The sequence below is a fragment of the Marinospirillum perlucidum genome (genome assembly GCF_003336805.1).
Taxonomy (GTDB): domain Bacteria; phylum Pseudomonadota; class Gammaproteobacteria; order Pseudomonadales; family Halomonadaceae; genus Marinospirillum; species Marinospirillum perlucidum.
On record NZ_QFWJ01000001.1, the window covers coordinates 342770 to 399955 of the forward strand.

Annotated in this window: 52 protein-coding genes and 1 pseudogene (2 of these 53 only partly in view); 31 read left to right on the top strand and 22 right to left on the bottom strand. The window is 53.8% G+C overall.

Annotated elements, in window-relative coordinates; all coding sequences use genetic code 11:
- Positions 1-1609: the 5' portion of an aconitate hydratase AcnA gene (gene acnA / locus DFK18_RS01600; RefSeq protein WP_425451584.1), read on the bottom strand. It extends 1127 nt beyond the left edge of the window; the window shows 1609 of its 2736 coding nt (coding positions 1-1609); the start codon lies at positions 1607-1609; its stop codon lies beyond the left edge, outside the window.
- A 270-nt stretch (positions 1610-1879) separates the two neighbouring features.
- On the opposite strand from acnA, the gene DFK18_RS01605 reads away from it, so the two are divergent.
- From DFK18_RS01605 to DFK18_RS01620, 4 genes are read left to right on the top strand one after another with little or no spacing between them, the layout of a single operon-like run.
- Complete coding sequence (locus tag DFK18_RS01605) at positions 1880-3151, top strand: efflux RND transporter periplasmic adaptor subunit (protein ID WP_114416444.1); 1272 nt, start codon at positions 1880-1882, stop codon at positions 3149-3151.
- Complete coding sequence (locus tag DFK18_RS01610; RefSeq protein ID WP_114416445.1) at positions 3148-6261, top strand: efflux RND transporter permease subunit; 3114 nt, start codon at positions 3148-3150, stop codon at positions 6259-6261. Before DFK18_RS01605 ends, DFK18_RS01610 begins: the two co-directional genes overlap by 4 nt.
- 59 nt (positions 6262-6320) lie before the next feature.
- Positions 6321-6974, top strand: coding sequence for a TetR/AcrR family transcriptional regulator (locus tag DFK18_RS01615; RefSeq protein WP_114416446.1), 654 nt, complete (start codon positions 6321-6323; stop codon positions 6972-6974).
- Positions 6975-6990: 16 nt separating this feature from the next.
- Positions 6991-7542: a L,D-transpeptidase gene (locus DFK18_RS01620; RefSeq protein WP_114416447.1), complete on the top strand. Its 552-nt coding sequence runs from the start codon at positions 6991-6993 to the stop codon at positions 7540-7542.
- Here DFK18_RS01620 and DFK18_RS01625 read toward each other — a convergent pair.
- Positions 7536-8162 (bottom strand): LysE family translocator, encoded by a 627-nt coding sequence (locus DFK18_RS01625; protein WP_114416448.1) that lies wholly within the window; start codon positions 8160-8162, stop codon positions 7536-7538. The genes DFK18_RS01620 and DFK18_RS01625 overlap by 7 nt on opposite strands.
- A gap of 118 nt (positions 8163-8280) precedes the next feature.
- Here DFK18_RS01625 and DFK18_RS01630 point away from each other — a divergent pair, with 118 nt between their 5' ends.
- The gene (locus tag DFK18_RS01630; RefSeq protein ID WP_114416449.1) at positions 8281-9711 is read left to right on the top strand and encodes an aminotransferase-like domain-containing protein; all 1431 of its coding nucleotides are present in this window, start codon (positions 8281-8283) and stop codon (positions 9709-9711) included.
- Between the two features lie 3 nt (positions 9712-9714).
- Here DFK18_RS01630 and DFK18_RS01635 read toward each other — a convergent pair whose 3' ends face one another.
- Genes DFK18_RS01635 through rsxA form a run of 8 tightly spaced genes read right to left on the bottom strand, consistent with a single transcriptional unit; the run spans position 9715 to position 16996 of the window.
- Positions 9715-10410: a DUF3334 family protein gene (locus DFK18_RS01635; RefSeq protein ID WP_114416450.1), complete on the bottom strand. Its 696-nt coding sequence runs from the start codon at positions 10408-10410 to the stop codon at positions 9715-9717.
- Positions 10411-10463: 53 nt separating this feature from the next.
- Positions 10464-11096, bottom strand: coding sequence for an endonuclease III (gene nth / locus DFK18_RS01640; protein WP_114416451.1), 633 nt, complete (start codon positions 11094-11096; stop codon positions 10464-10466).
- Positions 11093-11800, bottom strand: coding sequence for an electron transport complex subunit E (locus DFK18_RS01645; RefSeq protein ID WP_114416452.1), 708 nt, complete (start codon positions 11798-11800; stop codon positions 11093-11095). The genes nth and DFK18_RS01645 overlap by 4 nt, the downstream gene beginning before the upstream one ends.
- Before the next feature lie 2 nt (positions 11801-11802).
- Complete coding sequence (rsxG, locus tag DFK18_RS01650) at positions 11803-12480, bottom strand: electron transport complex subunit RsxG (protein ID WP_114416453.1); 678 nt, start codon at positions 12478-12480, stop codon at positions 11803-11805.
- Complete coding sequence (locus DFK18_RS01655) at positions 12477-13499, bottom strand: RnfABCDGE type electron transport complex subunit D (protein ID WP_114416454.1); 1023 nt, start codon at positions 13497-13499, stop codon at positions 12477-12479. The genes rsxG and DFK18_RS01655 overlap by 4 nt, the downstream gene beginning before the upstream one ends.
- A gap of 5 nt (positions 13500-13504) precedes the next feature.
- Positions 13505-15790 (bottom strand): electron transport complex subunit RsxC, encoded by a 2286-nt coding sequence (rsxC, locus tag DFK18_RS01660; RefSeq protein WP_162299652.1) that lies wholly within the window; start codon positions 15788-15790, stop codon positions 13505-13507.
- Positions 15783-16415, bottom strand: a complete 633-nt coding sequence (gene rsxB / locus DFK18_RS01665) for an electron transport complex subunit RsxB (RefSeq protein ID WP_114416456.1) — start codon at positions 16413-16415, stop codon at positions 15783-15785. The genes rsxC and rsxB overlap by 8 nt, the downstream gene beginning before the upstream one ends.
- The gene (gene rsxA, locus DFK18_RS01670; protein WP_114416457.1) at positions 16415-16996 is read right to left on the bottom strand and encodes an electron transport complex subunit RsxA; all 582 of its coding nucleotides are present in this window, start codon (positions 16994-16996) and stop codon (positions 16415-16417) included. Before rsxA ends, rsxB begins: the two co-directional genes overlap by 1 nt.
- A 187-nt stretch (positions 16997-17183) precedes the next feature.
- On the opposite strand from rsxA, the gene DFK18_RS14715 reads away from it, so the two are divergent.
- The 12 genes and pseudogenes from DFK18_RS14715 to cheD (DFK18_RS01730) all read left to right on the top strand — a co-directional run bounded on the left by DFK18_RS14715 (position 17184) and on the right by cheD (DFK18_RS01730) (position 30563).
- On the top strand, positions 17184-18911 hold the full coding sequence (locus DFK18_RS14715; protein WP_162299653.1) for a methyl-accepting chemotaxis protein: 1728 nt from the start codon (positions 17184-17186) through the stop codon (positions 18909-18911).
- 188 nt (positions 18912-19099) lie between these two features.
- Complete coding sequence (locus DFK18_RS01680) at positions 19100-19465, top strand: response regulator (RefSeq protein ID WP_114416459.1); 366 nt, start codon at positions 19100-19102, stop codon at positions 19463-19465.
- 37 nt (positions 19466-19502) lie between these two features.
- Positions 19503-21755, top strand: coding sequence for a chemotaxis protein CheW (locus DFK18_RS01685; protein WP_114416460.1), 2253 nt, complete (start codon positions 19503-19505; stop codon positions 21753-21755).
- Between the two features lie 20 nt (positions 21756-21775).
- Positions 21776-22294, top strand: a complete 519-nt coding sequence (locus tag DFK18_RS01690) for a chemotaxis protein CheW (protein WP_114416461.1) — start codon at positions 21776-21778, stop codon at positions 22292-22294.
- Positions 22295-22322: 28 nt separating this feature from the next.
- Positions 22323-24098, top strand: a complete 1776-nt coding sequence (locus tag DFK18_RS14720) for a methyl-accepting chemotaxis protein (RefSeq protein WP_114416462.1) — start codon at positions 22323-22325, stop codon at positions 24096-24098.
- Positions 24099-24175: 77 nt separating this feature from the next.
- The gene (locus tag DFK18_RS01700) at positions 24176-25009 is read left to right on the top strand and encodes a CheR family methyltransferase (protein WP_245944307.1); all 834 of its coding nucleotides are present in this window, start codon (positions 24176-24178) and stop codon (positions 25007-25009) included.
- A 3-nt stretch (positions 25010-25012) separates the two neighbouring features.
- Entirely contained in the window at positions 25013-25645 is a 633-nt protein-coding gene (gene cheD, locus DFK18_RS01705; RefSeq protein WP_245944308.1) for a chemoreceptor glutamine deamidase CheD, read from the top strand.
- On the top strand, positions 25645-26730 hold the full coding sequence (locus DFK18_RS01710; RefSeq protein ID WP_114416464.1) for a protein-glutamate methylesterase/protein-glutamine glutaminase: 1086 nt from the start codon (positions 25645-25647) through the stop codon (positions 26728-26730). The genes cheD (DFK18_RS01705) and DFK18_RS01710 overlap by 1 nt, the downstream gene beginning before the upstream one ends.
- A gap of 584 nt (positions 26731-27314) precedes the next feature.
- A pseudogene (locus DFK18_RS14830) lies at positions 27315-27611 on the top strand (methyl-accepting chemotaxis protein); the annotation flags it as partial.
- 333 nt (positions 27612-27944) lie between these two features.
- On the top strand, positions 27945-28229 hold the full coding sequence (locus DFK18_RS01720) for an STAS domain-containing protein (RefSeq protein ID WP_114416466.1): 285 nt from the start codon (positions 27945-27947) through the stop codon (positions 28227-28229).
- Positions 28226-29947, top strand: coding sequence for an ATP-binding SpoIIE family protein phosphatase (locus DFK18_RS01725; RefSeq protein WP_114416467.1), 1722 nt, complete (start codon positions 28226-28228; stop codon positions 29945-29947). Before DFK18_RS01720 ends, DFK18_RS01725 begins: the two co-directional genes overlap by 4 nt.
- A gap of 19 nt (positions 29948-29966) precedes the next feature.
- On the top strand, positions 29967-30563 hold the full coding sequence (cheD, locus tag DFK18_RS01730) for a chemoreceptor glutamine deamidase CheD (RefSeq protein ID WP_245944309.1): 597 nt from the start codon (positions 29967-29969) through the stop codon (positions 30561-30563).
- 46 nt (positions 30564-30609) lie between these two features.
- Here cheD (DFK18_RS01730) and DFK18_RS01735 read toward each other — a convergent pair whose 3' ends face one another.
- Together DFK18_RS01735 and DFK18_RS01740 are read right to left on the bottom strand one after the other, a co-directional pair.
- The gene (locus tag DFK18_RS01735) at positions 30610-32367 is read right to left on the bottom strand and encodes a PP2C family protein-serine/threonine phosphatase (protein ID WP_114416469.1); all 1758 of its coding nucleotides are present in this window, start codon (positions 32365-32367) and stop codon (positions 30610-30612) included.
- 162 nt (positions 32368-32529) lie between these two features.
- Positions 32530-32844 carry an SCP2 sterol-binding domain-containing protein gene (locus tag DFK18_RS01740; RefSeq protein WP_114416470.1) on the bottom strand — a complete coding sequence of 105 codons (315 nt, stop codon included), beginning with the start codon at positions 32842-32844 and terminating at the stop codon, positions 32530-32532.
- A 102-nt stretch (positions 32845-32946) separates the two neighbouring features.
- Here DFK18_RS01740 and sohB point away from each other — a divergent pair, with 102 nt between their 5' ends.
- The gene (gene sohB, locus DFK18_RS01745) at positions 32947-33966 is read left to right on the top strand and encodes a protease SohB (RefSeq protein WP_114416471.1); all 1020 of its coding nucleotides are present in this window, start codon (positions 32947-32949) and stop codon (positions 33964-33966) included.
- A 140-nt stretch (positions 33967-34106) separates the two neighbouring features.
- On the opposite strand, the gene DFK18_RS01750 is transcribed toward sohB, so the two are convergent.
- Positions 34107-34421, bottom strand: coding sequence for an ArsR/SmtB family transcription factor (locus DFK18_RS01750; protein ID WP_114416472.1), 315 nt, complete (start codon positions 34419-34421; stop codon positions 34107-34109).
- 464 nt (positions 34422-34885) lie between these two features.
- Between DFK18_RS01750 and DFK18_RS01755 the strand changes: the two genes are divergently transcribed.
- The 8 genes from DFK18_RS01755 (at position 34886) to DFK18_RS01790 (ending at position 44305) form a co-directional block, all read left to right on the top strand.
- Positions 34886-36775 (top strand): propionyl-CoA synthetase, encoded by a 1890-nt coding sequence (locus tag DFK18_RS01755; protein ID WP_114416473.1) that lies wholly within the window; start codon positions 34886-34888, stop codon positions 36773-36775.
- A 154-nt stretch (positions 36776-36929) separates the two neighbouring features.
- Entirely contained in the window at positions 36930-37592 is a 663-nt protein-coding gene (locus DFK18_RS01760) for a 7-cyano-7-deazaguanine/7-aminomethyl-7-deazaguanine transporter (protein WP_114416474.1), read from the top strand.
- Between the two features lie 133 nt (positions 37593-37725).
- Positions 37726-38508 (top strand): alpha/beta fold hydrolase, encoded by a 783-nt coding sequence (locus DFK18_RS01765; protein ID WP_114416475.1) that lies wholly within the window; start codon positions 37726-37728, stop codon positions 38506-38508.
- On the top strand, positions 38508-39167 hold the full coding sequence (locus DFK18_RS01770) for a bifunctional 4-hydroxy-2-oxoglutarate aldolase/2-dehydro-3-deoxy-phosphogluconate aldolase (protein ID WP_114416476.1): 660 nt from the start codon (positions 38508-38510) through the stop codon (positions 39165-39167). The genes DFK18_RS01765 and DFK18_RS01770 overlap by 1 nt, the downstream gene beginning before the upstream one ends.
- A 32-nt stretch (positions 39168-39199) precedes the next feature.
- Positions 39200-40132 carry an eIF2B alpha/beta/delta subunit family protein gene (locus tag DFK18_RS01775; protein ID WP_114416477.1) on the top strand — a complete coding sequence of 311 codons (933 nt, stop codon included), beginning with the start codon at positions 39200-39202 and terminating at the stop codon, positions 40130-40132.
- A 251-nt stretch (positions 40133-40383) separates the two neighbouring features.
- The gene (locus tag DFK18_RS01780) at positions 40384-41286 is read left to right on the top strand and encodes a MurR/RpiR family transcriptional regulator (protein WP_114416478.1); all 903 of its coding nucleotides are present in this window, start codon (positions 40384-40386) and stop codon (positions 41284-41286) included.
- A complete protein-coding gene (locus tag DFK18_RS01785) occupies positions 41276-42073 on the top strand; it encodes an enoyl-CoA hydratase/isomerase family protein (protein ID WP_114416479.1) in 798 nt (265 codons plus the stop codon). The genes DFK18_RS01780 and DFK18_RS01785 overlap by 11 nt, the downstream gene beginning before the upstream one ends.
- 9 nt (positions 42074-42082) lie before the next feature.
- Positions 42083-44305 (top strand): acetate--CoA ligase family protein, encoded by a 2223-nt coding sequence (locus DFK18_RS01790; RefSeq protein WP_114416480.1) that lies wholly within the window; start codon positions 42083-42085, stop codon positions 44303-44305.
- A 15-nt stretch (positions 44306-44320) separates the two neighbouring features.
- On the opposite strand, the gene DFK18_RS01795 is transcribed toward DFK18_RS01790, so the two are convergent.
- Positions 44321-45139, bottom strand: a complete 819-nt coding sequence (locus DFK18_RS01795; RefSeq protein WP_114416481.1) for a M23 family metallopeptidase — start codon at positions 45137-45139, stop codon at positions 44321-44323.
- Positions 45140-45302: 163 nt separating this feature from the next.
- On the opposite strand from DFK18_RS01795, the gene DFK18_RS01800 reads away from it, so the two are divergent.
- Positions 45303-45785 (top strand): FKBP-type peptidyl-prolyl cis-trans isomerase, encoded by a 483-nt coding sequence (locus DFK18_RS01800; protein ID WP_114416482.1) that lies wholly within the window; start codon positions 45303-45305, stop codon positions 45783-45785.
- Between the two features lie 115 nt (positions 45786-45900).
- Here DFK18_RS01800 and argF read toward each other — a convergent pair whose 3' ends face one another.
- Both argF and DFK18_RS01810 read right to left on the bottom strand, forming a co-directional pair.
- Positions 45901-46830 (bottom strand): ornithine carbamoyltransferase, encoded by a 930-nt coding sequence (gene argF / locus DFK18_RS01805; protein ID WP_114416483.1) that lies wholly within the window; start codon positions 46828-46830, stop codon positions 45901-45903.
- Positions 46831-46847: 17 nt separating this feature from the next.
- Entirely contained in the window at positions 46848-48038 is a 1191-nt protein-coding gene (locus tag DFK18_RS01810; RefSeq protein WP_114416484.1) for an aspartate aminotransferase family protein, read from the bottom strand.
- 203 nt (positions 48039-48241) lie between these two features.
- Between DFK18_RS01810 and grxD the strand changes: the two genes are divergently transcribed.
- On the top strand, positions 48242-48568 hold the full coding sequence (gene grxD, locus DFK18_RS01815; protein ID WP_114416485.1) for a Grx4 family monothiol glutaredoxin: 327 nt from the start codon (positions 48242-48244) through the stop codon (positions 48566-48568).
- Here the strand turns inward: grxD and rnt are convergent, their stop codons facing one another.
- Positions 48569-49204, bottom strand: coding sequence for a ribonuclease T (gene rnt, locus DFK18_RS01820; RefSeq protein ID WP_114416631.1), 636 nt, complete (start codon positions 49202-49204; stop codon positions 48569-48571).
- A 176-nt stretch (positions 49205-49380) separates the two neighbouring features.
- Here rnt and DFK18_RS01825 point away from each other — a divergent pair, with 176 nt between their 5' ends.
- Positions 49381-50319, top strand: coding sequence for a MotY family protein (locus DFK18_RS01825; RefSeq protein WP_114416486.1), 939 nt, complete (start codon positions 49381-49383; stop codon positions 50317-50319).
- 121 nt (positions 50320-50440) lie between these two features.
- The gene (locus DFK18_RS01830) at positions 50441-51661 is read left to right on the top strand and encodes an argininosuccinate synthase (RefSeq protein WP_114416487.1); all 1221 of its coding nucleotides are present in this window, start codon (positions 50441-50443) and stop codon (positions 51659-51661) included.
- 7 nt (positions 51662-51668) lie between these two features.
- On the opposite strand, the gene DFK18_RS01835 is transcribed toward DFK18_RS01830, so the two are convergent.
- The gene (locus DFK18_RS01835; RefSeq protein ID WP_114416488.1) at positions 51669-52070 is read right to left on the bottom strand and encodes a NifB/NifX family molybdenum-iron cluster-binding protein; all 402 of its coding nucleotides are present in this window, start codon (positions 52068-52070) and stop codon (positions 51669-51671) included.
- A gap of 123 nt (positions 52071-52193) precedes the next feature.
- Between DFK18_RS01835 and DFK18_RS01840 the strand changes: the two genes are divergently transcribed.
- A complete protein-coding gene (locus DFK18_RS01840) occupies positions 52194-53327 on the top strand; it encodes a DUF294 nucleotidyltransferase-like domain-containing protein (RefSeq protein ID WP_114416489.1) in 1134 nt (377 codons plus the stop codon).
- Between the two features lie 66 nt (positions 53328-53393).
- On the opposite strand, the gene DFK18_RS01845 is transcribed toward DFK18_RS01840, so the two are convergent.
- The 4 genes in view from DFK18_RS01845 to DFK18_RS01860 are tightly spaced (at most 53 nt apart) and all read right to left on the bottom strand, a layout consistent with a single transcriptional unit that may run on beyond the window.
- The gene (locus DFK18_RS01845; RefSeq protein ID WP_114416490.1) at positions 53394-53876 is read right to left on the bottom strand and encodes a copper chaperone PCu(A)C; all 483 of its coding nucleotides are present in this window, start codon (positions 53874-53876) and stop codon (positions 53394-53396) included.
- Positions 53877-53888: 12 nt separating this feature from the next.
- Entirely contained in the window at positions 53889-54497 is a 609-nt protein-coding gene (locus tag DFK18_RS01850; protein ID WP_114416491.1) for an SCO family protein, read from the bottom strand.
- A gap of 46 nt (positions 54498-54543) precedes the next feature.
- Positions 54544-54915 (bottom strand): hypothetical protein, encoded by a 372-nt coding sequence (locus DFK18_RS01855; protein WP_162299654.1) that lies wholly within the window; start codon positions 54913-54915, stop codon positions 54544-54546.
- A gap of 53 nt (positions 54916-54968) precedes the next feature.
- A protein-coding gene (locus DFK18_RS01860; RefSeq protein ID WP_114416493.1) for a sensor histidine kinase crosses the window boundary here: on the bottom strand, positions 54969-57186 show its 3' portion. 575 nt of this gene lie beyond the right edge of the window; the window shows 2218 of its 2793 coding nt (coding positions 576-2793); its start codon lies beyond the right edge, outside the window — the gene reads right to left on this strand; the stop codon is at positions 54969-54971.

The window sequence follows — 57186 nt, forward strand, 5'->3', positions numbered from 1 at the left end:
CTTCCTCGATCGGGCCGGGGAGAGGGCCGGAGTTACCGATGCAGGTGGTACAGCCGTAGCCGACCAGATGAAAGCCCAGCTCATCCAGATAGTTGTTCAGACCTGCGGCTGCCAGATAATCCGTGACCACCTTGGAGCCGGGAGCCAGCGAAGATTTGACCCAGGGCTGACGTTGCAGGCCCTTTTCCACGGCTTTTTTGGCCAAGAGGCCTGCTGCCATAAGGACACTGGGGTTGGAAGTGTTGGTGCAGGAGGTGATGGCCGCGATAACCACGGCCCCCTGTTTGAGCAGGTGGGTATCACCATTTTCATCCTGGTATTCCACTTCGCCGGAGGGGAGTTCGCCACCCACGGCCGCATGCCCGCCGCCTTCACTTTCCAGAGCGCTTTCTTCCTGCGCTGGCGCGACCTGCAGATCCAGCAGTCCCTGGAAGGTGGATTTGATTTTGCTCAGCGTGACCCGGTCCTGGGGACGCTTGGGGCCGGCCAGACTGGATTCCACACTGGACAGGTCCAGCTCCAGCTTGTCGGAGAAGATGGGTTCATCTCCCGGAGTGTGCCAGAGGCCCTGGGCTTTACAGTAGGCTTCCACGCGTTCGATCACGGCCTCTTCACGGCCGGTCAGGCGCATATAGTGCAGGGTTTGTTCATCCACGGGGAAGAAACCGCAGGTAGCCCCATATTCGGGTGCCATGTTGGCCAGGGTGGCGCGATCGGCCAGTGGCAGTTTGGCCAGGCCCTCGCCATAGAATTCCACGAATTTACCCACGACGCCCTTTTCACGCAGCATCTGGGTCACCGTCAATACCAGATCGGTGGCGGTAATGCCTTCCTGCAGTTGGCCGGTTAATTTAAAACCCACCACTTCGGGAATGAGCATGGAGATCGGCTGACCCAGCATGGCGGCTTCAGCCTCGATACCACCGACACCCCAGCCGAGTACACCCAGGCCGTTGATCATGGTGGTGTGGGAGTCGGTGCCCACCAGGGTATCCGGGTAGGCGAGCTGCTCGCCTTCAACCTCCTGGGACCAAACCGCCTGCCCCAGGTATTCCAGATTGACCTGGTGGCAGATGCCGGTACCGGGTGGCACCACGCTGAAGTTATCAAAGGCCTGCTGGCCCCAGCGCAAAAACTGATAGCGCTCCTTGTTACGTTGGGTTTCCAGGTCAACGTTGTCTTTGAAAGCCGAATCACTGGCATAGGCATCCACCATCACCGAGTGGTCGATGACCAGATCAACCGGCGAGAGTGGATTGATTTTCTGGGGATCATCACCGAGTTCGCTCACGGCTGCACGCATGGAGGCCAGATCCACGACCCCGGGGACCCCGGTAAAGTCCTGCATCAATACCCGGGCCGGGCTAAAGGCAATCTCCTGATTACTGCTGCCGGTCTTTTGCCAAGCGACCAAAGCCTGAAGGTCCTGCTCGGTGACGGTTTTGCCATCCAGATTGCGGAGCAGGTTCTCCATCAAAACCTTGAGAGAGAAGGGCAGGCGACTGATATCGCCGTACTTCTCTGCAGCCTGTGGCAGACTGAAATAGGAATACCGGGTTGATCCTGCCTGCAAGTCTTGTTTGAAATCAGAAGCTGAAGCCATTGTCATCTCCTTAACCATCAAAAGTTAGTTTGAGTGTGGCAAATAACCCCGCGATTTGCTGCTTTTCCAACCTGCCCCCGAGGATCAGAACAGATAAGTTATAAGGCACTGCATAACTTGATGGGTTCCAAAAAACAGGATTCAAGCCCTTGAAGGCAATCTTCGGCCAAGTGATTGGCCTGAGAGCAGCTGTAATCCCGCTATACCGACTGTATTTTTAATGTAAACTGACTTAGACTTGCGGTTCCAAATCAAAATATCAGGGAATGCTGATTTATGCGTCCTTTGCTGAAACGTTTCCTTCCTTTAGTCGTCATTGCCTTGGGGATTCTGGGCTTTGTTCTCTTGCGCATGACCCGCCCAGAACCGCCTCCAGCAGGTGACGAGGAAAGGCGCTGGCCAGTGGCCGTCTTGGCTGTCCAGCCGGGTGATTATGCACCCAGGCTGCGACTCTTTGGTGAGTTGACCAGTGATACTTCGGCCAGTCTCAAAGCACGTACTGCGGGTGATGTGGCTGAAATTCTGGTGGAGGAAGGCCAAGCGGTTAGCGAGGGAGACCTCCTCTTGCGCCTGGATGATCTGGATGCCCGCGCTGCCTTCAATCAAGCCAAGGCCGGATTTCAGGAGGCCCAGTCCACCCTGGAGCAATTCCGGCAGCAGCATCAGGTTGATTTGCAATTGTTGGAAGAAGAGAGGGAGCGGCTAGAGCTGGCTGAACGCCAGGGGCAGCGCTTGGAACAGCTGTTTGCAGCCAACCGGGCATCGCGTCGGGATCTGGAGCAGGCCCAGTTGGCTCTGAGCCAGCAGAAATCGGCTTTTTTAAATCGCCAGTTGGCTGTTAATCAATTCCCTTCACGCGAAGCTCAGTTGGAGGCCAATCTGGCCCGGGCAGAAACCCAGCTGGAACAGGCCCAGCGCAATCTGGAAGCGACCCGCCTGAAGGCTCCCGCTGATTTACGTGTGGAAGAAATCTTTATCGGGGTCAGGGATCAGGTCGCACCTCAGCAGGCGCTCGTGAGCGTGTTTGTTCCCAGTGCGCTGGAGTTGCAAGCCCGTATTCCTGTCAGCTATGTAGCCCTCCTGCAAAAAGCGCTGGATCAGGGTGAAAAGCTGGTGGCCCGCAGTCAGCCTGGTGATCACTCCCTGGTTTTTACCCTTCAGGAATTGGCAGGACGCACGCGCGATGCTGCTGGCATTCAGGCCTTGTTTAAACTGACTTCAGGGAATCCCGAGGGGTTGGCATTGGGGCGTTTTATTGATGCAGAGTTGCTTTTGCCGCGTCTGCAGGCGGTTTTCTGGGTGCCTGCAGCTGCAGTTCAGGGGCGTAATCGTATTTATCGGGTCGTGGATGAGCGTCTGGAAGGTTTGAATGTCGAACTGGAAGGCCAGTTGGAACTCCAGGGTGAACCCGGTGTGCTGATTCGTTCCGATGAGCTGGTAGCGGGCGATCAGGTTCTGGCCAATCGTTTGCCCAATGCCATGGACAGCCTCCTGGTGGAGGTGGTGGAAACCCGAACCCTGGCTGGCGCTGAGGAGGCTGAAGAATGACCGGGCAGGGTGGTTTGATCGGTCTGTTTTTACGCCATCGGCTGGCCAGTACCCTGCTGATTATCCTGATGTTGATGTCGGGTAGCTGGGCCTTGAATAAACTCAATACCCAGTTTTTCCCCAATTTTTCTTTGGATATCATCAGTGTGCGTGTGGTCTGGGTGGGAGCCAGCGCCGAAGATGTGGAAACCGGGGTCACCCTGCCGCTGGAAAATGAACTTCGCACCGTGGACGGTCTCAAGTCAATGACGTCCACCTCTTCTTTGGGCATCGCGGCCATTACTCTGGAATTCCGAGATGGCACCAACATGACCCAGGCTTTGGCTCAGGTGGAAGATCGGGTCGCACAGTTGCGCAATTTACCTGAAGCGGCCGAAACACCGATTATCAGCCGGATCGTACGCTACGAACCCATTGCCCGTCTGTTGGTGTCCGGTCTTGAAGACCGGGAGGAAATGCGCACCCTGGCCCGTCAGTATGAGCAGGAATTACTGGATCTGGGAATCGAAAAAGTCGACTTTTCCGGTTTGCCCGAGCAGGAAATGGCCATTGAGGTGCCCCTGCAAAAACTGCTGACCCTGTCCCTAACCCCACGCCAACTCTCTGCTCAGTTAGCAGAATTCACTCTGGATCAACCCGCCGGTCTGGTGGGGCGTAATCAGGGGGGGCGTCAACTGCGGGTTCTGGAGCAGGCCCGTGATGAAAATTCTTTTGCCGAGCTGCCCATTCGTGTGGGTGCCGACGAAGGCCTGCTGCGTCTGGGTGACTTTGCCCACATCGAAAAACGCCCGCGTGACGGGGAAACCCTGATCCGTTACCGGGGTGAGCCGGCAGTGGAACTCTGGCTGCAAAGAACCGAATCCACCGATGCCCTGGAAGCGGCTCGTCTGTTTAATGATTGGCTGGAAGAAACCCGAGCCAGTAAGCCGCCCCAGGTGGAATTGACCGTCTATGACCAGTTGTGGGAATTGATCGACGAGCGGATTCGCTTGCTGCTGAAAAATGGCATCGGGGGCCTGGTCCTGGTGGTGGGCATTCTCTTTCTGTTTCTAAGCGGCCATCTGGCCCTGCGGGTGGCCCTGGGTATCCCCATCGCTTTTACCACCGCTTTCGTTACCCTCTGGCTGTTCGGTGGCAGTATCAACATGATCTCCCTGTTCGGCTTTATCATGGCACTGGGGATCATCGTGGATAACGCCATCGTCGTGGCCGAGCATGCCTACACCCTGCGCAGCCAGGGTTACTCTGCTGAAGAGGCCGCCGAAGAGGGCGCTCACCGGATGCTGGGGCCGGTTATTGCCGCCTCCTTGACTACCGTGGCGGCCTTCTTTCCCCTGATGCTGGTGGGTGGGGTTATCGGCAACATCATGTTTGAGATTCCCCTGGTGGTGATCTGTGTGATCCTGGCGACCCTGGTGATCAGCTTTCTGATCCTCCCGCATCAATTGAAGCGGGGGTTGGCTGTTGATCCGGCGGAGTTGGACCAGCCTGCAGAAAAGGGAATCAGTGCCCGTTTCGAACAGGGACTGGAAGACTTTCGTGATCACCGCTTTCGTCGCTGGGTTACTCGGGCGGTTGAGCGCAAGGGCTTAACGCTGGCTTCGGCCTTGGCTCTGCTGATTCTCTCGGTCGGGCTGCTGGCTGGTGGTCGTGTCGGTTTTACTTTCTTTCCCAGCCCGGATGGCACCACCTTGAGAGCCAATGTGGCTTTTGTGGCTGGTACGGCACCCGATAAGGTGGAAGCCTTCATGCAGGAATTGGATGCCTCCTTGCTAGAAGCTGAAGAAGCCCTGGGTGAAGCCATCATCCAAACCCGGGTCACCCGCTTGGGGCAGCAACTGAGTCAGGAAGGTAATGCGCCCCGGGGTAATCAATTTGCATCCCTGTTGGTGGAGGTGACTTCGCCGGACAGTCGTGAAGTCAGTAACCAGGATTTGATTGATGCCTGGAATGCCCGTCTGCCTTCTGCGCCAGGTCTGGATTCAGTATTGGTGACGGCTGTTACCGGAGGGCCACCCGGTCGGGATGTGGATGTCCGCCTGGAAGGGGGAACTGCCGAAGAACTCAAAGCAGCGGCCCTGGAATTGGCCGGACGCATGCAGGATATCCCCGGACTCTATGCCGTTGAAGATGACACCCCCTATGGTCGGGAACAGCTGCTGCTGCGCCTGACCCCTGAAGCCATGGCGCTGGGCTATTCGCCGCGTTCGCTGGCTGCCGAGCTGAGAGGCTTTTTTGATGGCAGTCTGGTGCAGTTGTATCAGGATGGTCTGGATGAAGTGGAAGTCAGGGTACGCCTGCCTGATGAGGAGCGCTTCAAGGCTTCGATTCTTCAGGATCTGGCCTTGCCACTGCCCAACAGTGAAGGCTGGGTGCCCCTGCAGCAGTTGATTCAGTTGGATTTTCAGCCGGGTTTTGAAACCCTGCGTCATGCTGATGCACGTCTGGCCATACATGTTTCCGGCGAAGTCGACCGCGCCCAGGGCAATGCGGGACAGATCCGAGCCGGTCTGGCTCAGGAAGTGCTGCCGGAGTTGGCTGACAAGCACAGTATCGACTGGTCCTTCCAGGGGCGGGCCGTAGACCAGCAGGAAACCCTGGGGGATATGCAAATGGGGCTGTTGTTTGCCCTGGCTGCCATCTTTATCGTCTTGGCCTGGATGTTTGCCAGCTATCTGCTGCCCCTGGTGGTGATGGCCATCATTCCTTTTGGGCTTCTGGGGGCGACCCTGGGCCACTTTCTGATGAACATCGAGCTGACCATCCTGTCGCTCTTTGGTCTCTTTGGCTTGACCGGGATTGTGGTCAATAACTCAATTATATTGGTGAGCTTTTATCAAGGGCTGCGCCAGGAAGGGCTGGGGCGTGAAGAGGCGATTATCGAAGCGGCCTGCCAGCGTTTAAGAGCGGTTTTGATCACCTCGACCACAACGATTGTCGGTCTGGTGCCTTTGCTGTTTGAGACTTCGGTTCAGGCTCAGTTCCTCATCCCCATGGCTGTTTCCATAGTCTTTGGTCTGGCGGTGGCCACCTTGTTGGTTCTGGTGGTGATCCCGGCACTGCTGGCCTGGGTGGAAAAATGGCGGGATCGCCTGGAAAGCAGCGCTTGACCCCAGCGGGCTCTTCTCGGATAATGTTTTAAACATCTGTTTAAACATGCGGAGAGCCCATGGCCCAGTCCGATACTGTGACCCGAATTCTGGATACTGCAGAAGCCCTGTTTGCTGAAAAGGGCTTTGCAGAAACCTCATTGCGCACCATTACCGGTAAAGCCAAGGTGAATCTGGCTGCCGTCAATTATCATTTTGGTTCCAAGAAAGCCCTTATCCAGGCCGTTTTTGCCCGCTATCTGGATCCTTTTTGCGAGCAGTTCAATAATGAGTTGAATCAGCTGGAAAAACGCGGTGGCGTCACCCTGGAAGAACTCCTAGAAGTGCTGGCGCGTACCACCATCAGTGTTCCCGCCAGTAAAGGCAGCCTGTCGGTGTTCATGCGTCTTCTCGGTCTGGCCTACACCCAGGCACAGGGGCATATGCGCCGCTATCTGCAAGAGCATTATGGTCAAACCTTTGCCCGTTTCACCCAACAGCTGAAACTCTGCACCCCGGATTTACCCGATGCCGAGCGTTTCTGGCGTATTCACTTCATGCTGGGTTCGGTGGTTTTTACCATGTCCTCCCTGGAAGCCTTGAGAGACATTGCCTTCAATGATTACGATGAAAAAACTCGGATTCGTGATCTGGTTGCCCGCCTTTTGCCGGTCGTGACAGCCGCGATGCAGGCTCCGGTACCAGCTTTACCTGCTACCGGAGATGCGGCCTAGTTAAATCGGGGGGTAGATGAAGACTCTTGCCGAGCTGCTGCAGACAGCACCCAAAACTCCGCAACAAGACTGGTTGCTGGCTGAGGTAGCAACCCAGCAATTACACCTGCTGAATCCTGCTGGCGTAGTGCTGGCCAGCTGGCCGCTATCCACGGCCAAGGCTGGCTTGGGTGAGTTGGAAGGCAGTGGTTGCACGCCTCGCGGCTGGCATCGAATCCGAGCTTGTATCGGTCGGGGGGAAGATCCCCGAGCGGTTTTTCGCGGACGGCGTCCCACCGGTGAAATCTGGTCGCCTGAGCTGAATGCCCGCTTCCCCCAAAGAGACTGGATCCTGGGGCGGATTCTCTGGCTGTGCGGTGAAGAAAAAGGCTTTAACCGAGGTGGTCAGGTTGATAGTCAAAGACGTTATATCTACCTGCATGGCACTCCCGACGACCAGCCTTTGGGCGTGCCTCTTTCTCATGGTTGTATCCGCTTGCAGCCAGATCAGCTGCTGGAAGTTTTTGATCAGGTGCAACCCGGAACGCTGGTCTTGATCACGGCGGCACAGATTCTTTGGGATCACTGAAGAATCATCACCACGCAGGCGGCTGTCATGCCGCCCATTCCCCGATTAAACCAGCGCCAGTGGTTTTCACTTTTCAAGATGCGGCTGACTGCTGTGCCCAGACCGGCCCAGAGACAAATGCAGGGTAGAACCACCAGGGCGCTGATTCCCGCGAGAAGCAGGGCATTGAAAAGCAGTTGTCCCTGATTGGGTAAAAAACCAGCCATCAGGGTAATCCCCATCACCCAGGCCTTGGGATTGGCAAACTGGAAGCCAGCAGCCTGCCACCAGGTCAGGGGGCGGCCCTGATACTCAAGGTCGATGACAGGGGGTGGTGCCTTGGCGATTTTCCAGGCCAGCCAGAGCAGATAAAGACTGCCCAGCAGTTTCAGGCCGGTTTGTAGCAGCGGAAATTGCTCGAACAGCTTGCCCAGCCCGAGTGCCAAGAGCACGAATAGAAACAGGCAGCCCAGACTGATTCCGGCAATATGGGGTAGGGTTCGGCGAAAACCATAGTTGGCTCCCGAGGCCGTCAGCATGATGTTGTTGGGGCCGGGAGTCAGGGTCATGCTGATCATATAGAGGCAGGCTGCACCCAGCAGGGTCAGACTTTCCGGGGTCCAGTTCCAACCGCTTTCCATTGCTTTCTCCTTGATTAAACGCTAAATTGTATGGATTCAATTTATTGAATGTGTTTTTTGATTGGTGACAATTTAGCTTATCGTTTCGATATAAAACTGCAATCGGATTATTGATACCATGACAATTGATCTGCAGGAGAAAGCCAAACGCCGTTGTAGCTGGTTGCCTGACTTGAACGCCTATTCGGGGCCTCGCTACAAGGCCTTGGCTGCAGCCCTGGCTGAGGCGATCGACCAGGGAGATCTGGCTGCTGATATGCGTTTGCCCCCGCAAAGACTGCTGGCTGATGCCCTGGGAGTTACCACCGGCACGGTGACACGGGGTTATGCCGAGGCAGAGCGCCGCGGTCTGGTGGAGGCCAGGGTGGGCAGTGGCACCTATGTCTATGACCGCCAGGATGATCAGCGCCCCAACTTCTATCACCTGCAGGCCGAGAACGAAGACAACCGCCTGGATTTATCGCTTAGCTTGATGGTGCCTTCCCCGCAGCGTTTGCAGGGGTTGCAGCAGGCCCTGCAAACGTTGATCGAGGACCCGCTGCAATTGGCTGAAGTGCTGGCCTATCAATCCGAGCGGGGCCAACCCCAGCAACTGGCTGTATTTTGTGACTGGTTCCAGCGCCTGGGGATCCCTATTGATCCTGACCAGTTGGTGGTCACCGATGGTGGGCAGCATGGCATTTTTCTTTCTCTGCAGGCACTGCTGGCTCCCGGCGAGCTGCTGGTCACCGATCAGCTGACCTATCCGGGAGTGATTGCTGCTGCTCGTGAGCTGCATCTGCGCCATCAGGGGATTCCTAGGGATGCTCAAGGCATGGATATGCAGGCGCTGGAGCGCCTTTGCCAGCAGCAAAAACCCCGAGCGGTTTACATCATGCCGGATCAAAACAACCCCACGGGTTACTGCCTGTCGGCTGAACGACGCAAAGAACTGGTGGCCTTGGCACGGCAGTATGATTTCTGGATTATCGAGGATGCCGTCCAGTTTATGCCGCCCGAGTTCCGGCAAGAGCGTTTGGCTGACTTGGCACCGGAACGATGTGTTTATCTATTCAGCACCTCGAAAATACTGGCCGGAGGCCTCAGGGTAGGTGTCCTGGCGGCCCCCAAAACCCAACTGCCGCGTTTGACTGCTGCCTTGCGGGCCCACTGCTGGATGGCCCCGCCACTGATGGTAGCCCTGACCTGTGCCTGGATCGAATCAGGAGAGGCCGATCAGTTGCTGGAATGGCAATGGCAGGAGTTACGGGCGCGTCAGGAGCTGGTATCCCAGGAGCTTGAAGGTGCCGATTTTTCCCGTCATCCGGCCGGGTTTGTGGTCTGGTTGCAACTGCCGGGGGACTGGCAGACCGGTGAATTTGTGAGAGCTGCGGCCGATGCCGGAGTAAGGGTTTTGGGAGCGGAGCCTTTTAGTGTCGGTAGTCAACCGGTGCCCCGGGCTGTGCGCTTGTGCGTCAGTCCTCCGGCCAATCGCGATCGTTTGCGTGAGGCCTTGCAAAGGCTGCAGGCCTTGTTAAAAAGCCCACCGAGGGGGCGGGCTGTTTTTTGATTCCTAGATACCCAGATCGTCCATCAGGTCATCGTTACTGTCGTTTTCCAGGTTTTCCTTGACCTTCTTCTCTTCCCTTTCGCGGTTTTCCTCGAGGATGTCATCGGGGTCTTCCAGAGCCACTTCATCAAAGTCATGCAGTTTGATGAATTCGGTCTTGTCCATGGACAGTTCCATGTAGAAGATATTGTTATCTTCGGTACTGAAAGTGACCCGGCGCGACTGGGGTTGATCCAGGGTGGTGTTAACCGAAATCTGGACCTGCTTGTTGATCGCCATCATCTTGGGCTGGCTTTGGGTGATAGAGGTACGCAGCTGGTGACGAACCTTGTTGGTAAAATCACCGACGATCTGGTTCATGATTTCACCCATGACGTTACCCACTTCATCCGATGTGTGGTATTGCGCCAGTTCATTTTCCGGCATGCCCATGCTCAGCAGGTATTTGCGGTAGATTTCCATAGCCGCTGCCGCAGTGAAATTGATAATCACCAGGCCGGAAAAACCTCCGTCAAAAATGACGAAGCAGCCGATATCCGGACGCAGACAGGTCTTGTTGATCTTTTGCACCATGGGAGAGTAGGAAACTTCCCGGTTGCCAGCATTGCCAAGCACGTCGGTAACAGAATGGCAGAGAATCAGCAGAACTTCTTCGGTGGTGACAGAACGGGAGCGTTTGGCAGTTGCTAGAGGGGTCACGTTTACCTCACTTGTCAGTTGCTAAAACTGGTTTTTATTTTCCACTTTCCATCTTACTCAGTTTTGTCTTTAAATTCACATAAATCTTCAAGGATACAGCTTAAACACTTGGGCTTGCGGGCAACGCAGGTGTAGCGGCCATGCAGGATCAGCCAGTGGTGAGCGTCCTTCTTGAATTCCCTGGGGGTATGCCTCAGCAACTTTTGTTCCACTTCATCAACATTTTTGCCCTTGGCGATTCCCGTGCGGTTGCTGACCCGAAAAATATGGGTATCCACGGCAATGGTAGGCTGGCCAAAGGCTGTATTGAGTACGACATTGGCGGTTTTTCGACCGACACCGGGCAGGGCTTCCAGCGCCTTACGGGTTTGCGGTACTTCGCCCTGATGTTTTTCCACCAGAATCCGGCAGGTTTTCATCAGGTTCTCAGCCTTGGTGTTATAGAGGCCGATGGTTTTTATATACGCCTTGAGCTGGTCCAATCCCAGATCCAGAATTGCCTGGGGTGTATTGGCCACCGGGAAAAGACGTGCGGTGGCCTTGTTGACACCGACATCCGTGGCCTGGGCGGAAAGCAGAACCGCTGACAGGAGCTCAAATGGAGAGGTCCAGTTCAACTCGGTGGTGGGTTCAGGGTTGGCCGCTCTCAAGCGGGTAAATATCTCGAGGCGTTTTGCGGCATTCATGATGAAGTCATCCTGACACGACGGCTGGTTTTATCTGTGGCAAGAATTTCAGGCTTCTGGCGTTTCTTGGCCTGGGCATCGATTAAATTCTTCAGGGCAATCAGCAGGCCGGTGCCAAAGAAGGCGCCGGGTGGTAGTACCATCAAAAGCACCTGGAAATCGGTAAAAAAGATGATTTCCCAGTCGGCTGCTCTAGGGCCAAAAAGCAATTCCATGCCGCTGAACAGGGTTCCCTGACCGAGAATTTCGCGAAAGGCTCCCAGCAACACTAGCACGCTGGTAAAACCCAGAGAGACCATCAGGGCATCATGCAGTGCAGGGAGGGGCTTGTTTTTGCTGGCAAAGGCATCGGCACGGCCCAGAATCATGCAGTTGGTCACGATCAGGGGAATAAAGATGCCCAGGATCTGGTAAAGCTCGTAGGTAAAAGCCTGCATCAGCAGTTCGGCACAGGTCACGAAAGAAGCAATGATCATGACAAAAGCAGGTAGACGAACATTAGCGGGCACCAGATTGCGAATCAGGGAAACCGAGAAGTTGGACCCCAATAAAACCAGCAGGGTAGCCAGTCCCAATCCCAAGGCATTGACAAAGGTACTGGTTACCGCCAGCAGGGGGCAGAGACCCAGCAATTGAACCAGAGCCGGATTGTTGCTCCAGAGGCCGTCCGCAGCGATCTGGCGATAAGAGGGGCTGGTTGACATGATTAATGATCCTCCTCTTGAGTGGGGGCTGCAGGCAGTGGCAGCTTCTGACTGAGTTGCTGCCATTGATCCCGATGCCAAAGCAGGCTGTCTCTGACTCCGCGAACCACGGCGCGGGGCGTGATGGTGGCTCCGGTGAACTGATCAAAGGCTCCGCCATCTTTTTTAACCTGCCAGTCTTCCAGGGGGGGGGCTCCCAGGCTGGCACCGGCAAAGGAATGAATCCAGTCGGATTTCTTTTCTTCAATACGATCGCCGAGTCCCGGTGTTTCCTGGTGGCGGGTTACCCTGACCCCCTGAAGCTTCCCGTCCAGCTTTAAAGCAACCAGTAGCTGGATGGCACCGGTGTAGCCACCCGTGGCCACCACCGGCAGTAGAAGCAGCTCAGGGCGGCCATCGCGGAAAGCCAAATGGGCTGCAAAGGGTTCTTGGTGTCCCAGTTCCGGTGCTGCAGGCAGCATCAAGGGGTCATCCAGATTAAGGCGATAGCCGGCTTCCGGTGGTGCCAGCTCATGCAGCAGTCTGGCTTCCGCCTGGGCCTGGTTGTCAGCAATACGTTCACTGGTCAGCTGCTTGGTCAGGGCAACCGCTCCGGCTGTCACCAGAGCAAAGGCCAACAGCCCGGTAACACTGCGCACCAGGCTGCGACCAAGACTGGGCTGGTTCGTTTCCTGAGTCATGATTTCTCCTTGCTAGCCAAGCCCTTGCGAGCCTGTTTTTGCCCATACACGCGTGGACGGGTGTAGTAGTCCAGCGCAGGTGCAGCAAAGTTCATCAGCAGAACCGAAAAGGCGACCCCATCCGGATAGCTGCCCCAGGTGCGTATGGAGATCACCAGCAGGCCGCAGCCGATGGCAAAAAAGACCTTGCCCTTGAGGCTGGTGGCACCGCTCACCGGGTCTGTCAGGATGAAGAAGGCGGCAAATACCGCTGAACTGGCAGCCAGGTGCAACCAGGGTGGAATCTGGTGGCTGGGATTGAATCCCCAGACAAAGCTGCCGGCAATAAACAGCGTGGCCAGAAAAGTCAGCGGCAGCTGCCAGTTGATGATGCGCTGCCAGATGAGGTAAAGCCCGCCCACTAGCCAGGCACTGGCAACACTGGCCCAGGCTGTGACCATCTGGGACGACAGATAGCCATCGGCTTGCCAGAATTCTTCAGCCATCAACAAGCCCTTGTTGCGCCAGGCATCCAGGGCGGTTGCCCCGGTCAGGGCATCACTGCCTGCCAGGCTATTCAGCCAGGAGGTGTCACTCAAGGGCGTAGCTGGTGCCGGCCAGATACTGATTTGTACCGGAAAACTGATCAGCAAAAAGGCATAGGCTGCCATGGCGGGATTGAAGGGATTCTGTCCCAGGCCGCCAAAGAGTTGCTTGCCCACCAAAAGCGCAAAACTGCCGCCCAGAACCGGAATCCACCAGGGCGTGGAGGCTGGCAGGCAGCAGCCGATCAGAATACCGGTGACCAGGGCTGAGTTGTCCTTGAGCACCGTCAGGGGGCGGTTACGAAGCTTGAGTACCAGGGCTTCAGCCAGCAGACAGCTACTGATGGTTAAAATCAGATTGACCAGTATGCCTGGTCCAAAAAACCAGGTCAGGGTGGCAATACCGGGCAGGGTGGCGATTACCACCTGGCGCATCACCTGATCCGTAGTAACACGATTGTGGCTATGGGGAGAAGAGAGTTGAATCCAGGCCATGCAAGTTATTCCTCTTCTGCTTGAGCCAGGCGGGTTTCAGCCCGGGTCAGTTGTTCTCTGGCCTTGGCCAGCTTTTCTTCCTGCTCAGCGATTTGTTCGGGCGTGGCATCCTTGGCTGCTTGCAGGTTGCTGAGAGCTTTTTCCGCTTTTTTAACGGCAACCGCAGTGGCGGCCTTGGCTGTTTTAAGCTGCTTGAGTTTTTTCGCCGGATCTTCCGGGGTCGCAGTCGGCTGACCCGGTGCAGCGGTTGGAGCCGGTTGACCGCTTGCTTCTGCTTCAGCCAGTTGCTGTTCGGTTTTTTGCAACTGTTGTTGTGCCTTGGCCAGCTTGTCTTCCTGTTCGGCAATTTGCTCGGGCGTGCTATCGGCAGCCGCCTTTAAATTATCCAGGGTTTTCTGGGCCTTTTTGACAGCAACTGCTGTGGCGGCCTTGGCTGTTTTCAGCTGTTTGAGTTTTTTGGCCGGGTCTTCCGGGTTGCCTGTTGAGGGTTTGACTTCAGGCGCTGGCTGGGCCGCTGCGGGGGTATTTCCGGCTTCAGCTTCAGCCAGTTGTTGTTCGGCTTTTTGCAACTGTTCCTTGGCCTTGGCCAGTTTGGCTTCCTGCTCGCTCAGTTGCTCAGGTGTGGTATCCGCTGCTGCCTTGAGATTAGCCAGGCCTTTTTCGGCCTTTTTGACAGCAACACTGGAAGCGGCCTTGGCGGTTTTCAGTTGCTTGAGTTTTTTGGTGAGAGCCGCTTGCACATCGGGTTCGCTACTGGCCTGTTCGGACTGGGTTTGCGGCTCCTGCTGAGTCTTGGCTTCTTGCTTGGCTTTTTGCGCAGCAGCCAGCTTGGCCGCTGCTTGGGCTCGAGCCTGGCGCTTGGCTTCTTTTTCTGCCTGTTCACGCTCAAAGCGTTCTTGGCGTGCCTCAAAGCGCAGGCGTGCCTGCTCCGCTTTTTCTGCATCGGCCCTGAGTTGACGGACTTCGCCCTTGGCATAGCGGTAATACTGCACCAGGGGGATTTCACTGGGGCAGACCCAGGCACAGGCACCGCATTCGATGCAATCAAACAGCTGGTGTTCTTCAGCCTGATCAAAAACCTGATGCGCAGCGTAAAAATACAGTTGCTGGGGAAGCAGTTGAGCCGGGCAGGCTTCTTCACAGCGACCACAGCGGATACACGGCTGCTCCGGACCGGGCAGCGGGAGTTCCTCTTCTGTCGGTAGCAGCAGGCAGTTGGCCGCCTTGGTCACGGGAACCTGGGCCGAGGGCAGAGTAAAGCCCATCATGGGGCCGCCCAGGATGAGGCGCTGGTGTTTGTCTTGGTTCCAACCCGCTGCTTGCAACAGGGTTTCAATGGCGGTGCCCAGGCGAACCAGGTAGTTACCCGGTTGACTGACGGCCTGGCCGGTGATGGTAACGATGCGCTCGATGAGAGGGCGACCACGGATGACCGCATCGGCCAAAGCGGCCAGGGTGCCTACGTTATGACAAAGGATGCCCAGATCAAGAGGCAGGCCACCACTGGGTACCTCCTTGCCGGTGAGCAGTTGGATCAACTGTTTCTCGCCGCCAGAGGGGTAAAGGGTGGGCAGAACGCAGATTTGCAGCTGCTCTTCCAGGCCGCTACCGGGTAATGCCTTTTGCAGGCTTTCCAGCGCCTGGGGTTTGTTGTCTTCAATGCCCAGGAGGACTTCCCGGGGTTGCAGGAGTTTGATCAGCAGCCCTATGCCTTCCAGAAGAGCAGCAGGGCGGGTCTGCATCAGGCAGTCATCGGCAGTGATGTAGGGTTCACATTCGGCGGCGTTGATGATCAGGGTTTCGATGCCCTTTTCCAAAGCGCCTGCCAGTTTGGTTCTTGTCGGGAAAACGGCCCCGCCCAGGCCCACCAATCCCGAGGTTTGAATGCGTTCCAGCAACTGCTCGTTGGGGGTTTCCTGCCAGTTGTCATAACGCGGGTAGGTAAAGCTTTCTTCCTCGCCTTCCCTTTGGATCACTATGGCCGGTAGGCTCAGACCGGAAACCTGGGGCAGTGGGCGGTCTTCAATGGCCGTGATGCGACCGGTGATACTGGCGTGAACGCAGGCGCCGGTTGCTACTGTCGTGCTAGCCAGAAGTTGACCGGTTTTGACTTTTTCCCCGATTTCTACCAGAGGTTTGGCCAGCTGGCCCTGATGCTGCCCCAGAGGAAGCACCACCTCATTGGGCAAGGGTAGTTCCCTCAGGGGCTCAAGACTGGATTGCAGTTTGTTCTCCGGGGGGTGGATACCACCGTGAAAACGCCGGTTAGTCAAGCGTAGGGTATCAAGCATGGCGGGTCTCCCCGGATTGCCGAGAAGGAGCATCGCTGGCGATCAGGCGTTGGTCTGGAGAGGTCAAGGGGCCTGCAGGGGCAGGCCAATGCCAGCTTTGCAGATGGTCGGGCAGAGGCAGCATATCAATACAATCAACCGGGCAGGGTTCAACACAAAGGTCGCAACCGGTGCACTCATCCACAATAACTGTATGCATGAGTTTGGGCGCGCCAAGAATAGCATCGACCGGACAGGCCTGGATGCATTTGGTGCAACCGATGCATTCGTCTTCGCGGATAAAGGCGACTCTTTTTTCCGAGGTGGCACCTTCTTCGGCATCCAGCGGCAGGGGTTCGCGACCCAAAAGATCGGCCAGGGCCTGGATGGTGGTTTCACCGCCAGGTGGGCATTTATTGATGTCTTCACCAGCCGCTATAGCTTCGGCATAGGGGCGGCAACCGGGATGTCCGCATTGACCACATTGGGTTTGTGGAAGCAGTTGGTCTATCTTTTCTACCAGAGGATCGCCATCGACATGGAATTTAACCTGGGCAAACCCCAAAAGCAGGCCAATCACTACCGCCAGGCCTGAGAGGGTGAGTACGGCAGCCAGCAGGCCAGGGGTCGTCAAGAGTTCCAGCATCAGAGTTGCACCATCCCGGTAAATCCCATGAAGGCCAGGGACATGAGTCCGGCCGTCATCATGGCAACGGCTGCCCCCCTGAAGGGTGCAGGAACATCAGCCAGTGCCAGGCGTTCGCGCATGGCGGCAAAGCAGACCAGTACGAGGGAAAAACCCAGTCCTGCGCCCAGGCCGTAAATAATGGCTTCAACAAAAGTTTGTTCCTGGCTGATGGAGAGCAGGGCAACCCCCAGAACAGCACAGTTGGTGGTGATCAGGGGCAGGAAGATACCCAGGGTCTGGTGGAGCACCGGAGAAGTTTTGTGTACCAGCATTTCAGTAAACTGAACAACTGCCGCTATCATGATAATGAAACTGATGGTGCGTAGGTATTCCAGTTCCAGCGGAACCAGCAGGCCGTGATAGACCAGATGACTTAATGCGGAAGAAAGGGTAAGGACAAAGGTGGTGGCCAGGGACATACCCAGCGCCGAATCCAGTTTGTTGGACACGCCCATGAAGGGGCAAAGCCCGAGAAACTGAACCAGAACAAAGTTGTTAACCAGGATGGTACTGATGAGAAGCAATAAATATTCAGTCATTTTTTCCGCAAAGCGACGAAATAAAGGGTTATTTTAACCGATTGCTGTAGAAATCACAGGGCTTTTGGGAGGCAGCTTATCAGATATACCTAATAATCGTGCATCCGTTTGGATAACCATGCCATAATTGCGTCTATCGGTCGCATATAAAGGCTTTAATCTCAACTGTCTGTGGATGAATCAGCTCATGTTATTACGCAAATTGAAAATTAATCATCGCATCTGGATTATCAATCTTTTGGCGGTGATCGGCATGCTGGCAATTCTAGCTGTTGCTTTGGATCGCCAGTATCAGGACATGGAGTCCATGACACTCGAAGAAATCAGCAATATGGTGGATGCTGCTGAGGGGATCGTCGAGGAATTTCAGCATCAGGCCGAATCGGGTCAGTTAACTCAGGCTCGAGCCCAGCGTGAAGCTCTGGCCGCCGTACAGGCGATGATTTATGGTCCGGATGATGACTATGTGTTTATCATTTCCCGAGATGGTCGCTTTTTGGCCCACCCCAATCAGGAATTGATTGGTCAGGATATGATGGGCTTGCAGGATCAAAATGGTGTGCCTCTGGTTCGTCAGTTGGTTGAGGGGTCTGTGCGTGAAGGCTCCACGGTGGTCCGCTATCACTGGAATCGCATCGGCAGTGACAAACCGGCTCCCAAGCTATCCTATGCCCGCTATAACGATGACTGGAGCTGGGTGTTGGCGACCGGCGTCTATATTGATGACCTGGACAGTAAATTCATGAGCAGCCTGCTGGCCCTTCTGGCCGTGGCAGCTATTATCCTGTTTGTGATGCTGGTTATGGCCTTGCTGATCGGCCGTTCGATTATCCGTCCGATCAAGAATACTGCTGATGCCATGAAGGATATCAGTAGTGGCGATGGCGACCTGACAGTGCGCCTGGATGAACAGGGCCGCGATGAACTTTCCGAGCTGACCCGTCATTTCAACGTCTTTGTCACCAAAATTGAAGACCTGGTAGGCGATATCAAAGAGGCTGTTGCTTCGATCACCACAGCATCCAGCGAGATCGCCGCCGGTAACTCGGATCTGTCTCAACGTACTGAAGAGCAGGCATCCAGCCTGGAAGAAACCGCTTCCAGCCTCGAGCAGCTGACCTCGGCCGTGAAGCAGAATGCTGATAATGCCCAGCAGGCCAATCAACTATCCGTGGATGCCAGTCAGGTGGCTACGGACGGTGGTCAAAAAGCCCGCGAAGTAGTTCGTACCATGGATCAGATCAGTGAAAGCTCTGACAAGATTGCCGATATTACTACCTTGATCGACAGCATTGCTTTCCAAACCAATATTCTGGCCCTGAATGCTGCTGTAGAGGCGGCCAGAGCCGGTGAACAGGGACGCGGGTTTGCTGTTGTAGCCGGCGAGGTTCGTGTACTGGCCCAGCGTTCGGCTTCTGCGGCTAAAGAAATTAAAGAGCTGATTACTGAATCGGTGGAAACCGTTCGCGGTGGCAGTGAGCTGGTACGTGAAACCGGAGATACCATCGAGAAAATTGTTACTTCCATTCGTCGCGTCACCGACCTGATGGGCGAGATTTCTGCTGCCTCCAACGAACAAAGTCAGGGCATTGAGCAGGTCAATCAGGCTGTAATCCAGATGGATGATGTCACCCAGCAGAATGCTGCCCTGGTGGAAGAAGCCGCTGCTGCTGCCGAGTCCCTGGAAGAGCAGTCGGTTGCCCTGAGTACCTCTGTCGCCATGTTCAAGATCAGTCGTCAGGTGGATTTGGGGTTGAAAGCTTCTTCTTCACAAGCCGCCTCCAGCGCCAAACAGGAGCCCCGAGTCAAGTTGCCTGCTTCCAGAAAAGCAGCTGCTACAGCGTCCAATAACAAGAAACGTGTGGCGCCCCCTCCTCCCAAACGTCAGGAAGACGATGAGTGGGAAGAGTTTTAAAAATGTATTTTGTTGATCTATAACTCTTTAAATCTTAACTGTTTTTGAGTAGCTTACCTGAAGGTCTAGTTTTTTAGGCCTCTGAACAAGTGACCAGCCAAGCCAGTCAGGCGAGGCTGGTCGTTGAGGGGTTATCAGCCTTCGGGAAGATGAGCTAAAGGCTTTGCACACTTAGAGGATTCAATGTCATGGCAAAATCGATTCTGACAGTCGATGATTCTGCATCCATCCGCCAGATGGTTTCTTTTACCCTCAAGGGAGCTGGCTATTCGGTCACCGAGGCGGTTGATGGCAAACAAGGGCTGGAAAAAGCCAAGTCCGGGCGCTTTGACCTGGTATTGACCGACCAGAACATGCCAAATATGGATGGTCTGACACTCATTAAAAGCTTGCGTGCTTTGCCTGCGTATAGCCGCACTCCGATTCTGGTGTTGACCACTGAAGCGGGTGCTGCCATGAAGCAGCAGGGTAAAGCTGCTGGGGCGACCGGTTGGTTGGTCAAACCTTTTGACCCGCAAAAACTAATTGATGTGGTTAAAAAAGTAATCGGTTAATTAATGACCCCAACTGCGAATCGAAGAGGTTAAACCCATGAGTGTTGATCTGAGCCAGTTTCACCAGGTGTTTATCGATGAAGCCTATGAACACCTGGCAACCATGGAAAACCTCCTGCTGGCCATAGATCTGGATAACCCCAGTCTGGATGATTTGAACGCCATCTTTCGGGCGGCTCATTCTATAAAAGGGGGGGCGGGTACCTTCGGTTTTACTGATATTGCTGATTTGACCCATGCTCTGGAAACGCTACTGGATCGCTTGCGTAAGCAGGAGTTGCATCCCACGGATGACATGATCGAGGCCTTTCTACAGGCCAGTGATCTTCTGGGTACTATGCTGGATGATCACCAACAGGGTAATGAAACCGATGCTGATCGCATCGCAACGGTTAAATCCGAGCTGGTGCGTTTGGCCAGTGATGATGAACAGCCTGCCAATCAAGACTCGACGCCGACACCACCGGAACAACAGCCTCCGGCTGGTGACGAGCAGCCCCCTACGCGTGGTGGTGGTGCCTGGCTGATTAAATTGCATCCGGCGACGGATATTTTTGCCGGAGCGGCTTCCTATGATGCTGTCACTGAAGATCTGATGGCTTTGGGCGAAGTGGAGAAGGTCACCCCGCCTCACGATGGACAGGCTACCTGGTTACTCCATGCGGCAGTCAAACGTGAGCAGCTGGAAGAAATTTTTGCCTGGGTCTGCCAACCTCAGGAAGTGACCTTTGAGTGGCAGGAAGGCGACCAGCCTCTTGCCGAAGATAACTCTGCTGACGATGACGAAGAAGCCTTTGGCTTTTTCATTGATGAAAGTGAATTACCCGCTTCTTTGGAAAGCCTGGAAGAAGAACAAGGCTATGGTTTCTTTGTCGAGGATGACGAGCTGCCAGCAGCAACCGAATCCCAGACGAATGAAGGTGAAACTGCTGATGAAGATCCGGGGTACGGTTTTTTCGTTGATGAAAAAGACCTGCCTGCCAAGGAAGCAGTAACCAGTGGGTCTAAGCCTTCGTTAAGTGCACAAAATACCTCGAGTGCTGAACAGACTGACAAAAAAGCGTCTGGTAAACCTGCTCCAAAAGCTGGCTCTCAGCCTGCCAAGGCACCTGCTTCCAAGGCTGCAGCGGACACTTCAATCCGTGTGGGCGTGGAAAAGGTTGATCAGTTGATCAATCTTGTTGGTGAGCTGGTAATTACCCGCTCCATGCTGGCGCAATCTGCATCGGTACTGGATCCGATTGAATACGAAAATATTCATAACGGCCTGGCTAACCTGGAACGCAATTCCCGTGATCTCCAGGAAGCGGTTATGTCCATCAGGATGTTGCCCATCAATTTTGTCTTTGGACGTTTTCCTCGAGTTGTGCGTGATCTGACCAAGAAAATGCACAAGAAGGTCAAATTGAAATTGGTCGGGGAAGAAACCGAGCTGGACAAAGGCTTGATTGAAAAGCTATCTGATCCTTTGACTCACCTGGTTAGAAACTCGATCGACCATGGCATAGAATCACCTGAAGAACGTGTGGCGGCGGGCAAGCCTGAAGAGGGCACGATCACCCTCAGCGCCAGTCATCAGGGTGGCAGTATTCTGGTGGAGATTCATGATGATGGCGCAGGCCTTAATCGCGAAAAACTCCTGGCCAAGGCTGAAGAAAAAGGCATTCCGCTGAGTGATAACCCACCCGATAAAGAAGTATGGCAATTGATTTTTGCAGCTGGCTTTTCAACGGCCAAGGAAATTACCGATGTTTCCGGTCGTGGCGTGGGCATGGATGTGGTTTCGCGTAATATCAGTGAAATGAAAGGCCAGATTGAAATCGATTCAGTCCCGGGCCAGGGAACCCGCATCGGTTTGCGTCTGCCGCTGACACTGGCCATTCTCGATGGTATGTCTTTGCGGGTGGGTGATGAAGTCTTCATTCTTCCCTTGACCCGTATTCTGGAATCCATGCAACCGGATAAATCTCAGCTTAAAACGGTTTCCGGCAAGGGTAAGGTGGTGCATATCCGCGGCGAATACCTGCCCTTGGTGCCCTTGTATAAAGTCTTTAATCTCCAGCCAAGATTTACCAATCCCGAAGAGGGGATTTTGGTTGTGGTCGAGACGGTTGAGGGCAAGCTGGCGCTCTTCGTGGATGAATTGATTGCCCAGGATCAGGTGGTGATCAAAAGCCTGGAAACCCATTACCGCAAAGTGGAAGGGGTTTCCGGTGCAACGATTATGGGGGATGGCCGCGTGGCCCTGATCATTGATATAGAACGTCTGGCCCGAATGAATGTGGTCTGAGCAGCCTGGAGGTAGTTTTCATGAATGATGCAACTGAAGAACAAGCTTTAGTGACCAGTGGTCAGCAGGAATTTTTGACCTTCACTCTGGGTGAGGAAGAGTATGCTATAGATATACTCAAAGTTCAGGAAATTCGTGGTTACGATGGAGTAACCCGTATTGCCAATACGCCGGAGTACATCAAGGGTGTCATCAATATGCGCGGTGTAATTGTCCCAGTGGTGGATATGCGCATTAAATTCAATGTTGGTGAAATTGTTTATGACCAGTTCACCGTCATGATTATCCTTAATTTGGGCGAAAGAATCGTAGGGATGGTAGTGGATGGGGTTTCCGATGTGATCGCCCTGGATCCAGACCAGATCCGCCCTGCTCCCGAGTTTGGGGCTACGCTGGATACAGAATACCTGGAAGGCCTGGCGACCCTGGATAAAACCACTGAAGATGAAGATGAAAGAATGGCTATCGTCGTTGATATCGAAAAGCTCATGACCAGTAGCGACATGGGGCTGATGGATCAGGTGGTTCAGGCAGGCTAATAAGAATTCTAATCAGAGGGGAAAGGATATGTTGAGAAAGCTGACCGTGAAGGCACGCCTGATCTTTGTGATCGGGTTTCTATCCCTGCTTTTGGCAGTGATTGGCTTTGTGGGCCTGCAGGGTATGGATCACAGTAATCAGGCTTTGGATACCGTGATGAACGATCGCCTGATTCCATCCCAGCAGTTGGCTGACATTGAAGTTTATATGCAAGAAAATATTATCGAATTGCAGCTGGCTGCTATGCATGACCCCCGGCTTGATGAAAGTGTCCTTCATGATCATCAAATCACGATGCATACCAATAAGGTTCGGGAAAATATCGAAAGTATTACCGAAATTTGGGGAAGGTACATGGATACCTACCTGACACCGGAAGAGGCCCGTCTGGCTGAAGATTTTCAGCGTTTGAGAGGCATCTTCGTGGAAGAGGGGCTGAGGGAAACCATTGCTTTGCTGGAAGCGGGTGAATTCATGGATGCCAACATGCATATGGTACGTGCTACGCTTCCCGATTTTCGTGATGCCTATGAAGTGGCTTCCCAACTGATGGATCTGCAAAGACGCGTTGCCCGTGAAGAATACGAAGCGGCAGAAGCCGATTTTGCTGACACCCGGACTGGAACCATTATCACCATTATCATTGGTATTGTGATTGCCGTTGTCATAGGTTGGCTGTTGATTCGTGCCATCGTGAATCCGCTTAATCGTGCCGTGGGCTACTTTAACCAGATGGCCGACGGTAATCTGAATAACCAGATCAAGGCCGACCATGATGATGAAATCGGCAAGATGCTGCAGGCACTGCAGCGGATGCAGGATAAGCTGAGAGATCTTGTTGGTGAAATCAAGATCTCTGTCGATGCCATTACCACGGCCTCTTCTGAAATTGCGGCGGGTAATACCGACCTTTCCCAACGCACAGAAGAGCAGGCTTCCAGTCTTGAAGAAACTGCCTCCAGCCTGGAAGAGCTGACATCAACAGTGAAGCAGAATGCTGATAACGCCCGTCAGGCTAATCAATTGAGCTCCAGTGCCAGTGAGGTTGCAGAACAGGGCGGCGGTAAAGTGAATGAAGCCGTGCTGAAAATGCAGGAGCTAACAGCCAGCGCCGAGAAGATGAGTGAAATTATCACTGTCATTGATGGCATTGCTTTCCAGACCAATATTCTGGCACTGAATGCTGCCGTAGAGGCTGCGCGTGCCGGTGAACAGGGACGAGGCTTTGCTGTTGTTGCGGGTGAAGTCCGCTCCTTGGCGCAGCGTTCTGCAGCGGCGGCCAAGGAAATTCAGGAACTGATCAAGAAAGATGGCGAAATCGTGGAGGCCACCAGTGAAGTGGTGGAAGCTTCCGGTGCCAGCATGAAAGAAATCGTCAATTCGGTGAAACGGGTTGCCGATATCATGGGTGAGATTTCTGCCGCCTCCGATGAACAAAGCCAGGGTATTGAGCAGGTCAACCAGGCTGTGATCCAGATGGATGATGTGACCCAGCAGAATGCGGCACTGGTCGAAGAAGCTGCGGCGGCTGCCGAGTCCTTGGAAGAGCAGGCTCAATCTCTCACGACTTCTGTCTCAATTTTCCGGGTTGATGAATCAACCAACAAGGCAATTGAAACGACCAAGAAAAAGCAGGCTACCCAGGATCGGGCTCGACTGGGAACTGCTAGTCCGAGCAAAAAGCCGGGGCATCCTGCAAAAGCTAAGGCAGCAGCTGCAGCCAAAAAGGCCCAAACGGCTAAGCGACAAGCTCCTCTGCCTCCGCCCAAGCGTCAAGATGACGACGAGTGGGAAGAGTTTTAATTACTAGAAGTTAATCGATTAGCCGCTCTTCCTGTGCTGAGGGTAGGAAGGGCGGTTTTGAAAGTCATGAGGTGGAAGTGAGCACAAAAGAACGGGAATTTGAATTTAAGGACAGGGATTTTGCTAAAATTCGTGATTTGGCTCACGAAAGGGCAGGCATCTTTCTAAGTCCAAAAAAAAGGGATATGGTCTATAGCCGTATTGCCCGGCGTCTTCGTTCCCTCGGATTGATGACTTTTGAGCAATACCTGGCTCACTTGGAAGAAAATGAAGACGAAGCCCAGGATTTTATAAATGCCCTGACAACGAATCTGACTTCATTTTTTCGAGAAGAGCATCATTTTGACCTTCTGGCCGAGCAGCTGTTGGCCGTCGCTGATAAACGGCGGGGCCCCCTGAAAATCTGGTCCAGCGCCTGCTCAACAGGGGAAGAGGCTTATTCCCTTGCCATGACGGCTATAGAAACTTTTGGTACCTGGACGCCGCCTGTACGTATTCTGGCAACTGATGTGGATACCAATGTCCTGCAGCAGGCCAAGCGGGGTGTTTATGCCTCTGACCGGGTGGCCAAAATGCGTGATGATCGAGTCAAAAGCTTTTTTGTCCGAGGCAAGGGAAAGCACGTGGGCATGGTGAAAATCCGATCCCAGGTCAAAGATCTGATCCATTTCAACTCCCTCAATTTGCTGGCTCCCAATTGGCCGATCAAAGGGCCTTTTGATGCGATTTTCTGCCGTAATGTGATGATTTATTTTGATAAGCCAACACAATACAAGGTGTTGTCGCGCTTCCACCCCTTGTTAACGGCTGAAGGGCTGCTTTATGCCGGTCATTCAGAAAGCTTCCAGCATGCCAGTGATATCTTTCGTCTTAAGGGTAAGACAGTCTTCATGCCTGTGCCTAAGAGGTAAGAAGTGACAAGTACGCAGGATAATCCTGGGGAGGATCCGCAAACCGAGGCTTGGTCGCCAGTCAGCTACTTTGATAGCTATTTTGAAATGGAAGCGATCAAGATACTGCCCGGCGAATATTATGTGACTCGTCATGATAAACTGATTGTAACAGTGCTGGGCAGTTGTGTTTCTGCCTGTATTCATGACAAAGTCAGAGGGGTCGGTGGAATTAATCATTTCATGCTGCCTTTTGACAGTGAAGACAGTGAGATGATTGACAGTTCTATCCGCTATGGCAGTCATGCCCTGGAGGTTCTCCTGAACCAGCTGTACAAATTGGGCGCGGATAAAAAGAACCTGCAAGCCAAGGTGTTTGGTGGTGGCGATGTGCTAGCAGGGGAGGGCAGTCATCTGATTGGGGAACGCAATTCCGATTTTTTGATGAGCTATCTTGAAGCTGAGCAGATTCCTGTGGTGAGTAAAAGTTTACTTGGCCCTTGGCCACAGAAAATTTATTTTTTTCCGGCCAGTGGTCGGGTGTTGGTGAAAAAGCTTAAGCGTCTGAATAATACGACGATTTTTGATCGTGAAGCAGACTACTTTCAACGACTGCTGAATATCGAAGTGGCAGGCAACGTAGAGCTATTTGGTTGATGAAAAAAGCTAGAATTTCAGTGTTGGTAGTTGACGATTCTGCCCTGATTCGTCGCCTGCTTACCGATCTGATCAATGGCCAGAAAGATATGGAGGTGGTGGCTACTGCGCCCGATCCTCTCGTTGCCCGCGAATTAATCAAACTCCACAACCCGGATGTTCTGACACTGGATGTGGAAATGCCACGCATGGATGGTCTGGATTTTCTCGAGCGGCTGATGCGTTTGCGGCCCATGCCTGTGCTGATGGTGTCTTCCCTGACCGATAAGGGATCAGAAGTGACCCTGAGAGCACTGGAGCTGGGTGCAGTCGATTACATCTCCAAGCCCAAGGTAGATATCGTTTCCGGCATGACCGCCTATGCCGACCTGATAGCCGAAAAGATCAGGGCCTGTGCCAGTGCGCGTATCAAGCCTAAAACCCAGGGTAACCAATCGCGGGAAGCTCGCCATCGTGCCAATGCTGTGGCCCTGTCCAGTCATAAAACGCGTTACGCCTCGACCGAGAAGGTTATTTTTGTTGGCGCTTCGACGGGAGGAACCGAGGCGATCAAGGAATTCTTGATCGATTTGCCGGCTGATATGCCGGCGATCATGATCACCCAGCATATGCCGGAGAATTTTACCCGTACCTTCGCAGAGCGCCTGGATCGGGAGTGTTTGCTGCGTGTGAAAGAAGCCCAGCACAACGAGAGGGTGCTGCCCGGCCATGTTTATATTGCTCCAGGCAACCTGCATCTGGAGATAGCTCGTAGCGGGGCCAATTACATGACTCGCTTGCTGGACACCGCCTTGGTCAATCGCCACCGGCCTTCAGTGGATGTGCTTTTTCATTCTGCTGCCCGGGTTGCCGGTGCTAATGCCGTAGGCGTGATTTTGACTGGAATGGGGCGTGATGGTGCTGCAGGTTTATTAGAAATGCGTCGTGCCGGTGCCTATACTCTGGCTCAAAATGAAGCCAGCTGTATTGTTTTTGGTATGCCCAAAGAAGCCATTGCCCTGGGGGCAGCCCAGGAAGTGTTACCCCTGGTGGATCTTCCTGCACGCGTGATTGAGCGTCTGGGACAAAGAATTAACCGAGTTTAGCCGTTTAAGGAAAGCCAATGAATAAACAACTTGTATGGGCACTTTTAGTCCTCCTGACTTTGGCCGCAGCAGGTCTTGGGTGGCTGCTGCCCGGTTGGCTGATTGGTCTGGCTGCTTTGCCGGCCGGTTTCCTTTTGGGGTATTGGCCCTTGCGCGAAAGAGCCAGGGAAAGAATCAGCCAATTGCCGGATCCGTCAAAAGACAGCTATATCGAGGGGATTTCCCAGATCGACCTGCAAAAAGACTACCTGCAGGTCGGGGAGACGATCGCTTCGGTGGTTGCGGAATCCAAGGAAGATATGGATGCCCTGCAAAACATGCAGACGGATGCATTGAATACCCTGGGGGAATCCTTCAACCGCTTAAAAGCGGACCTGGATGAACAGCAGGATCTGGTACGTGCGCTCTTGTACGGCGGTGAGAAAGAGCTGGATGCCAGCTCGCATAAGCACATGAGCAACTTTGCCGAGGACACCCTGAAAACCCTGAACAATTTTGTTGAAACTTCGGTGCAAACCAGTGCTGATCTAATGGAGATGTTGGAAAGAGTCTCTGAATTGTCAGAAGGTATGCCTGAATTGATGAAGGCCTTGGGTGACATCGACAATATTGCCGAGCAAACCAATCTGCTGGCCTTGAATGCTGCCATCGAGGCGGCTCGTGCCGGTGAGCACGGGCGGGGCTTTGCCGTGGTTGCTGATGAGGTTCGCGCTCTTTCTGCCCGCTCTGCAGAATTTAGTCAAACGATTCAGCGTAATCTCAATGAAATGAATAGGCGCATTGAGAAGCTGGTGGCCGATGTCAGTAAAATTGCTTCCCAGGACATGAGTTTTATCCTGCGCGCCAAAAAGGAAGTGGAGTCGGCCATAGAGCTCTTGATGGAGAAATCGGACAGCGATAAACGGGTTACCGAAGAACTGGAGACTCTCTCTAGCCGCTTGAGTGAAGCTCTCTATGATGCCATGCGGGCCATGCAGTTCGAGGATATGAGCACTCAGACCATCCAACACACGCTGTCAGAGCAAAGCCACCTTCTTTTGTTGGTGGAGGCGCTGCAAGCAGGAGCTGATGATCCTCACCAGTTTCATGCCGCCTTGCGCGAAAGTCTGGATAATTTCCGCAGAGCCAGGGAAGAGCGTAAGTCCAACCCGGTATCCAGTAACTCTATGGATAGTGGTGATATCGATTTATTCTAGTATTTGGAGATGTCTTGAATGTCGGACGTAAAAGTAGCGCGTTTGCCGGAAAAATTTGATTTTAGTTTCCATAAAAAATTTAACGAAGACATGGATGCTGCACTGAAAGATCAGGCGATCAAAGAGATACATCTTGATTTTTCTGCAGTCAATTACCTGGATTCAGCAGCTTTGGGTATGATCGTTTATTTGCATAAAAAGTCCTCAGCAGTTAACAAGAGTGTGCGAATCATCCATGCTTCAGGTACAGCTGAAGAAATCCTCAAGGTCGCCAATATTGAAAGGATAGTGCCGCTCGGATGAATCAGCCTGTTGAGCCAGATATGGCTTACCAACTGCTTATCGTTGCAGCTGATCAGGAGCTTAGTGCTTCCCTGGCCTCAGCTTTAAAGGCCATGGATTTGAAAGTGACCCTGGCCAGTAGCCTGGAGGTTGCACGACAATGCCTGGATTCGGGGCATTTATTCGACTTGGTGTTGCTGGATGAAACCTTGCCAGAGGGCTCAGGATTGACGCTTCTGGATCATCCGGTCTTTTCTGATCAGCAGGAGGTGTCGGCCACTGCAGCAATTTTATTGGCCGGTCGGGAAGATGAGCAACTGATCGAAGCGGCAGCGGCTAGCGGCATCAGTGACTATCTGGTCAAGCCATTCAGTTTTTCCTTGCTCGATTTGAAGGTTCGTTCCCAGATGAAGCGGGCAGCCTTGTCCCGCCGTGTACTGGATCAGAAAATTCGCCTCGAACGCCTTCTCGATGCCAGCAATCGTGAAGCTGAAATGGCTTCTTATGTTTTTTATAACAACCTGCTTGATCATGTTTCCGATACGATTCGAGGCTTTAGCCGTTACCTCAATGCCAATAGCGATTTTTGTGGTGACCTGATTCTGGCTAAGGCTTCTCCTTCCGGTAGCACTTTTATCCTGCATGCCGATGCCATGGGGCACGGGCTTTCTGCCACCATGACGCTGCTGCCGCTCGTGGATGTTTTCCATAGCATGATCAACAAGGGTTACGCCTTGCCGATGATTGTCAGGGAAATGAATCGCAAGCTGCATTTCAAACTTCCGCCAGATCGTTTCGTTGCTGCCTCGGTGATAGAGCTGGATGTACTGCACGATCAGGTGAGTATCTGGAATGGCGGTATGCCTACACTTTATCATCTGGACGGCGAGGGCCAGGTTGTTGCCAGTTATCCTTCTCGCCATATGGCTTTGGGAATTTTGGATAACCTGAGTTTTGATTCTGATGTTGAGCGTTTCCAGTTGGAAGGTCAGGGTGGGCTTTTCGGCTGTAGTGATGGTTTGACTGAGCAGGTTAATGCTGCCGGGGAAAGCTATGGAATCGAGCGTTTACTGACGGGGTTGGGCAGTGCTTCCCGTCATAGTCTGATGACGACCCTGATTGCCCAGCTTAAGGAATTCTCCGGTGTTCCTTCCTTTGATGACGATGTCTCCCTGTTTTACGTTAACTTTCCCGAACTCATCTACTTCCAAGACCTGCTCTACCAGTGTAATAGCAATAACCTGGAACAGCTGGCTATCGACCCCTTTGTCTGGGAATTGACGCTCCAGGGGCGGCAGATCGGTGAGCAGGAAGTACCTGCTCTGTGCAATGATTACCTGCAGGACTTGGGTTTCCCCCAGCCCTTCTGTCAGAAAGCCTTTACCATTATCAGCGAATTGATTAACAACGCCATTGAGCATGGTCTGCTGGACCTCAAATCTGCACTCAAGCAGGATGCCGAGGGATTTCTGGAATACTATGTTTTACGTGAGCAGAAGCTGCAGGAACTTGGAGCTGATGATCAAGTCAGAATCAGGTTGCAATGGCAGCAGGCTTCTCAAAACCCCTTTGCCTTGCTGATAGAGATAGATCAGAGTGGTAAGGGGTTCAAGGCTGAAGAAGTGCTGCAGCAGCCCCGTACAGAGCTTGCCGGTCGCGGCCTGATGTTGATTAAAAAGCTAGCCAGCCATCTGGAATTCCAGAAGGAAGGGCGCCTGGCTTTGGCTATGTTGGAGTAGTGGCAATATGGAAATAGAAGTGGATAAGCATTTTGCATTGTCGCACTATTTTGACCGGCATTTTGAGGTGCCTGCAGTCAAGGTCCTGCCGGGTGAGTATTATGCGACTGATGAAGGAGAGATGCTGGTCACGGTTCTGGGCTCCTGCGTTGCCGTCTGTCTGAGAGATAACTACTCGGGAATTGGCGGTTTGAACCATTTTCTTCTACCCCATGATTCTTCTGCCAATGCTTCTCCTTTGAATGAATCGGCCCGCTATGGCGTTTATGCCATGGAATTGCTTGTAAACCATCTACTCAAGCTGGGGGCACAACGCCGTCGCCTGGAAGCCAAGGTGTTTGGTGGGGGCAAGGTGATCAAGGATTTCAACTTTGCCAATGTCGGCGAGCGTAATGTGAAGTTTGTGATGGAACATCTACGCAACGAAGGCATTCCCGTCGTTGCCAAGGATGTATTGGATATCTATCCGCGCAAGGTGCACTTTTTCCCTTCTACCGGCAAGGTGATGTTGAAGAAGATCAATACCCTTCACAACCGCACCATTGTGGAAAGGGAAAACAAATACCTCAAGCAGGTGGAGCACAAGCCACAGGTTGGCGAAGTGGATCTCTTCTAACTCTAGGCGGTTACCTGCCGCCAGCGGCGGAAACTTTTTGCTCGTTTTAAAGACGGGCTATGATGAAGTGGCCGTCTTCCAGTACCTCAAGATGACTGTAGTGGCAGTGGAAATTATGGTCGTCCAGATGCAGGAGGGCTGACTGGCCTAGTCCGTTATCCCTGACCTGGATTTCCAGTTTCCCCCGCTCAACTGCCGTGCCCGGTTCGCTGAACATGCATAACTCCAGAAAAGAATCGGCGGGAAGGCGTTCCAGAGCTTCACGGCGTTGCTGGTAGTAATACTGCAGGCCAGCCTCGCCCTTGGTTTCCAAGAGCTGGCTTTTAAGGTTAGGTGAGAGTTCCAGGATATTGCTGTGGAGTACCCAGGAGGTAAGCTCATGGGCTACTGTAAAGATTCTCTGGATAAGCGGTGTGTCCATCCCCAGGGTTTGCAGAAAATCATGGGTCAAAGCAGGTAGGGCTTCATTGATCAGCTGCTCACCTTGGACTTTGATCTTCCACTCAAAAGGGTCTCTGGGTAAATTCAGGTCTGTAAACTGGCAGCCTTCAGCCGGTGATAAACGGGATTTGAGGCGATCAAAGTCCATTAATACCAGCGAGATATCATCATCGGGGATGGCTTGCCTGGAGTGATCTTCTACTGCTTCCAGCAAGCCAGTAATGTAATTGTCCGGCTGTAACTGGCGCAATTTGTCCAGCAGTCGCTTTTCACCAAAGCTGTCATCTTCGCCATTGACCTGTTCCAACAGGCCGTCACTCATGGACAGCAGATACCCGTCCTGCGGGAGGGGTAATCTTTCCGCTGAGGTTTCAAATAACTGATCATCCAGAATGCCCAGGGCCATATGCCGGGATTGAAAGCTCTGCAGGACTTCACCCTGGGCGTTGACCAGGAGGGATTGGGGCATAGCGCCGTTCCAAAGCCGTAATTCCTGATCCATAGGGTCGAGCTCGATCAGAGTAGCGGCAACGAAACGGTCATCGGGTAGATCATTGAGCAGCCGCTTATTCATTTCTCGCAGAATAAAGGGCATGCGATGTCCCTTGTTCACCATGGCATCAAATACGGAAATGACCGGCATGATGGTAATAGTAGCGGATAGACCATGACCGGTAGCATCGGCCAGGAGTACAAAAATACTCCCCGAGGGAGAGCGGCGCACCAGTACGATATCGCCACTGAAATTGCTGGAAGAGCGGATACTGTGGGTTACACCCAGGGGGTCATCGGCATTCTTGTCGATCAGGTGGCCGTAGAGAATTTCGGCCGCCATGGAGTCTTCGTGTTCCGACTCTTCCAGGGCTGTTTCCAGCAGGCTTTTATCTACCAGAATGCTATCCAGCTGGCGGGCCAGCTTGTTTACCTCTTCAAAGGCTTCACTGATTTCATTAAAGACAAAGCCTTCAGGCTGGGCATTAAAGTCGCGCAAATCCTGGGCGGACTGGATGCTGTTGATTTGTTTCTGGAATCTTGACAGTGCCCGGTTAATCCGGCGCACTGCCAGGTGCGAGAGGTAACCGGCCAGCAGCAGAAAAAACAGTGAGAAAAAACTGAAACTGAGGATATAGGTGAAGCGAACATCAGCAGTGATTGGGGGGAGCTGAATCTGGATATCCTGATCCGGGAAGCGTTCCTGCAGTTGTTCCTTGGCAACGGCTTCCTGGCGGGCCATCAGGGCTTCGTATTGCAGTGATGAGACAGTGGAGGCGCCCACGAAAACAATCAGGCAACTGAGTGCAATAGCAAAAAAGATATACCAGCGTAACGAAAGCTGGCGTTTGGATGTGAAAAGTCGGATCAAAAAGAACTCCACTGACGGATGGTCGACAACTCGAGATGTTGTTTATGTTAACTGATAGTTGCCATTTGTCACCAGTGAAGGCTGTCCGGAGAGTCAAACAAAAAAAGCGGCTTCGAGGGAAGCCGCTAAAACATGCAGGGACAGGGGAAAGCTGGGGAGGGGTTATACCGGGAAAAGTGCCGACAGCTTGGTGGCCAGCATCATGTCGCCCTCGGCGCGAAGCTTGCCTGCCATAAAGGCTTGCATGCCGTCTTCTTCGCCAGTCAGGACATCCTTGAGAGTGTCCTTGTTCATGATCAGGGTAACGGAAGGGTCATCATGCTCGCCTTCAAGGATTTCACAAGCGCCATCTTTAATGATGATATGGTAGTTGTCAGCATCTTCGATATTGAACTGAAACACTTCGTCCATACCGCTGGCTGCTTCTGCATTGAACTTGTCTTTCAGGCCTTCGATAATGGCGTTGATGTTAGCCATGGTGGTGTCCTCTTATTGGTGAAACTGAACAGTTAACTGAAGCATATTTCAAACGTATGTTTTAATCAAGCCCTGTTTATCTTTTTATTCAAGGAGTCTTCTGTGCCCGAATTTATTCTTGATTACCTGGGGTTTTTGCTCAAGGTACTGACGCTGGTGTTGGCCGTCCTGGTTGTGCTGGGGGTCGCTGCGGCCATACGCAGAAGCCGTGCTGGTCAAGAGCAACTGGAGATTAGCTCACTCAATGATCGCCTGCAGGGATATCAGGAGGAGCTGAAGGAAAACTGGTTAGAAGGCAAGGCGCTGAAGCAGGAGCGTAAACGCACCAAGCAGGAGAAGAAGCAGCGTAAAGAAGACCTGGCGGAGCGCCCTAGAGTTTTTGTTCTGGATTTTAAAGGGGATTTGAGTGCCAGCCGAGCCGGAGCCTTGGGGCGCGAGATTAGCTGTTTGCTGGGGCTTTTGCGCTCACAGGATGAAGTGGTGGTGAGATTGGAAAGTGCAGGAGGCTTTGTTCACAGCTACGGTTATGCGGCAGCCCAGTTGCAGCGTTTGCGTGACCAGGAGATACGCCTGACCGTTTGCGTGGATAAAGTGGCTGCTTCCGGTGGCTATATGATGGCCAGTACAGCCAATCAGCTATTGGCGGCTCCCTTCGCTGTGATTGGTTCCATCGGGGTGGTTGCCGAGATGCCCAACGTCCATCGTCTGTTGAAAAAACACGATGTCGATTATGAGGTGCTGACAGCCGGAGAATACAAGCGCACCCTGACCCTTATGGGTGAAAATACCGAGGAAGGGCGGCAAAAGTTTGTGGATGACCTGGAAGCAACCCATCAGTTGTTCAAAAGCTATGTGCAGCGCAACCGTACCCATCTGGATATTGATCGAGTGGCGCGAGGGGAAATCTGGTATGGCGAGCAGGCCTTCAGCCTGAACCTGGTGGATCAGCTGATGACCAGTGATGATTATTTGCTCAAGCGGATGGCTGATGCCGAAGTCTTTTCACTGCAGTTAAAAAGAATGTCTCCGCTGGTGGAAAGAGTCACGGCTCAAGCAGCCAGGGTGTTCGAGCAGCGTATCCAAAGCTGGTGGCCCAGGTTGCAATTGCCTTTTAAGCGTTAGGAAACCTCTGATTAACTATTGCGCTTGCTTATACTGCGTTGAAATTGTCCTCAAATTGCTCATTTACTCGAAGTAAACTCCGCTTTTTCGTCCAATTTCGCCTTGTCTAACCTGCACTCATTACGTTAATCAGAGGCATCTTAGGTCGTGCAGTACATGTTGTGCAGGGTGCGGATGACCTGCTTGGCTTCCTCACCCTTGAGTGAATAGTAGATGGTCTGGGATTCACGGCGTGTTTTAACCAGGCCGTCGCGACGCAAAATCGCCAGATGTTGTGACAGGGCCGATTGGCTGAGATCGAGGCAGGTATTGAGTTCTGTCACGGACATTTCCTTATCATCCAGATAACAGAGAATCATCAGTCGGCTCTCGTTGGCCAGGGCCTTCAACAGGGTGGTGGCCTGCTGGGCATTGCCTCGGAGTTCATTGATCAGTGGATTGCCAGAGTTAGCCATAAAGTTGTGTCCAGTAGAAGTCTGATATTCTTGGTGCCACTTACTCTATAAAAGTGGCAGTGCTCAGTGTTTATGTAAAACCCATTTTTCAGCCAAGCGGCGAGCAGAGAAGCAGGTCGGTTGGCACCGATTCAAAGCTCGCCTTCCAGCTTTTTACGAATGAGTATATTTTCTTTTACTTATTCTACTCTTTTTCCTGGCTTTGTTGACACCCCCTGACCGAGGCAAAATTTTTTTACCGGCTAGTCAGAGATTTGTTTTCTGCACTCAAGGGCCTGATTGTCAGCAATTTAGCTGCAGCCATTCAATACGGGCAAGGGCTGTATTGCCCAGTCATTGCTGGTTTGCGCCTTTCGTATTAGTTTCAAACGGCTTCTGGTGCTTTAGAGTTACACCCTGATAACGGTAAAGTGTCGACACTGTGCAGGTGTGGGCCAATAACAATTGACTCAGAGGCGAGGAAGATGACCTATAAAGCTGAATACGAGCGTTCTATCAAAGAGCCGGAAGCGTTCTGGGGTGAGCAGGCCAAGAATCTGCCCTGGTTTACCCAGCCCACCAAAATGCTGGAAAAAGATGAAAAGGGTGCCTGGCGCTGGTTTGTCGATGGTGAAATGAACACCAGCTACTGTGCTCTGGACTATCACGTTGAAAATGGGCGTGCGGATCAGACTGCTGTTATTTATGACTCGCCGGTAACCGATACTAAATCCAAGTTGACCTACCGTCAGATGCGCGATCAGGTAGCCAAGTTTGCAGGTGGCCTGCGTAAACTGGGTGTGGAGAAGGGTGACCGGGTCGTTATTTATATGCCCATGGTGCCTGAAGCTCTGGTTGCCATGTACGCCTGTGCCCGTCTGGGTGCGGTTCACTCGGTCGTGTTTGGTGGTTTTGCTCCGCACGAGCTGGCTGTACGTATTGATGATGCCAAGCCCAAGGTTATCGTTTCCGCTTCCTGCGGTATCGAAGTCAGCAAGGTCATTCCCTACAAAGGCTTGTTGGATGATGCCATCAGCCAGGCCGAACACAAGCCTGATCATCTGGTTGTTCTGCAGCGTCCCCAGCAGACCTGTGAGCTCAATTCCGAGCGTGACGTTGATTGGGAAGAAGTTAGCAAGGCTGATCCGGTCGAGCCTGTAGCCGTTAAGGCCACCGATCCTCTGTATATCCTTTACACTTCAGGTACCACCGGTAAGCCTAAAGGCGTTGTACGTGACAATGGCGGTCATGCCGTTGCGCTCAAGTACAGCATGAAAACCGTTTACGACATTAATCCCGGTGAAGTCTTCATGGCGGCTTCGGATGTGGGTTGGGTTGTTGGCCACTCTTACATTGTTTATGCACCGCTGCTGGCTGGTTGCACCACCATTGTTTATGAAGGCAAGCCGGTCAAGACGCCGGATGCCGGTGCTTTCTGGCGCATGATCGAAGAATACCAGATCAAAGGGTTCTTCACGGCACCGACTGCCTTCCGTGCCGTCAAGAAAGAAGACCCTGAAGGCAAGCTGCTGGCACAGTATGATATTTCCAGCCTCAAGGCCATGTTCCTGGCAGGTGAGCGCCTGGATCCTCCTACTTATCACTGGTTGAATGAGCTGCTGCCCGTTCCCGTGATCGATCACTGGTGGCAGACAGAAACTGGCTGGGCGATTGCCGGTAACATGATGGGTATCGAACCGGTAGAACCCAAGCCAGGTTCGGCCACCTACCCAACGCCCGGTTTTGATGTCCAGATTCTGGATGGCAAGGGTAACCAGGCACCGGCCAATGAAGAAGGCAGTGTTGTGGTTAAACTGCCCATGCCTCCCGGCTGCCTGACTACCATCTGGGGTGACCATGCCCGTTATGAAGGTTCCTACATGTCAGCCTATCCCGGCTACTATCTGACCGGTGACGGCGGTAAATTTGATGAAGACGGCTACCTCTTTATCATGGGGCGTACCGATGACGTCATTAATGTGGCGGGCCACCGTCTGTCGACCGGTGAGATGGAAGAAATTGTGGCTTCTCACCCTGGTGTGGCCGAGTGTGCGGTTATCGGTGTTAGCGATGAGCTGAAAGGTCAGCTACCCGTAGGTCTGGTTATTACTAAAGATGGCTGGGATGGCGATCCCGAAGAGCTGGAAAAAGAACTGGCTGCATTGGTTCGCAAGGAAATTGGTGCCATTGCCTGCTACAAGCAGACGCTGGTTGTCGATCGCCTGCCCAAGACTCGCTCGGGTAAAATTCTGCGCAAGATTCTGCGTAGCATTGCTGATGGTAAGGAGTATCAAGTGCCTTCCACCATTGATGATCCTGCCAGTCTGGAAGAGATTGAAGATGCCATGAAAGGCCAGGGCCTGGTTCAGTCCTAAGCATTTGCGGCCCGTGCCAGGTTTTTAGATCCTGGTGACCCAAGCCTCCCCCGCAAAAGCGGGTGGAGGCTTTTTATTTGCGTGGAGCTTGCTATAATGCCCGACTTCATTCACCCAGGGTTCCCTCGCCCCCTGACAAAAAAAGGATGCTGGCATGCTATCGCTTTCCTCCGAGCAGTTTCGTAAAGCTCTTGTTTACCTGTCTCTTTTGCATATTCTGATCATTGCTGCGAGCAATTATCTGGTGCAATTTCCCTTTGAAATTTTCGGACTCCACAATACCTGGGGAGCCGTAACCTTTCCCTTTATCTTTCTGGCAACGGATTTGACGGTTCGGGTTTTTGGCAAAGAACTGGCCAGACGGATAATTTTTGCGGTGATGTTTCCGGCTTTGCTGCTCTCCTACGTCATCTCGGTGATTTTTGCCCAGGGTGCTTTTACCGGTTTTTCCGGGCTGGACGAATTCAACCTCTTTGTAGCCCGTATTGCTCTGGCCAGTTTTATGGCTTATCTGCTGGGCCAGCTTCTGGATATCAAGGTATTCGACCGCTTGCGCCGTCATTCACTCTGGTGGGTGGCACCGGCAGCTTCTACCCTGGTCGGTAATGCTCTGGATACCCTGATTTTCTTTTCTGTGGCCTTTTATGCCAGCCCTGATGCCTTTATGGCCGCTCACTGGCCAGAGATCGCCCTGGTGGATTACGGTTTCAAACTGACTTTGTCACTGGTTATTTTCCTGCCTGCCTATGGGCTCTTTCTGGCTTGGCTGCAGCAGCATCTGCTGCGCGTAGCTCCCTCCCGTTCTCTGGGTCTTTAAGCAGCAATTTCCTGGCCTTATGCTTGAAGGTTACGGGCCTCTGTTCGGCCCTGTAACCTTTTTAATTGGTATTTGCACCTGAGTTGTTGGCATAATCTCTTCAAGCTGAATTATCAGAATTGAGGAGTTATTCATGAAGAGTCTGGCGCACCAGCGTTACGGACAGGGCGAGCCCCTGGTAGTCATGCATGGCCTGTTTGGCAGTGCGGATAACTGGCGGGGTCTGGCAAGGCGCTGGAGTGATGAGTTTGAAGTCTGGTGTCTGGATTTGCGTAACCATGGGCGAAGTTTTCATTCCCTGGGCATGGACTATTCGCAACAGGCTGAAGACCTACTCTATTGGATGGATAACGAGAATCTGGACAAGGCCAGCCTCTTGGGTCATTCCATGGGGGGCAAGGTGGCCATGGAATTCGCCCTGCGCTACCCCAGCCGGGTTGATAAGCTGATCCTGGCTGATATCGCTCCGGTTCGTTATGAGCATACCCATGGCAAAATTCTTGAGGGCCTGAGAGCCCTGCATGCTCAGGAACCCTGGCATGAAAGACGCCAGGCCGATCATCTGCTGGCCGATTATGTCGATGATATCCAGACCCGTCTTTTCCTGCTAACCAACCTGGTCAAAACGGAAGACGGCTTGCGTTTGCGGGTGGGTATCGAAGAGATTGATCGGGATTACCAATCCATTATTGATGCTCCGCCGGGCATGGAGTTGGGCAAGCAGTTTGCCGGTTCCTGCTTGGCGATTCGTGGTAGTCGTTCCGATTATGTGAGCGATGATCTGCTGGATGAATTCAAGCGCGGCTTCCCCAGCCTGCAATTGACTGAGCTGCAAGCCGGCCATTGGTTGCATGCCGAGCAAGCCGAGGATTTCGGACGGCTGGTTAGCGAGTTTCTCAATAAGGGTACAATCTAATGGCTCAGGTTTCGCCCTTTGATTGGGCTTCCTTGCTGGCTGATCAGCCTTTGTTACCCGTGGCAGCAGGTTTGAAAGCCGAGCAGGTACTGCCGGTGGCGGACAGTCTAACAGCTGCCGGGGTCGGGGTGTTGGAAGTGACCCTGCGCGATCCCGGAGCCTGGGATGCACTGGAGCAACTCAAGCAGCATTCGATTACCCGGGTAGCGGGTAGTGTGCGTAGCCGTGAACAGTTAAAGCGTCTTCATGATTTGGGCATTACCCTGGCCGTTACGCCAGGCTGGTCTCCTTCCTTGTGTGAGGCCTCGCGGTCTCTGGGAATTCGTTTGTTACCCGGGGTCGCCACGCCCGGAGAAGCCATGCAGGCTTACCAGAAAGGCTATCACCAGGTAAAACTCTTTCCCGCAGCTGCTTTGGGCGGGCCAGCATATCTCAAGGCAATTCAAGCACCTTTGCCGGAAATGCAGTTCGTTCCTACAGGTGGAGTCAGTGAAGCTAATTTGAGCGAGTGGTTTGCTGTGCCGGGTGTTGTTGCTGTCGGTGGTAGTTGGATGCTGTCAGCTGAATTGCTTCAGGGTCAGAAATGGCAGGAGTTGACCGAGTTGACACTAGGAGCTGTCAAGCTGGCAACTGAGCATCGCAATACCAAACAAGACTGAGATAACAGGATGCGAGAAGGGGGAAGCAAGGCGTGATTTATGCCGTGGATAATGCCGATTTTAAAGCCAGACGTTTGAGGGCAGTTAAAGAAGATCTCAATACCGGGGCTGCTACCCTGGCCCGCAAAACGCTGGAAGACATCATCGATTTTTCCGATTGCTGTGATGCCGCTGATACCCAGGAGTTGGTCACTGAATTGACCGATCTGGTCACCCAGTTATCCGCAGCCCGGCCCAGTATGGTATCCATTCAAAATGCCTTGAGGCGCTGGTCGGATTGCCTGGAGAACCTGCCTGCCGATGATCTGAAAGAAGCTCGCCGCCTGGCCCAGATGGCTGCGGAAGAGGTGATCGAAGAGCTGCAGAATGCCCAGGTGGATGCTGTGGCTGCCTGTGTGAAAGAACTCAAGGATGGCATGACCATCATGACCCACAGCACCAGTTCCAGCGTGATGAGCCTGTTCAATGCCTGTTATCAGGCGGGTATCAAACTCCAGGCGATCGTGACTGAATCCCGCCCGGGGATGGAAGGCCGTAAACTGGCTCGCTTTCTCAATAAACTGGCCATCCCCACCCAGTTTATTTCCGAAGCCCAGATGGCCTATTTTGTTCCCCAGGCCGACAAGGTGATCGTTGGTGCCGATAGCCTCTTGCGCGATGGCACTCTGGTCAACAAGGTAGGAAGTCGTTTGTTGGCACTGGCTGCAAGGGATAGCGGCATTCCCTTTTGGGTGCTGGCAGAGAGCTTTAAACACAGCCTGACCTTACCGGAAGACGTTGTTCTGGAAGAGATGCCCGAGGATGAAATGCAGCTGGAAGAGTTGGAAAAAGTCCAGGTTCGTAATATCTACTTTGATCTGATCCCGGCCCGCTTTATTACTGCCTGGGTGGACGAGCAGGGTGTCCGGGTCGAATTCCGGTCCCTGGCTGAAGCCAGCCGGGTTCCACTTTTGGCAGCGCCTTGAAAATACCTCTTTACTGCTGAACACAAAAGGGTGGCAAAAAATTGCTGCCCTTTTTTATTGAAGTGCTTTTATACCGTTATCTATCAGGTTGATCCGGGTCAAAAAAGAGAAAAAACGGGTCGGTCAGTGATTTGATTTGCAATAATTTGCATTAATATTTATTTACGCAAAATAATTTGCAAAGAGTGGCTTTCCCCGCTAGTTTTGCAGGTATCAACCCTGTTTTTATTGGCTAGAAGGATACTGCTGAAGTGGCACCCCGAACCCTTGAAGAGTTAAAACGCAAGCTCCAGCGTCTTAATGCCCCCGGTAGTGATATCAAATTGGGCAAAAGAGCCATGACGGCGCTGACGCAGATGATGGACAAGCCCGAAGAGGTGGCGGTGGCCTCCATCTCCACTCTGGCGGCAAATACCGGGGTGAATGCCTCTACGCTAAGCCGTCTGGTGCGGCGTTTGGGGTTTGAAAGCTTTGCCGAATTTCAGCTCATTTTTCGTAATCATCTGGCGCGTACCAGTCGTACCAGCTTTTACAGTGATCTGGCTGGTCAGCTCCTGGAAGGGGATAACCCCGAAGAGACGCCCGATTCCCTGGCCCTGATGTCTCAGGTGGCCGAGCAGGAGACCAGTAACATTGCCCAGATGCTCAAGGGGTTGGATCTTGAAGCGCTGGAAAAAACTGTAAGTCTCTTGATCGCAGCGCCAAGGGTGAGGGTTTACGGCCTGCGTCAGGCCTACACCATGGCCAATTTACTGGCCTATGCCCTGGGACTGCTGCGCCCGGACGTCAGTCTTCTGGGGAATCCTCACCATGGCGTGGCTCATGGGCTCACCGAATTGACCGAGAAGGATGTGCTGGTGGTGATCGGTGCAGCGCCCCATACCCGAGGCACGGTGGCTGCAGCCCGAATCGCTGCTAACCAGGGAATGCAGGTGGTGGCTATTACCGATTCGCATGGCTCACCCCTGGCAGCAGAAGCCTCTCTGACTTTTGTGGCTCCGGCCAGTGGCACCTGGTACAGCAATTCCATGGCGTCTTTTCTGGTGTTTATTGAGGGTCTGATGGCTATGGTGGCCGGGCGCTTGGGACGTCAGGGTCTGGCCAGTCTGCGTCGCCACGAAATGTTGATTGATGAGGTGAACCATGAGCTGTGAAGACTTGATTCTGCGTCAAGAAAAAGACGGGCTTCTCTGGCTGACACTGAATCGTCCGCAACGCCTTAATGCCGTTATTGCCGATCTTTACGCCCAACTCTGCCAGGAACTGGATGCAGCCGCTCAGTCGGACTCAGTCAGAGTTATCATCCTGACCGGAGCAGGGCGAGCTTTTTGTGTCGGTGCGGATATGAAAGCCCATGCCGAAGGTCAGCGTACTGCTTTTCAAAAGCGTGAGTATCTGCGTCTTGAGCAGGAGGTGTGCCGGCGACTGTTTGAGCACCCCAAGCCCGTGATCGCCGCGGTCAATGGCTATGCCCTGGGTGCTGGTGCTGAAATGGCCCTGGCGGCTGATTTTTTGCTGATGCGCTCTTCGGCCATCTGGGGGTTGCCGGAAACCAGTATCGGCGCCTTTGTCGGTGGGGGTGTTTCCTGGCTTCTGCCGCAGCGGGTGGGTATGACCCAGGCTCGGGAGCTGCTGCTGTTAGGGCGTCAGCTGGATGGTCACCAGGCTTTGCAACTGGGTTTGGCTCACCGTTGTTACGAGGTGGAGAGCCCGGAAGACTTTGAGCTTGAAGTGGAAAGCTTTGCGGCTGACTTGGCCAAGAAGGCACCTTTGGCACTGAGTCTGGCCAAACAACAACTGAATCGTTCCGCCCAACAGCACTTTAATGATGCCCTGACTGCTGAGCTGGAAGGCATGATGTTTTGCAGTAGTACCCAAGACTGGCAGGAAGGTGTCAGGGCTTTTTCTGAAAAACGTGATCCGCAGTTTTCCGGCCGTTAGGAGGCAAGTATGTCTGGTCATCGAGACGCCAAAGCTGATGCTTTGCTGGCAGGTTTTTATCCGCGTAGCCTGGTGGTTGTGGGGGCTTCAAGTCACCCGGGAAAAAGAGGCTATCAAGCGGTTAGAGCTTTGCAGCAGGGTGGTTTTAAGGGGCGTATCTATCCGGTGAACCCCGGTTTGCAGGAATTACTCGGGCTAACCTGCTATCCGGATCTGGAAAGCCTGCCGGGCACTGCTGAGCTGGCTTTGATCTGTACGCCTGCGACCAGTGTGCCCCAGGTCTTGCGGGCCTGCGGCAGCCAGGGCGTTAAGGTGGCCGTGGTTTTGGCGGCCGGTTTTTCAGAATCCGGGCCTGAAGGTCAGGCCTTGCAGGCCGAGGCGGTAAAAGTCGCCGCAGAAGAAGAGATACGCATTATTGGTCCCAATACTTCGGGGATCTTTAACATGCATGCAGCCATGAACCTGGTGGGCTATCGTGATCTGCAGCCTGGTCCCGTGGGTATTCTGTCTCAGTCGGGCAACATGGCCTTGTCTCTGGTAACCGAAGGGGCTCGTGATCTGCATGCCGGTTTTAGTAGTTATATCGGTGTGGGCAATGCTGCCGATCTGGCCCTGCATGAATACCTGGATTATTTTGCTGCCGATCTGCCTACCCGAGTGGTGGCCGCTTATATCGAGGGGGTCGGAGATGGGCGTGCCTTTTTACAGGCAGCCGCAGCCTTTACCGCCCAGAAGCCCCTGCTGGTCTATAAGTCGGGGCGTTCTGCTTCCGGTCAGGCGGCAGCCCGTTCGCATACGGGGGCCTTGGCCGGTAGCTATCAGGTTGCCCGGGGTGTGATGCAGCAAGCCGGAGTGCTCTTGGTAGACCAGCCGGAGCAACTGCTTCCACTGTCCGAGGCTCTGGCTACCCAGCCGCTACCCAGAGGAAAGCGGGTGGCTGTTCTGGCCGATGGAGGTGGGCATGCCACCCTGGCTGCCGACGAGCTGGATGCCCAGGGGTTGCAGCTGGCCGAACTCCAGCCGCAAACCCGCCAGCAGCTGGCGGCTCTCTTGCCTGCTTCTGCCGGTTTGAATAATCCTATTGATGTGGCCGGGGCAACGGATGACCACCCAGCAGTCTTTGCACGTTGTTCTGAGATCCTGCTGGCTGATCCCGGCGTGGATCAGCTGCTGGTGGTGGGTTTGTTTGGTGGTTATGCCCTGCGTTTTGATCCCGAGCTGGAAGCCGAGGAAATTCAAGCATCGCGAGACCTGGTGGCCCAGGCACAAAAAGCCGAAAAACCCCTGCTGATCCAGAGTCTTTATGCCCGGCATAAACCGGCTCCCTTGCAGGCCGTTGCGGAACTGGGTTATCCGGTCATGACAGAAATCGATATCGCTGTGGCCGCTATCAAGGCACTGACGCAGTATGCTGATTATCGTCGCAAAATTGCTTCAGATGATTATCTGACCGGTCGCGGTCAAGCCAGCCAAAGAGCACATCTGGTGATGAAGCGAGCTACGCTTCAGGGGCGCTCGGCTTTACTGGAGCCTGAAGCCAAGCAGCTCTTGCGTGCCTTTGAAATTCCCTTACCAGCGGAGCAATGGATCACGCGCAAGGAGGACTTGGCCCACCTGGACAGCAAATGGTTGCAGCAGCCGTTGGCCATGAAGTTGGTATCTGCGGATGTGCTGCATAAATCCGATGCCGGAGGGGTACAACTTAATCTATATGGCCTGGAGGAGCTGGATCATGCCTGGCAGACCATGGAGGCCGAGGTTAGGACGCGGGTTCCCGAAGCTCGTCTGCAGGGTCGTTTGTTAACCCCTATGGCTGCGGATAAGGGGACCGAGATAATTCTCGGAGTGACTTGTGATCCTCAATACGGCCATCTGCTAATGTTCGGGCTGGGAGGGATCTTTGTCGAGGTTTTCCAGGATGTGGCTTTTCGTGCTTTGCCTCTGAGCCGCAGTGATGCCTGGGAACTCTTGGCTGGTCTGCGTTCCTCGGCCATCCTCAATGGTGTCAGGGGTCAGGCGGCTATCGACAAGGAAGCCCTGGTTGAGCTGATGCTCAAGCTCTCGGCTCTGGTAACGGCCCATCCGGAAATCAGCGAGCTGGACCTGAATCCGGTTCGCTGTTATCGGGAAGGGTATCAGGTATTGGATGCAAGAATTATCCTGAATCAGGAAGGGGTGGAGACTAGGGCTTCTTCTTTGGAGACTTGCTACCAGCTGGAGGCTACCTCTTGAACGTCGGGAAGGAGCCTAATTCCAGGGCAGGGCAGGCAAATAATCTTCCGGGGAGACCGCCTGGCCGTTTTCGCGCAATTCGAAATAGATGCCAGGCTTGTTGATCTGGCGTTGGTGGCCCGCTGAGCAGACGGGGTGGCGGCCGGAAAGGCGATTGCCTTCTTCTACAAAGAGCGCATGGCAATAGCCATAGATAGACTGGCGCCCCTGGTCATGCTCAACAATGATCACGCGTCGCATGCCCCGCATTTCCCCGGCAAAAACCACCCGACCTGGGGCAATGGGGAAAATCTCTTCCCTGGGTTGGGTTTCCAGAGTCAGGCCCTGATGAACGCCCCAGCGTTGCCAGGAAAAGTTGATACGCACCTGGGGATCATCGACCGGCCAGCGGTAGCCGTTTAAGTCCCTTGCCCTGACGGGAATCTCCAATCTATCGCCTACCTGCAAACGGGTTGCTTCCACCTCAGGGTTGGCCTGCATCAGGCTGAGTAGCGAGATGTGAAAATGCTGGGCCAGTTTGCTGAGGGTATCACCTCGTTGAATACGATAATAATAGGGACCGGTGGCCGGGACATCGCTGCTGCGTTCTGGCAGGCGCAGGCGGCGGGTATTTCTTAGATTTTCGCGTGAGCGGGGATTATAGCGTTGTAGCTCACTGCGACTGATGCTATCCAGTTGTTCAGCCACCGAACTCAGGGTGTCTCCCGGCTGAGGATGATGGAAGGGGATAAAGCCTTCCGGCACGGGCGTTTCCAGCCGGGAGTTGGACGAGCACCCAGCGACCACAAGCATCAGCAGATAAAAGGGTAAGGCTTTGCAGAGGTATCTGCTCACTGCAGCTCCCGAGTGGATGAGTAATCTTGACGATCAATTAATAAGTCTAACCAGTGCTGTGATGGAATTAAACTCCTGGCCATTAAAATGGCGATTAAGTTTGTGTAGCCCCCCTGAAAATGGCTAAAATAGAAGATCAACTCATCAAAAACAGGATTATTCTATGCAAGTTGCAGCCAATAAGGTCATTGCCATTCATTACACTTTAACCAATGGTGATGGTCAGGTTCTGGATTCATCTCAGGGCGGCAACCCTCTTTCTTACCTGCACGGTCACAGCAATATCATTCCAGGCCTGGAAACTCAGCTGGAAGGTAAAGAGGCCGGTGAAGAGTTTGAAGTTACTGTAGAACCTGCTGACGGTTACGGCGAAAGAGACGATAACCTGGTACAACAGGTTCAGCGTGAAGCTTTTCAGGGTGTTGATCAGATCGAGCCTGGCATGCAATTCCAGACTCAGGGTCCTGGTGGCGCCATGGTGGTTACCGTTGTTGAAGCTAACGACGAAACCGTAACCATCGATGCTAACCACCCTCTGGCTGGTGTTTCCCTGAACTTCAAAGGCAGCATCGAATCCGTTCGTGATGCTAGCGAAGAAGAAGTTCAGCATGGTCACGCCCATGAAGGTGATCAGGCAGACCACTAAGAAGCTGTCCCATCAACGTCTAGGTTGATAGGTGGTTTCTGCAGTCTGACTGCAAGCCAGCATTAAAAAAGCCCCTGACCTCTTAAGGTTCAGGGGCTTTTTATTGCTCTAGCCGTTAAATCGGAGGCTGTTGCAGGGGGGAGCCGGTAATCAGAAATTCCAGCAGTGCCTTCTGGGCGTGCAGGCGGTTGCCTGCTTCCTGCCAGACGACCGAGCGCTGGTCATCCAGCATGTCCTCGCTGATTTCCTCGCCCCGGTGAGCGGGCAGGCAGTGCATGAACAAGGCATCCTTGGCTGCCCGGTCCATCAGTTGGGGAGAGACCTGATAGCTGGCAAAATCCCGCTTGCGACGGTTCTGTTCTTCTTCCTGCCCCATGGAAGCCCAGACATCCGTGACCACCAGTTGGACGTCCTCCACGGCTGCTTGGGGTTCACGTACCAGAGTAACCCGGTCATCAAAGTCGGCGAGTAGTTCTGCGTCCGGCTCATAGCCCTCAGGGCAGCAAATCCGCAATTGGAAATCAAACTGGCGGGCAGCACGCATGTAGGAGTTACACATGTTGTTGCCGTCCCCGATCCAGGTCACGGTTTTGCCCTGGAGACTACCGCGGCATTCCACGAAGGTTTGCACATCGGCCAGCAGTTGGCAGGGGTGAAAGTCGTCGGTCAGGGCATTGATAACGGGAATCGTGGAATAGTCGGCAAACTTTTCCAGATCTTCGTGGGAGAAGGTGCGGATCATGACCGCATCGACCATTTCCGAAAGTACCCGAGCCGTATCCTCAAGCGGTTCTCCACGGCCCAGTTGGGTGTCCCGGGGAGAGAGAAAGATAGCCGAGCCGCCAAGCTGGGCCATACCAGCTTCAAAAGAAACCCGGGTGCGGGTGGATGATTTTTCAAAAATCATCGCCAGCACCTTGTTTTTGAGGGGCTCATCCAGCAACCCCGCCTTGTGGCGGCGTTTTAACTCGATGGCACGTTGTATGACTCTTTCCAGCTCCTGGGGAGACAGGTCGGAGAGGGTGAGGAAATGTCGCACACTCATAAGTTGAGGCTCTTAGTTTAAGAAGTAGGAGGAGTATTCAACCAGTCTTTAATCAGCTCACACAGCTGATCAACCAGTTGATCCGCTTCACTTTCGGAAATGATCAGAGGAGGAAGGAGACGCACAACACTGCCTGCAGTGACATTGATCAGCAATCCGGCCTCCAGGGCCAGGCCGACCAGCTCGGCGCAGGGGCGATCCAGTTCGATGCCCAGCATCAGGCCGCGACCGCGCAGGGAAACCAGAGCGTCCAGACCACCCAGGTGCTTCTGAATACGGGCTTGCATGCGCTCGCCAATCCGGGCGGCCTGCTGACAGAGGTTATCCCGCTCCAGGGTTTCCAGCACGGCCTTTACCACAGCCGAGCCCAGAGGGGTGCCGCCATAGGTGGAGCCGTGGTGGCCCGGCTGGAAGAGTTCAGCAGCCTGGCCCTGGGCCATGACAGCACCGATAGGAAAGCCATTACCCAGGCCCTTGGCCGTGGTAAGGACATCGGGTTTCCAGTCATAAGCCTGATAGGCAAAGTAGTGGCCGGTACGACCATTGCCGGTTTGGACTTCATCCAGCATCAGCAGCAGTTGGTGTTCGTCACAGAGCTGGCGCAGTCCGGTCAGGAATTCTTCACTGGCACTCTGGAGCCCGCCTTCGCCCTGAATGGGTTCGACCAGGATGGCAGCGACATCCTGGCGACTTTGCAGGATGTTTTTAACCGCTTCCAGATCATTGTAGGCACAGCGGATAAAGCCACTGACCAGCGGCTCGAATCCGGCTTGAACCTTGCGATTGCCGGTCGCCGTCAGGGTTGCCAGGGTGCGGCCGTGAAAAGCATTTTCCATCACCAGTATCTGGGGCTTGTCGATGCCTTTCTGGTGACCGTGCAGGCGACCCAGTTTGATGGCGCCTTCGTTGGCTTCAGCACCTGAATTACAGAAAAAGACCCGATCCATACCGGCCAGTTGAGTCAGTTTTTGTCCGGCTGCTTCCTGGTGAGGAATCTGATAAAGATTGGAAGTATGCACCAGGGTGCCAGCCTGCTGGCAGAGTGCCTCGGTTACTGCCGGGTGGGCGTGACCCAGTCCGCAGACGGCGATACCGCTGATACCATCCAGATATTGTTTGCCTTCAGTGTCTGTCAGCCAGACGCCCTTGCCGGAAGCAAAAGCAACGGGTAAACGACCATAAGTGTGCATCAGGGCGGAATCGGCCATGGTGCAAATATCCTCATAAATAATAGGGGCTGAACCCGGGAAAAAAGATCCAGTCTAAGCACTTGGTGCATGACTGGCAAGACAGGCATATAATTTTCCGGGTAACTTGTTAATTACCGCCTGACCCAGCTAAAATTGACCAGGTTAGTCAGGTATTCCGCAAGGGTTATATCTGCAGTTTTCCAATCAAAAGGTGAAAATTCATGTCAACAACGCTTGATACCATTAAAGAACAAATCAGCAGCAACCCTGTTCTCATCTACATGAAGGGTACGCCGCAAATGCCCCAGTGTGGTTTTTCCGGCCAATCAATTCAGGCACTCATGGCCTGTGGCCAGAAGTTTGCATTCGTCAATATTTTAGAGCATCCGGATATTCGCAGTGAACTGCCCAAGTATGCCAACTGGCCAACCTTCCCACAGCTGTGGCTGAATGGTGAACTGGTCGGCGGCAACGACATCATTCTGGATTTGCACCAGCAGGGCGAACTCCAGAAGATGGTAGAAGAGGCCGCCGCCTCGGCCGCCTGATTAGACCTGCTCTGGCATGGTTCTGAGAGCGAGCTCCCAGCCGCCCAGTTCATGCCAGGTATTGACGATGGTGCAAAACAGCTCAGCAGTTCTTTCCGTATCGTAACTGGCTGAATGAGCTTCCTTGTTATCAAAGTCAATACCCGCTGCCCGGCAGGCTTTGGCCAGCACCGTCTGGCCAAAAGCCAGGGCAGCCAGGGTCGCCGTATCAAAGCTGGAAAAAGGGTGGAAGGGATTGCGGCGCAGGTTGCATCGCTCCACAGCGGCATTGATAAAGCCCAGATCAAAACTGGCGTTATGGCCGACCAGGATGGCCCGGGTGCAATCATGGGCCTTGATGGCCTTGCGGATCATGCGAAAAATCTCACCCAGTGCTTCCTTCTCATCCTCGGCAATACTTTGGCGAAAACTGCTATCCAGATTGATCTTGGTAAACTCCAGGGCGGCCTGCTCGATATTGGCCCCTTCAAAGGGTTTCAGATGCTTGGACAGGGAATGCTCGGGCAGGAGCATGCCGTTTTCATCCATGGTCAGGGTCGTTGCTGAAACTTCCAGCAAGGCATCCGTTTGCGCGTTAAAACCAGCTGTCTCTACATCCACCACGACGGGCAGATAACCGCGAAAACGACGGGACATGGGATGCTTGTTGTAGGACTGGCTGGTCACGCAGATCTCCTGACTGCTCGGGTTTGCGGGCGTTTTGCCTAGCTTAACATGCTTTTTATTAAAGTTTCTGCTGGGCGCGCCGATTACACATGATGTAAAGTAATTACGCAAATCGGTTTGTCAGTCATCCACAAAGGAAAATAACTGTGGCTTCTCAGCAAGGTAAACCCACTTCCTTGATCAGCTTATGGCAAAAATCTACTGCCGGGCTAAAGGTACTCAGCCTGACGCCTCTTCTGCTGCTGACCTTTCCGGTCATGGCTTCAAGCTGGCAGGCCGGTTATGAAAACGGTCTTTGGGAAGCCAGTGAGCCTTCGCGTTTACGCTGTGAACTGAACCATTATATTCCCGATTTTGGCGTGGCCCGTTTTATTCATCGTTCCGGTGAAAGGGTGCGCATGGAAGTGGATGTCTTTCGTCATGCCATGAATGAAGGCCAGGTACAGTTGGTGGCCCTGGCTCCCCAGTGGCAACCCGGCCAGGGAACCCAAGATCTGGGTAACTATCGTATCGAAACCACGGATTATCCGCTGCGAATTGCTAATCCCCAGACAGAGCTGGTACTCGAAGCCCTGCGCCAGGGGCGTTTGCCTTCGCTGATCCAGACAGTCGATGATGATCGCGTGGAGCGTCGCCGCGCCAGCCTCACCCCGGTACGTTTTCATCAGGCCTTTGCGGATTTCCAGCAATGCCAGGCCAGTCTGTTGCCGGTCAACTTTGATCAGATCGAAGAGGTGATGATCAATTTTGATCTGGCCAAGGATGAGTTGGGCGAAGCCGATTACGAAATCCTGGATTTGATCGTCCGCTATGTGAATGCCGATCCCGAAGTGGTTACGGTCAAGGTGGATGGACATACCGATTCCCTGGGTAGTCGTACCCGCAACCGTGAAATTTCCCATGAGCGCGCACAGCAGGTCACCGAGTATCTGGTGGCCCGGGGTATGCCTGCGGAGATGATTACCACCGAGTTTCACGGTCAGCGTTATCCGATTGCCGATAACCGTACCGAAGCCGGGCGTGCCAAGAACCGCCGGGTGATGGTAACCCTGGAACCAGCCCAGGAAATTAAACCCCTCTTCTAGGGTTCTCCCGCTGCTTGCGTTATACTTCCCGCTACTTTTTTCTCTCTGGGGCTGCTCCGGCGGCCCTTTTGTAGTTTTTGTTACCCTGCTATTGCTGGCCGGGGTCGCCTAAGGAGTCTATATGTCAGAAGTCAAAAAGGTCGTACTGGCCTATTCCGGTGGTTTGGATACCTCCATCATCCTCAAATGGCTGGAAGATACCTACAATTGCGAAGTGGTCACCTTTACTGCCGACCTGGGTCAGGGTGAAGAGCTGGAACCTGCGCGCGCCAAGGCCGAGCAGATGGGCGTCAAGGAAATCTATATTGAAGACCTGCGCGAAGAATTCGTGCGTGATTATGTCTTCCCCATGTTCCGCGCCAATACCATTTACGAAGGCGAATACCTGCTGGGCACTTCTATTGCTCGCCCTCTGATTGCCAAGCGTCTGGTAGAAATCGCCAATGAAACCGGTGCTGATGCCATCTCTCACGGTGCGACTGGCAAGGGCAACGACCAGGTGCGTTTTGAGCTGGGTGCCTATGCGCTTAAGCCAGGCGTCAAGGTCATTGCTCCCTGGCGTGAATGGGATCTGCTTTCACGTGAGAAGCTGATGGCCTACGCCAAAGAGCACAATATCCCCGTTGATTTTGCCAAGCAGGGCACCAAGTCGCCCTATTCCATGGATGCCAACCTGCTGCATATCTCCTACGAGGGCGGTCTGCTGGAAGATCCCTGGGCCGAGCCGGAAGAACCCATGTGGCGCTGGAGTGTCAGCCCTGAAGCTGCACCCGATGAGCCGACCTACATTGAACTGACCTACGAGAAAGGCGATATCGTCGCGATTGACGGTGAGCGTCTCAAGCCGCATGAAGTGCTGGAAAAACTCAACAAGCTGGGTGGTGCCAACGGCATTGGCCGTCTGGATATCGTGGAAAACCGTTATGTCGGCATGAAATCCCGCGGTGCTTATGAAACACCCGGCGGCACCATCATGCTCAAGGCTCACCGTGCAATCGAATCCATTACCCTGGATCGTGAAGTCGCTCACCTGAAAGACGAGCTGATGCCTCGCTATGCCAAGGTTCTCTACAATGGTTACTGGTGGAGTCCTGAACGCAAGATGCTGCAGGCCATGATTGATGAATCCCAGGAAGTGGTCAACGGCAAGGTGCGTCTGAAGCTTTACAAGGGCAATGTCATCCCTGTCGGTCGCGTTTCCGACAATTCCTTGTTTGATGAAAACATTGCGACCTTCGAGGATGATGCTGGCGCTTACGACCAAAAGGATGCAGAAGGCTTTATCAAGCTGAATGCCCTGCGTCTGCGTATTGCTGCCCAAAAAGGCCGTAAGCTCGACTAGGCTGGGTCTAATCGTGGCTGGAGGACATCCAGTCACGAACCTTGCATACCAGGCTACCGATCGGCCGGGGTTTGGGGGGCGTCAACTGCTGGTTGACAAAATCCTCGACCGCCTTGGCCGGATCGGTTTCTGCCGTTAGCAGCGTTGCAATTCCTCTTTTCTTCATCTTCTCCACGAAACTCTCCCCGGCACTGGCCCCGATGACGGCTGTGCAATGCCGTAGCGGATGCGGCTGATCATCCTTGTAATAGTGAAAAATCAAGGGCTTGGCTAGAAGCAGGGACTCCTGTTCGATCACTTGTGGTGGCTGGCCTGCTTCCTCCTTGACCTCGTAAAGAATCCAGTGGGCACACTTGCCAATATGCCCTGAGACCTTCTTGCCATCACGACTGGCGACAGCTATATACATGCCTGCTCCTTTTTGCTGGATAACCTTCTGGACTTGCCAAGCTTAAAAGCAATTTTCAGGCCAGACAGCCAGTGTTCTTTTTGGGTCCAGCTAGCTAGACTGAAAAATAAAAAGGAGGCTGCCATGCAATTTCTGCTGCGCTCATCCCCTTGGCGGCAAGTCTTTCGTGAACAACTGGATGCAGCTGGCCAGACACCCGTTAGCCTGCCTCTCTTGGACGAGGTGATGGCTACTCGGCCCAGGGCTCTGGATTCCACGCAGGTAAAAGACTGGCAGGTCAAGTGGGTGCGCCGACTGGTTCAGCTGCAGCTGCCAGCCGGGCAGATCAGTCAGCTGATCAGTGATCACAATGCCTGGCTCTATCGCCAAGCCATTTCCGCCTCCCTGGCAGAAATGCAGGCCCAGGGCTGGGGTGAGCCCCCCGTGGCTTTTTGTGTGCTGATTCTCGGCTCAGGTGCCAGAAGCGAAAGCCTGCTGCGCCCGGATCAGGACAATGCCATGATTCTGGATAGCTATCCTCCCGAGCAGCATCAGCAGATCGATACCTGGTTCCAGCATCTGGGCGAGCTGTTTACGGACAAGCTGGATCAGGCAGGGATTCCTCTTTGTCGCGGAGAAGTCATGGCCCGTTGGCCTCTGTGGCGCAAGCCCCTGAATGAATGGCAGGATCAGCTGCGCATCTGGACTGGTCAACGGGTAGTCAAGAAGGTACAGCTTTCCAACATTCTTCTGGATTTTGCGCCTGTTTATGGTCAGGAAGCTTTGGCGCGTCAATTCCGCGAGAGTCTGCATCAATGGTTTCCAGAAGCCCGGGGTTTTTTGCAGGAAATGGCTGGCTTGCTGGATGAAATTCCTGTCGGGCTGGATGCCCTGGATCGACTGGTGACCGAAGACAGCGAGGCCCCGCATTCGCGAGCGTTGAACTTGAAGCGCCAGGCGATCTTGCCTCTGCAATCGGCGGTGCGCCTTTATTGTTTGCTGGAAGGTGAGGTAGAAGCTGTTTCGACCCGGGAGCGCTTGACCGCGCTGGTGGCTGCCCAGCAGTTAACACCCGATGAAGGCCAGGATTTGATGGCGGTTCTGGAGGCCTTGCAAGGGTTGTTGCTGGATGCCCAGCTGGAGAGTCTGGAAGCTGGCCGTCAAGCGGATAACTGGCTATCTCTGGAGCAGTTGAGTGAGCGCCAGACTCGCCTTTTAAAACTGGATATGAAGCTGATTAAACGTCTAGTCAGGCAGGTAGCTAAACGTTGTGGTTAAACCTGACTTGAAAAGCCCGCCTGATCCAGCCAGAAGGAGGCCGGAAAAAGCGGGCTGCTATCGGGATTAGTTCATCTTATGGCCGTGTCCATGACCTTGCCCCTGGCCGTGACCGCGTCCAGCAGGGCGTACAGGTACGTTCAGTTCCAGCAGGCTACCGTCATCAAACTCCAGGGTCAGAGCTACCTGGTCATCCTGAGCCGGGGTTTCCTTGAGGCCAATCAGCATCAGATGCAAACCACCTGGCTGCAGAGAAGTCTGGCTCTGGGCAGCGATGGCAATTTCTGCAACACGGCGCATCTGCATGACACCCTCCACCTGGGTGTGGGTATGCAGTTCCACGGCTTGGGCCAGAGGGCTGGAGGCGGCGACCAGTTGGCGATCTTCATCGGTGGTGTTATGCAATTGCATGAAAGCGGCCGTTACCTGGGCACCAGGCGGTACGGCTCTGACAAAGGGATTCATGGCATTGATGCCGGTTGCCAGGGCCGAAAAACTGGCGCTCAGAGTCACTAGAAGGCTGATAGAAACAAGTGTTTTTTTGATCATGGTGAACTTCTCTTATTGAATTGGGTTTTGCAGGGCCGTGGTCAGGGCTTCAGCCAGTTCCCGGCCGCTGTTGCTATGATTCAGGGTTTGCAGGAGTTGCCCCTGGTTGTTGACCAGGTAGAACTCTGAAGTGTGATCAATGGCATAGCCCATGGCGGAGTCCAGCTCCACCTGCTGATAGAAGACACCATATTTCTGGGCCAAATCTCGCAGATACTCGGGTTCACCGGTCAGACCGAGGATGTTGGCTTCAAAAAAGTCAACATAGGCAGCCAGACGCTCGGGGGTGTCCCGGGCTGGATCCACGGAGATAAAGATCGGTTGCAAATCCTGGCGCAATTCCTGGGGAACCAGTTCCAGGGCCCGGCTCATGAAAGTCATGGACATGGGACAGATATCCGGGCACCAGGTATAGCCGAAATAAATCAGGGCCAACTGGTCATCTTCCAGATCCGTCAGGGAAAAAGCACCTGCCTGGCTTTGCAGGGTAAAGGGTGCCCCTTGAGGTTTTTCAGACAGGGTGTTGCCTGGTTCGGGGTTCATTCCCATCCAGATTTGCAGGCCTGCCAGGCAGGCAACCAGAAAGAGGCCAGCAAAGAGCAGGCTTTTGTTTACACGCATGGTTCTTCTCACAGCTTGAAAATAACGAGGGTTAGGCTATCCACTTTCAAGCGGTTAAAGGAGGCGCCCGAGCTGGAGGTTGCCGGGTCTCAGCCGGAGGGTAAAACCCCGGGGAAGGGGGGATGAGGCTTGGCTCAACCAGCCCGGCGGTCTGGTGGGCAGGAAAAGCCGTGGCGGTAATGGCCGGAGACAGGGCGCAGGCTGGGCACTGACTGAGGGGGCGCTGGGATTCAACTCTTTCCCCTTCACTGTTGAATACCAGGCGTTCGCTACTGCCTTGCCAACTGCAGATTTCCAGGGTGCCATCGGCATGGACCAGCAGTGGTGGAACGACAAAAGGCGTTAGCACTCTCTGGGTGATGACCAAAAAGGCCATTACCAGCATCAGGGAGTTAAATGTTCGCGCCTTTGCCTGCATGGTCAACCGCATCTAATTTCAGGGTTCGCTGATATTATCAATAAAAACGCCACTCAACCAGTTTTCTCTGATGGGGCTGCTGGTGGTGCGTCGGCCTTGGCTTCCTGTTCAGGAGCTCGGGGCAGTTCGATCACCAGTCGGGCTCCCTTGAGTTTCTTGGGGTCTTCAACCCAGAGGCGTCCGCCCAGGTGGGCGATGAGACCGCGACTGATGGGAAGGCCCAGCCCACTGCCGCCAGGGCGTTGGCGGGAATTGGAGGCGGCCTCCTGTTGGATCTGATGGAATTTCTCGAAGACCTTTTCTCTTTCCTCTTCGGCAATGCCCGGTCCATTGTCTTCAACCGCCAGACGCCAGTTGTTTTTCCAGGCTTCCAGCGTCAGGGTGACCTGAGCGGGTTTTCCCTTGGCAAACTTGCGGGCATTGTCGAGCAGATTGATCACGACCTGCTGAAGACGGTCGGGATCTGCAATCACCCAGGCTTGCTGGGTGGGCAGCTGGACTTGCAGCTTGATCTCTGCCTCCTGAAACAACTGGGTAATGGCGTCCACAGAATCCCCGGCCAGTTGGCGAAAATCGACGGGTTCCGGATTGAGGCGCAAGCGTCCGGATTCCAGGCGTGCCAGATCGAGAATTTCCTCAATCAGGCGCGAGAGGCGTTCACTTTCTTTGACGATCACGCCCAGGAAATGTTCTCGCTTGTCGGTCTCCAGATCACGGCTATCCCGCAGGATCTCAGCAAAGGCGCGGATCGAGGTCAGAGGGGTCCGAAGTTCATGGCTGATCATGGCTACAAACTCATCCTTGAGGCGATCCAGTTCTCGCAGGCGCTCATTGGCCGAGCGCAGCTCTTCACCAATGCGGGCCAATTCTGCAGACTTTTGTTCCAGGCGCTTGTTGTATTCCAGGGTTTGCGAGGTGGTATCCAGAATACTGAGTACCGCCTCCAGGTCCAGTGCTTCACCGCGCACCACGGAATTGATCAGCACCCGGGCCGAGGTGCTGCCTAAAGCCCCGGTCAGGGCTTGTTCTGCGGCAGCGACCAGTTCCGGTGGGGCCAGTTGATCTTCCTCACTCCTGTTAGCCTCTGCTGTTACCTCGGTCTGAAAGCGCTGGAAGAGTTTATGCGTTGCCTCCTGCCCCAGATAACGTGTCAGGAGTTGATGCAGTTCCTCTCGGCTGGTCTGCCCCAGCCACAAGTGCGTTTGCATCACCTCGGGTCTTAAGGCTTCGGTGAAGAGAGCTGCCTGGGTTTGTTCCAGATGTTTTTGGCGGGTAAACAGGGACACGGCAATCAGTAACCCCAGGTTGACCAGCAGACTCCAGAAGAGGGCGTGGGTGTAGATGTCCAACCCTTCCAGTCCCAGCAGTGCATAGGGCTTTAAAGCGGCAAGACCCCAGGGGCCTTCTTCAATCAGTGATAAGGGCAACCAGCCGGACTGGGCAAAACCGGGCAACAGCAGGGTGTAGGCCCAGATCAGAAAGCCGCCGATCAAGCCCAGGGTGGCTCCCTTGGCTGAAGCCTGGCGCCAGTAAAGGCCGAGCAGTAGTGAGGGTGCAAATTGCGCAGCAGCGGCAAAAGACACCAGGCCGATGGTGACCAGACTGTAGGATTCTCCCAGCAGGGCGTGGTAGAGGTAGCCAAGAAAAAGAATGACCAGGATGGCGATGCGGCGAATACCTAATAACCAACTGCTGAGATTGCGATCCGGGTCCAGATGCAGCCACTTCCAGCGTAGCAGCAGAGGCATCACCAGATGGTTACTGACCATGGTGGACAGAGCGATGGTCTCCACGATGACCATGCCGGTGGCTGCTGCCAGTCCACCGATGAAGACGATCAGGGGCAGTAACTCCAGACCTGCAGCCAGGGGGAGTGTCAGCACGAAGCTGTCCGGTTCCTGACCGGCATCGCCCAGCAGCAGGCCAGCCAGGGCCACGGGTATAACAAAAAGATTGATGGCTACCAGATAGAGAGGAAAAAGCCAGCTGGCTCTTTTCAGATGGCGTTCATCAACATTTTCGACCACCAGTACCTGAAACTGTCGAGGCAGGGTGATAAAGGCCAGGCTGGCCAGCAGCAGGGTGCCGACCCAGCCGCTGGCGCCTCCGGGGACGGCCTCCAGCCCCAGGCGCGTGATCTGCTCCGATTTTTGCGCCGCCGTCTGGAAAAGCTCGGTAGGGCCATCGTAAAGCCAGAAAACCACAAAAAGACCGAGAATTAAAAAAGCCAGGAGTTTAATAATGGACTCAAAGGCGATGGCAACCACCAGA

Excerpts from the sequence above, each read along its gene's own strand:
- DFK18_RS01605 (WP_114416444.1), top strand. The coding sequence starts at position 1,880 with ATGCGTCCTTTGCTGAAACGTTTCCTTCCTTTAGTCGTCATTGCCTTG.
- DFK18_RS01610 (WP_114416445.1), top strand. The coding sequence starts at position 3,148 with ATGACCGGGCAGGGTGGTTTGATCGGTCTGTTTTTACGCCATCGGCTG.
- DFK18_RS01615 (WP_114416446.1), top strand. The coding sequence starts at position 6,321 with ATGGCCCAGTCCGATACTGTGACCCGAATTCTGGATACTGCAGAAGCC.
- DFK18_RS01620 (WP_114416447.1), top strand. The coding sequence starts at position 6,991 with ATGAAGACTCTTGCCGAGCTGCTGCAGACAGCACCCAAAACTCCGCAA.
- DFK18_RS01625 (WP_114416448.1), bottom strand. The coding sequence starts at position 8,162 with ATGGAAAGCGGTTGGAACTGGACCCCGGAAAGTCTGACCCTGCTGGGT.
- DFK18_RS01630 (WP_114416449.1), top strand. The coding sequence starts at position 8,281 with ATGACAATTGATCTGCAGGAGAAAGCCAAACGCCGTTGTAGCTGGTTG.
- nth (WP_114416451.1), bottom strand. The coding sequence starts at position 11,096 with ATGAATGCCGCAAAACGCCTCGAGATATTTACCCGCTTGAGAGCGGCC.
- DFK18_RS01645 (WP_114416452.1), bottom strand. The coding sequence starts at position 11,800 with ATGTCAACCAGCCCCTCTTATCGCCAGATCGCTGCGGACGGCCTCTGG.
- rsxG (WP_114416453.1), bottom strand. The coding sequence starts at position 12,480 with ATGACTCAGGAAACGAACCAGCCCAGTCTTGGTCGCAGCCTGGTGCGC.
- DFK18_RS01655 (WP_114416454.1), bottom strand. The coding sequence starts at position 13,499 with ATGGCCTGGATTCAACTCTCTTCTCCCCATAGCCACAATCGTGTTACT.
- rsxC (WP_162299652.1), bottom strand. The coding sequence starts at position 15,790 with ATGCTTGATACCCTACGCTTGACTAACCGGCGTTTTCACGGTGGTATC.
- rsxB (WP_114416456.1), bottom strand. The coding sequence starts at position 16,415 with ATGCTGGAACTCTTGACGACCCCTGGCCTGCTGGCTGCCGTACTCACC.
- rsxA (WP_114416457.1), bottom strand. The coding sequence starts at position 16,996 with ATGACTGAATATTTATTGCTTCTCATCAGTACCATCCTGGTTAACAAC.
- DFK18_RS14715 (WP_162299653.1), top strand. The coding sequence starts at position 17,184 with ATGTTATTACGCAAATTGAAAATTAATCATCGCATCTGGATTATCAAT.
- DFK18_RS01680 (WP_114416459.1), top strand. The coding sequence starts at position 19,100 with ATGGCAAAATCGATTCTGACAGTCGATGATTCTGCATCCATCCGCCAG.
- DFK18_RS01685 (WP_114416460.1), top strand. The coding sequence starts at position 19,503 with ATGAGTGTTGATCTGAGCCAGTTTCACCAGGTGTTTATCGATGAAGCC.
- DFK18_RS01690 (WP_114416461.1), top strand. The coding sequence starts at position 21,776 with ATGAATGATGCAACTGAAGAACAAGCTTTAGTGACCAGTGGTCAGCAG.
- DFK18_RS14720 (WP_114416462.1), top strand. The coding sequence starts at position 22,323 with ATGTTGAGAAAGCTGACCGTGAAGGCACGCCTGATCTTTGTGATCGGG.
- DFK18_RS01710 (WP_114416464.1), top strand. The coding sequence starts at position 25,645 with ATGAAAAAAGCTAGAATTTCAGTGTTGGTAGTTGACGATTCTGCCCTG.
- DFK18_RS01720 (WP_114416466.1), top strand. The coding sequence starts at position 27,945 with ATGTCGGACGTAAAAGTAGCGCGTTTGCCGGAAAAATTTGATTTTAGT.
- DFK18_RS01725 (WP_114416467.1), top strand. The coding sequence starts at position 28,226 with ATGAATCAGCCTGTTGAGCCAGATATGGCTTACCAACTGCTTATCGTT.
- DFK18_RS01740 (WP_114416470.1), bottom strand. The coding sequence starts at position 32,844 with ATGGCTAACATCAACGCCATTATCGAAGGCCTGAAAGACAAGTTCAAT.
- DFK18_RS01750 (WP_114416472.1), bottom strand. The coding sequence starts at position 34,421 with ATGGCTAACTCTGGCAATCCACTGATCAATGAACTCCGAGGCAATGCC.
- DFK18_RS01755 (WP_114416473.1), top strand. The coding sequence starts at position 34,886 with ATGACCTATAAAGCTGAATACGAGCGTTCTATCAAAGAGCCGGAAGCG.
- DFK18_RS01760 (WP_114416474.1), top strand. The coding sequence starts at position 36,930 with ATGCTATCGCTTTCCTCCGAGCAGTTTCGTAAAGCTCTTGTTTACCTG.
- DFK18_RS01765 (WP_114416475.1), top strand. The coding sequence starts at position 37,726 with ATGAAGAGTCTGGCGCACCAGCGTTACGGACAGGGCGAGCCCCTGGTA.
- DFK18_RS01770 (WP_114416476.1), top strand. The coding sequence starts at position 38,508 with ATGGCTCAGGTTTCGCCCTTTGATTGGGCTTCCTTGCTGGCTGATCAG.
- DFK18_RS01785 (WP_114416479.1), top strand. The coding sequence starts at position 41,276 with ATGAGCTGTGAAGACTTGATTCTGCGTCAAGAAAAAGACGGGCTTCTC.
- DFK18_RS01790 (WP_114416480.1), top strand. The coding sequence starts at position 42,083 with ATGTCTGGTCATCGAGACGCCAAAGCTGATGCTTTGCTGGCAGGTTTT.
- DFK18_RS01800 (WP_114416482.1), top strand. The coding sequence starts at position 45,303 with ATGCAAGTTGCAGCCAATAAGGTCATTGCCATTCATTACACTTTAACC.
- argF (WP_114416483.1), bottom strand. The coding sequence starts at position 46,830 with ATGAGTGTGCGACATTTCCTCACCCTCTCCGACCTGTCTCCCCAGGAG.
- DFK18_RS01810 (WP_114416484.1), bottom strand. The coding sequence starts at position 48,038 with ATGGCCGATTCCGCCCTGATGCACACTTATGGTCGTTTACCCGTTGCT.
- grxD (WP_114416485.1), top strand. The coding sequence starts at position 48,242 with ATGTCAACAACGCTTGATACCATTAAAGAACAAATCAGCAGCAACCCT.
- rnt (WP_114416631.1), bottom strand. The coding sequence starts at position 49,204 with ATGTCCCGTCGTTTTCGCGGTTATCTGCCCGTCGTGGTGGATGTAGAG.
- DFK18_RS01830 (WP_114416487.1), top strand. The coding sequence starts at position 50,441 with ATGTCAGAAGTCAAAAAGGTCGTACTGGCCTATTCCGGTGGTTTGGAT.
- DFK18_RS01835 (WP_114416488.1), bottom strand. The coding sequence starts at position 52,070 with ATGTATATAGCTGTCGCCAGTCGTGATGGCAAGAAGGTCTCAGGGCAT.
- DFK18_RS01840 (WP_114416489.1), top strand. The coding sequence starts at position 52,194 with ATGCAATTTCTGCTGCGCTCATCCCCTTGGCGGCAAGTCTTTCGTGAA.
- DFK18_RS01845 (WP_114416490.1), bottom strand. The coding sequence starts at position 53,876 with ATGATCAAAAAAACACTTGTTTCTATCAGCCTTCTAGTGACTCTGAGC.
- DFK18_RS01850 (WP_114416491.1), bottom strand. The coding sequence starts at position 54,497 with ATGCGTGTAAACAAAAGCCTGCTCTTTGCTGGCCTCTTTCTGGTTGCC.
- DFK18_RS01855 (WP_162299654.1), bottom strand. The coding sequence starts at position 54,915 with ATGCAGGCAAAGGCGCGAACATTTAACTCCCTGATGCTGGTAATGGCC.